Here is a 57671-nt window from a genome sequence, read left to right as displayed (position 1 = left end):
TCAACCCGATTGACGTAGCGGCGTTCCGTCGCCCGGGTGCCGAGATCAAGGAAGGCCTGATTCCGGTCAACATGTTCTATGTGTCGCAGACACTGACCGAAAACCTGTCGGCGGAAGGCTTCTATCAGTTGGATTGGGAGAAGACCGTCACCGATAACTGCGGGACATTTTTCTCCCAGGCGGACGTCATTACAGGCGGCTGCAATGACAACCTGCGGTTGCTCAGCAAGCGCTCTGTGATAACCGCAGGCGGTGGTTTGCCGCTGATGAATCAGTTTGGCGTCAACATCAACGAAGAAGGTGTACTGGTCAAGCGCGGCTCTGATCGCGACGCGCGTGATGGCGGGCAGTTCGGTGTAGCCATGCACTATAACTTCGAGCCGCTGGACACTGAGTTCGGCGCTTACTTCATGAACTACCATAGCCGTGCGCCGATTTTCAGCGCCAAGGGCGCATCGGCTGCGACTTACGCCGCGGCTAACGCATTGACGTTCACGCCAGCCAGTAGCCTGCGTCCACTCATCGTGGCCGGTAACTCCAGCTACTTCGTCGAATATCCAGAAGACATTCGCTTGTACGGTTTGAGCTTCTCGACGACCTTGCCTACCGGCACAGCGTGGAGCGGCGAGATCAGCTACCGGCCGAACGCGCCGGTTCAGCTCAACACCACCGACATCTTGTACGCGGGCGTTACGCCGTTGATAGGCTTGAACGGTGCTTCCCCGCTCAAGGGCGCCGCCGGTCAGGATCTGAATGGCTACCGCCGCAAGGAAATCACCCAGCTCCAGACCACCTTTACGCACTTCTTTGATCAGGTCATGGGCGCCAGCCGGCTGACACTGGTGGGCGAAGTGGGGCTGACCCACGTCGGCGGCCTGGAAAGCAGCTCGAAAGCGCGCTACGGGCGTGATCCGGTATTTGGTCCTGGGGAAGGCCCACTGTGCGCGACGCTCAACGCGGGAACCATTGCCGGTGCGGGAGCAGGTACAGACCGCAGTAACCTGACGGCCAACTGCAACAATGACGGCTTTACCACCGCCAACTCCTGGGGCTATCGCGGCCGGGCAATCTGGGAATACCCGGATGTGTTCGCGGGTGTGAACCTCAAGCCCAACGTGGCCTGGTCCCATGACGTCAGCGGTTATTCGCCAGGCCCTGGCGGCAACTTCGAAGAAGGTCGCAAGGCTGTCAGTCTCGGCCTGGATGCTGAATACCAGAATACCTACACCGCGAGCTTGGCCTACACCAACTTCTTCGGCGGTAAGTATTCCACTGTGGACGACCGTGATTTCATCGCCCTCAGCGTCGGCGCCAACTTCTAAGCACACTGCATTTCAGGAAGAACCAGAACATGAAAATAACTAAAAGTCTGTTGCACGTCGGTGTGCTTGGGCTGTCGATCCTGGCGAGTAACGTCATGGCGGCGGTGTCGGCGGATGAGGCCGCCAAGCTGGGCACGACCCTGACCCCGATGGGCGCCGAAATGGCCGGTAACGCCACAGGCACCATTCCTAAATGGTCGCCGTTGCCGACGAATGCCGGCGCCGTCGACGCCCGTGGTTTCCTGGCCAACCCTTATGCCAGCGAACAACCGCAATTCACCATCACCGCGCAAAACGTCGAGCAATACAAAGACAAGCTGGCGCCGGGGCAGTACGCGATGTTCAAGCGCTACCCGGACACCTTCAAGATGCCGGTCTACCCGACCCATCGCGGCGCCACCGTACCGGCCGAGGTGTTCGCCTCGATCAAGAAGAACGCCACCACCACCAACCTGGTGTCCGGCGGCAACGGCCTGGAAAACTTCGAAACCGCCGTGCCGTTCCCGATTCCGAAAAGCGGCGTTGAAGTCATCTGGAACCACATCACCCGCTATCGCGGCGGCAGCGTGACCCGCCTGGTGACCCAGGCCACGCCGCAGACCAACGGTTCGTTCAGCCTGGTGTATTTCAAAGACCAGTTCGTGTTCCGCGACAAAATGAAGGACTTCGACCCGAAAAACCCCGGCAACGTGCTGTTCTACTTCAAGCAGCAAGTGACCGCGCCAGCACGTCTGGCCGGTGGTGTGCTGCTGGTCCACGAAACCCTCGACCAGGTGAAGGAACCGCGCTCGGCGTGGGTCTACAACGCCGGCCAGCGCCGTGTACGCCGGGCGCCGCAAGTGTCTTATGACGGGCCGGGTACCGCCGCCGACGGCCTGCGTACCTCCGACAACCTCGACATGTACAACGGTGCGCCGGACCGCTACGACTGGAAACTGGAAGGCAAGAAAGAAATCTACATCGCCTCCAACAGCTACAAGATCGACGATCCGAAACTCAAGTATGTCGACATCATCAAGGCCGGCCACATCAACCAGGACCTCGCACGCTACGAGTTGCGCCGCGTGTGGCATGTGGTCGCGACCCTGAAGGAAGGCCAGCGCCACATCTACGCCAAGCGTGACTTCTTCATCGACGAAGACACCTGGCAAGCGGCCGTGATCGACCACTACGACGGTCGCGGCCAACTGTGGCGCGTCGCCGAAGCCCATGCCGAGAACTACTACGACAAACAAGTGCCGTGGTACGCCCTGGAAACCCTCTACGACCTGCAGTCCGGCCGCTACCTGGCCCTGGGCATGAAGAACGAAGAGAAACAGGCGTATGACTTTGGCTTCACCGCCACCACCAGCGACTTCACCCCGGCGGCCCTGCGCCAGGACGGTGTTCGCTAAGCTGCACGCGTAGCCAAATGTGGGAGGGGGCTTGCCCCCGATAGCGGTCTGACAGCCAAGAATTCTATTGGCTGCCCCAGCGCAATCGGGAGCAAGCCCCCTCTCACATTTCTTGTCGCAGTTCTTTTTCAGGCAAATGTTGCAAAGATCTACAAAACCGCCGCTTTTACCGCTAGTCTGCGGACATCTGCAATGCCGACAACAGCCTTCTACAAGAGCCCGGCGATGACTGATCTGTCCCGAATCCAGGGGCCTGCCAGCGCGGTGATTCCGTCCCTGGAAGGTCGCTTCTACAGACCTCCGCTGCCTGACGGCTACGTGCTGCGACCGCGCCTGTGCGAACGGCTGAGCGCTGGCCTGGAAGGGCGATTGCTGCTGGTCTGCGCGCCGGCGGGGTTCGGCAAGAGTTCGCTGGCGGTTGAGTTCTGCCAGAGTCTGCCCGCCCATTGGCAAAGCCTTTGGCTGGGCCTGAGCCCACGGGATAACGACCCCGGGCGTTTCCTCGAGCGCCTGCTTGACGGCTTGCAGCAATACTTCCCGCAACTGGGGGCGCAATCCCTGGGCCTGCTGAAAATGCGTCAGCGTCATCAACCGTTTGCCTTCGAAGAATGGCTCGATGGCTTGCTCGATGAGCTGGCGCTGCAGTTGTCCACGCGTGCGCCTTTGTTGCTGGTGCTGGATGACTACCATTTGGCCCAGGGCCCGGTGCTTGACCGCTGCCTGCAGTTTTTCCTCAATCATTTGCCCGATGGCCTGCTGGTGCTGGTTACCAGTCGCCAGCGCCCCGACTGGCACCTGGCGCGCTTGCGCCTGTCTCGGCACCTGCTGGAGCTGCATGAGCAAGACCTGCGCCTGACCCACGCCGAATCCCTGGCGGTGTTGGATCGCCACAGCAGTTCGCTGCGCGGCGAGGCGCTGGATAACTTGATCCGCCGCAGTGAAGGCTGGGTCGCCGGTTTGCGTTTCTGGCTGTTGGCGGCCTCCGAAGCGGGGAATGAAGGTGCCTTGCCGCAAAGCCTGCACGGCGGCGAAGGCTTGATACGCGACTATTTGCTGGAAGAAGTGATTGATTGCTTGCCGGCGGAAGTCCAGGCGTTCCTCTATGAAACCGCCTCGCAGGAACGCTTTTGCAGTGAACTGTGCGACGCCATACGCGATGCCCACGACAGCGCGGAAATCCTGCGTTACTTGCAGGCTCACCAGGTATTTCTGGTGCCGCTGGACGAGCAGGGGCACTGGTTCCGTTATCACCATTTGTTTTCCGACCTGCTGCGCACCCGGCGCGCGAGCAGCGCCGTGCTGCCGCCCGCCAGCCTGCACCTGCGCGCCTGTCGCTGGTTCAACGCCCAGGGGCTGATCGATGAAGCGGTCGAGCAGGCGTTGCGCGCCGGTCATCTGGATGTGGCGGCGAACCTGGTGCAGAACCTCTCCGAGGAGCAACTGCTGGCCGAGCAGAACGTCGGCATGCTCCTACGCTGGAAAATGGACTTGCCCGACAGCCTGCTGATCAGCACGCCCCGGTTGATCGTGCTGTACAGCTGGGCCTTGGGCCTGGCCTGTCAGTTGGATGCGGCGGAAGAACTGTCGGGCTACCTCAGTCGCTTCCTGCCGGCACCATCGGCCACTGCGCAGAAGTCGATGCTGGCGCAATGGCTGGCGCTGAGCGGGATCATCGCCCGGGGCCGAGGCGACCGCGAGCTGACCCAGCGCTATTGCAGCGAAGCCTTGGAAAGCCTGCCGCAGCGCCGTTATGGTCAGCGCCTGATGTGCCTGTCGACCCTCTCCAACCTGGCGATCGTCGATGCCGACCTGTGGCGCGCCCGTGGCTTGAACCGCGAATCCCTCGAACTGGCGCAGCGTGTCGGCAACCCCCTGTTCGAGGCCCTGGCCCATTACGACCGCGCGCGGGTCTTGCAGGCGCGGGGTGAAATCCTGCGCTCGCTGGATGAAGTGCGTCAGGGCCTGCAACGCTTGCACGACCTTTCGCCCCAACGGTTGTACGCCGTGCGCGCCCGATTAGCGCTTTACGAAGGCTACCTGCTGCTCGCGCGTTGTCAGCCTGAAGCCGGCCTGGTCCGCCTGCGCGCCGGTCTGGCCGAAGCCCGCGCCTGCCGGGATATCAGCGTGCTGATCGGGCATTGCGTGATTGCCAACTTCGAAGGGCGCCGCGGCGACTTCGCCAAAGCCTTCGCCGAACTGGCCGAGGCCGAACGCCTGATGCACATCTGGGACGTGCCGCCGATTTACTACCTGGCAATGATCACCCTGATCAAATGCGAGCTCTGGTTGGCCCAGGGGCGTACCGACCTGGCCGACGCCTGGCTGACCCGCCTGGGGCAAACCTACAACGGCGCACACGCGGCGGCGGCCCCGGAGTTTCACCCGCACCTGCCGCAGCATATCGAGCTGCAGCAAGCCGCGTTGGACGCGATCCGCCATCAACCGGCGGCAGCCTTGCAGCGCCTCGAAGACCTGGCGCAACACGCTCATGGCAGCGGGCGCCAGATGATTGCCCTGATGGCGCTGACCCAGCAGGCGCAGTTGCTGCTGGAGAGCGGCCAGGAGGCCAAGGCGCGCGAGGTGTTGGTTCGCGCCCTGGAAGCCGGGGCCGGGGGCGCGCTGCAACCCTTCCAGCGCCTGCTTGAAGGGTATCCCGACTGGATGCGCGATCAACTCGGCCAAGACCCCCATGGTTTATTGAACCAGAGCCTGTTGGCGCTGCTGCCGGCCGTTGCTGTCAGCGAGCCGGCGCCCAACCATGAAACCCTGAGCGCCCGCGAGCTGGCGGTGCTGCAACTGATCGCCCAGGGCTGTTCGAACCAGGAGATCAGTAACCGCCTCTTCATCTCCCTGCACACGGTCAAGACCCACGCCAGCCATATCAACAGCAAGCTCGGCGTGGAGCGGCGCACCCAGGCGGTCGCGCGGGCGCAGGAGCTGCGGTTGATTGGTTAAAGCCGGAGTCCGCTGGCGAGCTTGCCTGCGTTGAGGTGCGACGCCGCTCCAGTCTGGTTTAATAGTGCAATCATTCTGGCGGCAGTCGCCCGGAAACCCTATGCCGTTTGCACGAGAGGACCGTTCATGGACACCGCAAAGCCGACCCTTTTCCGCGAAACCTTCCCCGTCGGCCCGTTGCAGTGCAACTGCACCATCATCGGCGACCCCATCAGTAAAAAAGCCATCGTGGTCGACCCCGGCGGCAATCACGAGCTGATTCTGGCGCGGCTCGAGGCGCTGGGCCTCAAGGTGGTGAGCATCATTCACACCCACGCCCACCTGGATCACTTCCTGGCGTCCGGCCAGTTGAAGGAGAAGACCGGCGCGACCCTGCATTTGCACAAGGCCGACCAGTTCCTCTGGGATAACCTGGAGATGCAGTGCCAGACGTTTGGCGTGCCGTATATGCCGGTGCCGTCGCCGGACCGTTGGCTGGCCGACGATGAAGAGCTGGCTTGCGGTTGCGGCGTCGCATTGCATACGCCGGGGCACACGCCGGGGTCGATGAGTTTCTGGTTTGCCGATGCCAAGCTGCTGATCGCCGGGGATACGTTGTTTCGCCGGGGCGTAGGCCGCACGGATTTGTGGGGCGGGGACCAAGCGGCGATTGTGCGCTCGATCAAGCAGCGCCTGTATACGCTGGATGAGGCGGCGACGGTGGTGACCGGTCACGGGCCGGAGACGCGACTCGGTGACGAGATGCGCGAGAACCCCTTTGTGCGCGCATGATTGCAGCTTGGGCGGTCAAGCCCTGTAGCAAAAAACTCAGCGTGTGTTCAGCGTGCGTCTGCTACGGTTTGTGCCGCGACGATAGTCCTGCGTTTTTTGTTACAGGTTAAGATACGTCCACGGAATTTTTACCGTTTGTCGCGTTCAAAACCCGGCAAAGATCCATTGTCCATATCCTCTGCACCCAGAGTGCAAAAGTAGGAGCTTCTCCATGTTCACTCCGCGTCGTCTGCTCGTTGTCGCTACTGCCGTAGCCATGTTATCTGGCTGTGCTTCACCCAATCCGTATGACGGTAGCAGCCAGGGACAGGCGAGTAATGAATCCGGTGGCATGAGCAAGACCGTCAAGTACGGCGGCCTCGGCGCTCTGGCCGGTGCGTTGGCCGGTGCAGCCATCGACCATAACAACCGTGGCAAGGGCGCACTGATCGGTGCCGTCGTCGCGGGTGCAGGTGCTGCGGGTTATGGCTACTACGCCGACCAGCAGGAAAAGAAACTGCGCGAAAGCATGGCCAATACCGGGGTTGAAGTTCAGCGCCAGGGCGATCAGATCAAACTGATCATGCCGGGCAACATCACCTTCGCCACCAACTCGGACGCGATCGCCAGCAGCTTCTATACGCCGCTGAACAACCTGGCCAACTCGCTCAAGCAGTTCAGCCAGAACACCATCCAGATCGTGGGTTACACCGATAGCACCGGCAGCCGCCAGTTGAACATGGACCTGTCCCAGCGTCGTGCGCAGAGCGTGGCCAACTATCTGACCTCCCAAGGCGTCAGCGCTGCCAACCTGAGCGCTCGTGGTGCCGGTCCGGATAATCCGATCGCCAGCAATGCCGACGTCAACGGTCGCGCGCAGAACCGTCGTGTAGAAGTGAACCTGGGCCCAATCCCAGGCCAGCAGTATGGCCAGCCGGGCGCCCAGCAACAGGCGCCGCAGCAGAACAACCAGTTCCAGGGCAACCCGTACTCGCAATACCAGTAATCTGCAGCCAATAAAAAGGGCGCCGTGCAATCAATGCACGGCGCCCTTTTTTTGTGGCCGTCGGTTACATCAATCGATGTACTCGAACACCTTCACGATCTTCTGTACGCCGGACACGCCCTGTACCAAGTTCGCCGCACGGGTCGCTTCTGCCTGGGTCAGCAGGCCCATCAGGTAAACGATGCCGTTGTCGGTGACGACTTTGATGCGCGAACCGGGAATGGCGTTGTCGGTCAGCATCTGCGCCTTGATCTTGGTGGTCAGCAGCGCATCGTTGCTGATGGCCAGCAGGGTGATCGGGTCCATTACCTGCAATTCGTTGTGGACCTTCTTGACCCGCTGCACGGCCGAGGCGGCTTGTTCGGCCTGGGCCTTGAGTTCGGCACGTGGCGTTTGGCCGGCGAGCAGCACCACGCCGTTGAAGCTGGTCACGACGATGCGCGACGCGCCATTGCCCAGGTCCGTAGCGGCCTTGGCGACGTTGACCTCGACCTTGGTTTCGATCAACGAGTCGTCAATCTTGCTGCCGAAGGTGCGGGTGCCCTTGTCGTCCTGGATGGGGGTGTCACGTGTCGCGGTGATTGCCGTGCTGCAGCCGCTGATGCCGAGGCACAGCGCAATCGCCAATAGGCTGAGGCGTTTAACGGTCATTCTTCACTCCCGAACAGTTGGCTGTCGATCAGATCGCACAGGCAGTGGATCGTCAGCAGGTGGACTTCCTGAATACGTGCGGTGACATTGGCCGGGACGCGAATCTCCACGTCCTCGGGCAGCAACAGCGAGGCCATGCCGCCGCCGTCGCGACCAGTCAATGCTACGACAATCATTTCGCGATCATGTGCGGCCTGGATCGCCTGAATAATATTCGCCGAGTTGCCGCTGGTGGAAATCGCCAGCAGCACGTCACCCGGTTGCCCCAGGGCGCGGATCTGTTTGGAGAAGATTTCGTTGTAGCTGTAGTCGTTGGCGATCGAGGTGATCGTCGACGAATCGGTGGTCAAGGCAATGGCCGGCAAGCTCGGACGCTCGCGCTCGAAGCGGTTGAGCAACTCGGACGAGAAATGCTGGGCATCGCCGGCCGAGCCGCCGTTGCCGCACGAAAGCATTTTGCCCTCGTTGAGCAAGGCATTGACCATGACCTGACTGGCTTGCTCGATGTGCGGTGCAAGTACGTCCATCGCCTGTTGCTTGGTGTCGATGCTGGCCTGGAAAAGCTGGCGAATTCGGGATTGCATGTCCATCTGTGTGACCTTAAGTAGCGCGGCTATTTGGCACAGGAATGTGCAGCCCGCAAAGCAAAGAGCAAAAGTATGTGGTGAAGATGTCCGGCGAATCAGCTGTCGAAGGCATCTTTGAGCCAGTTCAAATCAGCTTTGCCAGACGGTGTGCTTTCAATGGCAACCACATCGAAACGGCAGGGGGAGTCAGCCCAGCGATGCTCCTTGAGCAGGAAAAACTGCGCGGCGAGTATCAGCTTCTGACGCTTGCGCCCGTCGATACTGGCGAGCGCGCCACCCCATTGTGCGTGTTTTCTGTAGCGGACTTCGACGAATACTACTGTATCGCCGTCAAGCATGACCAGATCAAGCTCGCCGCGTTTACACAACCAGTTCTGCGCCAGAAGGCGTAGACCCTGTTGTCGAAGATACTCAAGCGCTTGAAGTTCGGCATCCTTGCCGCTTTGTGCGCTGGACCGCTCGGGCATCAGCGTGGGGTATCGGGCAGACGCTGGACCTCGCCGCCGACGAACTTCGCCCACGGCATCTGGCGGTCAACGCGCTGGTGGGCGCTGATGCCCAGGTTGCCCGAGAGGCCGTCAATGCGCGTATCCGGCAATGCCTTGAGTTGGCCCACGCGTGGCGCCAGGCGGTAGGCATCGACGCCCATCGCGTACAGGCGGCCAAGGCTGCCATTGGCTTGCGGCCATTGTGCTGCGACCTGGTTGCGCAGCGGGTCGGTGGTGTTGAGCAGCCAAGGGGTTTCGCAGAACATCACGTTGGTCATGTCCAGGTACTGGTTCTTGTCGCCGCTGGCGCTGAACACGTGAGACGTCGCATACACCGGCACGTCGCCGGCGTACTGGAAGTTCAGGGTCGGCTTGATCTGCTGGGCCAGTTGCGGGGTGACGGCCAGGAAGATGAACTCGATATCCTGGCGACGCGAAGGTTGTGCGGCGACGTCGGTGCCGACGGCGCTTTGCAGGCTCTTGGCACGGCCTTCACTTTTACGCAGTTGGAATAGATCGGCAATCTGCTGGGCGAGGGCGACCGGCTGGTCGACGTACTCGACGCCGACAACGGTGCCGCCGTTGGCTTCCCAGTCCTGGCGGAAGGCCTTGTAGACACGCTCACCCCATTCGCCGCGGGGCACCATCGCAGCGGCGCGGTGCAGGCCGTCGGCACGGGCGCGGCGCGAGACTTCGCGAGCTTCGTCTTCAGCCGCCAGGCCGAACTGAAACAGCTGCGCCGGGTTTTGATCGGTCTCGCTGTAGTTCAACGCCAGGGTGGTAATCGGCAATTGCGGGCGCGCGCTGAGCTGTTTGACCAGCGGCTTTTCCAGCGGCCCGACGACCAATTGCACGCCGGCAGCCTTGGCCTTGGCGTAGAAGTCGTCGAGGGAGGTCAGGCGCGAGCTGTCATAGAACTCGATGACCGGCGGCTTCTGCCCGGCTTGTTCAGCCTGGTAATGCGCGGCCATGAAGCCTTCGCGCAGGGCCTTGGCCACGTTGGCCAGTGGACCCTCCTGCGGCAGCAGCAGGGCGATCTTGTTCAGCGGCTGGCTCGCCAGTTCCTTGAGTTTGGTCAACGGCGTCGGCAGTTGCACGGCGGCCGGATGGCCCGGGTTCTGCGCACGCCAGGTGTCAATGGCGGCTTGCTGTTGCTCCAGCGTGCCGGCGCCCTTGACCGCCTGGGCCAGGGTGATCCAGCCGTCGAGCGTCGGGTTGCCGCTGGCTTGCAGTTGTTCGGCCGGCAGCGCGGCAATCAGCGCCCAGATGGCTTCATGGTTGCTCTTGGCAGCGTCGCCGGTCAGCAGTGGCGCCATGGTCACGCGCTCGCGAGCGGCGGCCAGGGTCTGGCCGTCGGCTTCATAGGCGCGTGCATGTACGGTGCCGGTGCGGACCTGCTGTTCGGCCGGCAGCTCCTTCAGGTTCTGCAGGCTGGGGTGGTTCAACGCCGCCAGCGCGGCCTTGGGCTGGTTGCGCGTCATGGCCAGTTCGGCGGCCAGGGTGTTGGCGAACACCTGCGCGGCGGGCTTGAGAGCATCCAGCGGCACCTGCGCAAGAATCTGCGACGAGCGGCCAGCGTTGTTCTGGTGGTAGGCCATGTCGGCCGCACTCAGGCGCAGTAACGCAGCTTTTTCGGGCGTGTTGGCGGTAGTCGCCTGTTCGAGCAGTTGCTCGATACTGGCATCCGGGGTCCGTGGCAGGTCGCCAAGGCGGGACGAGGGCGAGCTGGCACAGGCGCCCAGCAAGGCAGCGAGGCAGAGGGCGGAGAGCAGCCGCAGGCAAGGGATCATGTAAGTGTTCCTGATACCGATCAAATTAGCGTGGAATTGTACCCAAGCACTGGCCCAGGCGCGATGTTACTGGCGTGAAACCGTCAATTTAGGTGGTGTAAATGTTGCGTTTGGGTGGCTAGGGCCGACCGACGGCTGAAACGGCATCCATCTCGATGGCATATTTCCGCGGCGTCGACGCGCTACAATGTGGCTTTTGCCAACCATCGAGGTGTGCGTTTTGACTGCTCCAGGTCCTTTGAATTCCACTGCAGGCTCGCTTTTTGTCGTGGCGACGCCCATTGGCAACCTGGACGACATCAGCGCCCGGGCGCTTAAAGTGTTGCGCGACGTTAAATTGATCGCTGCGGAAGACACTCGGCACTCCCAGCGCTTGATGCAGCATTTCGGCATCAGTACGCCATTGGCGGCCTGCCACGAACATAACGAGCGCGAAGAAGGCAGCCGTTTTATCACGCGCCTGCTGGCCGGTGACGATGTGGCGCTGATTTCCGATGCCGGTACCCCGCTGATTTCCGATCCCGGTTACCACCTGGTCCGTCAGGCGCGTGCCGCGGGTATCAATGTTGTGCCGGTTCCGGGCGCATGCGCGTTGATTGCGGCGTTATCCGCCGCGGGGTTGCCATCGGATCGTTTCATCTTCGAGGGTTTCCTGCCGGCCAAGGCGGTGGGGCGTCGCGCACGTCTTCAGGCGCTTAAGGAAGAACCGCGCACGCTGATCTTCTATGAAGCCCCGCATCGTATCCTCGAATGCCTGCAGGACATGGAGCTGGTGTTCGGTGGCGAGCGCCTGGCGCTGCTGGCCCGCGAGCTGACCAAGACCTTCGAGACGCTCAAGGGGCTGCCGCTGGAAGAACTGCGCGCGTTTGTCGAAGGTGACAGCAATCAGCAGCGTGGCGAGTGCGTGGTGCTGGTGGCGGGTTGGACAGCGCCGGAAAATGAAGACGCCGTCGGTGGCGAAGCCATGCGCGTCTTGGATCTGCTGCTCAAGGAAATGCCCCTTAAGCGAGCGGCGGCGCTGGCGGCGGAAATCACCGGGGTGCGCAAAAATGTGTTGTATCAGGCCGCGCTGGATAAACAGAAAGCCGAATAGTTCCGGGGTTAAACCGGTATTCCGTCTGAACGTGATGGCATTGCTGCACTTTTAATACTTGTCCTAACTCCGTCGTGCCGTTAACCTGCGCGGCGGAGAGTCGATTGGACAGTCGCTGCCCTCTATGAAAATTAGGGGGGGGAGGAAAGTCCGGGCTCCATAGGGCGAAGTGCCAGGTAATGCCTGGGAGGCGTGAGCCTACGGAAAGTGCCACAGAAAATAACCGCCTAAGCACTTCGGTGCCGGTAAGGGTGAAAAGGTGCGGTAAGAGCGCACCGCACGTCTGGCAACAGTTCGTGGCTAGGTAAACCCCACTTGGAGCAAGACCAAATAGGGTCCCAAGGCGTGGCCCGCGCTGGGACCGGGTAGGTTGCTAAAGATGTCCAGTGATGGCCATCGTAGACGAATGACTGTTCAAGACAGAACCCGGCTTATAGATCGACTCTCCACCTTTTTTCCTTCTGTCCGAATCTCGTGCAGAAACCCGGTAGTAACGCAAGAATCCCTCCCTGCCAAATCATTGGCAGATGCATCTTGGTAATACCAAAAAAATCTTACTCTTAATAAATTACTTTAACTTTGAAGCATAGCTCTTTGAGCTATTTGTTCTTATTGAGCCAAAAATACCGCTGAACTCTGATTTCTCCTCCTCTTGCGCTCCTAAATCTCCGTTCTGTAAGGCTTTTCCTTGAATCCGCGCCTTGACGGTGTGGTGGGCGCATTCCTATAGTGTGCGCAAGTGGCGGAAAGTGGCACAAAGTGGGTTTTTTGAACGTAAAGCGCTAAAATTTGGAGAAACGCATCTGTGTTTCGCGGAGCTAACGCTATCAGTCTCGATGCAAAAGGCCGTCTCGCTATGCCGAGCCGGTATCGTGACGAGCTGATTTCGCGAAGTTCCGGGCAGTTAATCATCACGATCGATGCCGTTGACCCTTGTTTATGCGTTTACCCCCTCGATGAGTGGGAGTTGATTGAAACCAAACTGCGTGCCTTGCCTTCATTGCGTGAAGAAAACCGCCGTCTGCAGCGTTTGCTGATCGGTAATGCCGTCGACCTCGAACTCGATGGCAGTGGTCGTTTCCTGGTGCCCCCGCGTCTGCGCGAGTACGCCAAGCTCGACAAGCGCGCAATGCTGGTGGGCCAACTGAACAAGTTCCAATTGTGGGACGAAGATGCCTGGGATGCTGTTTCTGCAGCTGACCTGGCTGCTATTCAACAACCGGGCGCCATGCCTGATGAACTGCGTGATTTGATCTTGTGACTATTGATAGCGGCTTTAACCACATCACCGTACTGCTTGACGAAGCCGTTGAGGCTCTCGCCGTACGCGCGGATGGCTGCTATCTGGATGGTACCTTCGGCAGGGGCGGGCACAGCCGGTTGATACTCAGCCAGCTCGGGCCCGACGGTAAACTCCTCGGGTTCGACAAAGACCCCCAGGCGATTGCCACCGGGCAAGCGCTAGCGGCCGAAGACGGCCGCTTTGTCGTTGTACAACGCAGCTTTGCCGAGCTGGGTGCTGAAGTCGCCGAGCGCGGCATGGCAGGCAAGGTGGCCGGGGTTTTGCTCGACCTGGGCGTGTCCTCGCCGCAGCTCGATGACCCGGAGCGCGGTTTCAGTTTCATGAACGACGGCCCGCTGGATATGCGTATGGACCCCACCCGTGGTGTCAGTGCCGCCCAGTTCATCGCCACTGCGCCGGTGGAAGAAATCGCCCGTGTGTTCAAGGAATACGGCGAAGAACGCTTCGCCGGCCGCATGGCGCGCGCCGTGGTCGAGCGCCGCGAAATCCAGCCGTTCGAGCGCACCGCCGACCTGGCTGAAGTGCTGAAAGTCGCCAACCCTGCCTGGGAAAAGGGCAAGAACCCGGCGACCCGTGCGTTCCAGGGCCTGCGCATTCACGTCAACAATGAATTGGGCGATCTGGAAGCCGGCCTCGAAGCCGCGCTGGAAGCCTTGGAAGTGGGCGGGCGCCTGGTGGTGATCAGCTTCCACTCCCTGGAAGACCGCATCGTCAAACTGTTCATGCGTCGCCTGGTCAAGGGTGAATCCGACAACCTGCCACGCAACCTGCCGGTGCGTTTCGAAGCCTTCGTGCCGAAAATCAAAATCCATGGCAAGGCGCAGTTCGCTTCCGAAGCTGAACTCAAGGCCAACCCACGCTCCCGTAGCGCCGTCATGCGCGTCGCGGAGAAGTTGCGGTGAGCAGGCTCTTCGCCAAGCCCCTCCCGGGCGGCAGCTTCTTTATGTTGTTGCTGTTTATCGGCGTGCTGGTGTCCGCGATTGCGGTGTCCTACAGCGCCCATTACAACCGCCAACTGCTCAATACCCTGTACGGCGAATTGAGTGTGCGTGATAAAGCGCAGGCGGAGTGGGGCCGGTTGATCCTCGAGCAAAGCACCTGGACCGCCCACAGCCGCATCGAAATACTGGCCACCGAACAGCTGAAGATGCACATCCCTGGCGCGGCCGAAGTTCGAATGGTGGCGCCATGATGAAACTCGAAGGCGCACTTTACCCGTGGCGCTTCCGCCTGATGCTTGGCTTGCTGGCCTTGATGGTCGGCGCCATCACCTGGCGGATCATCGACCTGCAGGTGGTCGACCGCGACTTCCTGATCGGCCAGGGCGATGCCCGTAGCCTGCGACATATTCCGATTCCTGCACACCGCGGCCTGATCACCGACCGTAACGGCGAGCCCCTGGCCGTCAGCACGCCGGTGACCACGCTGTGGGCCAACGCCAAGGAATTGCAGGTGGCCAAGGACAGGTGGCCACAACTGGCTGCCGCGTTGGGTCAGGACCCGAAAGCCCTGGCCGAGCGCCTGGAAGCCCAGGCCAATAAAGAATTCATCTACCTGGTTCGCGGCCTCACCCCTGAACAGGGCCAGCAAGTGCTCGACCTCAAGGTCCCCGGTGTCTACGGCATCGAGGAATTCCGCCGTTTCTACCCGGCCGGTGAAACCACCGCGCACATGGTTGGCTTTACCGACATCGACGACCATGGTCGCGAAGGGGTTGAGCTGGCCTACGATGAATGGCTGGCCGGCGTGCCCGGCAAGCGACAGGTCATCAAGGATCGGCGCGGCAGACTGATCAAAGACGTCCAAGTCACCAAAAACGCCAAGGCCGGCAAGCCCTTGGCGTTGTCGATTGACCTGCGCCTGCAATACCTGGCCAACCGCGAGCTGCGTAACGCGATCATCGAGAACGGCGCGAAGGCCGGCAGCCTGGTGATCATGGACGTGAAGACCGGCGAGATCCTCGCCATGGTCAACCAGCCGACCTACAACCCGAACAACCGTCGCAACCTGCAACCGGCGATGATGCGCAACCGCGCGATGATCGACGTGTTCGAGCCGGGTTCGACCATGAAAGCCATCTCCATGAGTGCCGCCCTGGAAACCGGGCGCTGGAAGCCCAGCGACAAGGTCGAGGTCTACCCCGGCACCCTGCAGTTGGGCAAATACACCATTCGTGACGTGTCGCGTACCGAAGGCCCGGTGTTGGATCTGACAGGTATCCTGATCAACTCCAGTAACGTGGGCATGAGTAAGGTCGCCTTCGATATCGGCGGCGAAACCATCTACCACCTGGCGCAAAAGATCGGCCTGGGCCAACCCACCGGCCTGGACTTCCCGGGTGAGCGCGTGGGCAACCTGCCGAACTACCGCGACTGGAAAAAAGCCGAGACCGCCACGCTGTCCTACGGCTATGGCCTGTCGGTGACCGCGATCCAGCTGGCCCACGCTTTCTCTGTATTGGCCAATAACGGTCGGATGGTTCCTTTGAGCCTGATCCACGTCGACGAAGCGCCGAAAGCGACCCAGGTGATTCCGGAAAGCGTCGCCAAGACCATGCAAGGCATGCTGCAACAAGTGATCGAAGCACCGCGCGGCGTATTCCGCGCCCAGGTGCCGGCGTATCACGTGGCCGGCAAGTCGGGTACTGCGCGTAAGACCTCGGTCGGCACCAAAGGCTATGCCGAGAACTCCTATCGCTCGCTGTTCGCCGGTTTCGGCCCGATGAGCGACCCGCGCTACGCCATCGTCGTCGTGATCGATGAACCGAGTAAAGCGGGCTACTTCGGTGGCCTGGTGTCGGCGCCGGTGTTCAGCAAAGTGATGTCCGGCACCCTGCGCCTGATGAACATCACGCCGGACAACCTGCCGCCGACCCAACAAGCGAACGCCGGACCACCGGCCGCCGCGGTAAAAGCCAATGGAGGGCGCGGCTGATGTCTCTTAGCCTGAACAAGATTTTTGCCCATGCCGGTCGCGATCTGCTGATCCGCGAGCTGACACTGGACAGTCGTAATGTACGCGCCGGGGACCTGTTCCTGGCGGTGCCTGGCGGCAAATACGATGGCCGCGCGCACATCGCCGATGCCCTGCAACGCGGCGCCGCCGCCGTGGCGTATGAAGTGGACGGTGCCACCGTGCTGCCGATCACCGACGTGCCGTTGATTCCGGTCAAAGGCCTGGCCGCGCAACTGTCGGACATCGCCGGGCGTTTCTACGGCGATCCGAGCCGCCACCTGAACCTGATTGGCGTGACCGGCACCAACGGCAAGACCAGCGTGACCCAACTGGTCGCCCAGGCGCTTGACCTGTTGGGCCAGCACTGCGGCATCGTCGGCACCCTGGGCACCGGTTTCTATGGCGCGCTGCAAAGCGGCCTGCACACCACGCCGAACCCGATCGCCGTGCAAGCGACCCTGGCCGACCTGAAAAAGGCCGGTGCCAAGGCGGTTGCCATGGAAGTGTCGTCCCACGGTTTGCACCAGGGCCGCGTTGCTGCGCTGGCTTTCGATGTGGCGGTGATGACCAACCTGTCCCGCGATCACCTGGACTACCACGGCACCATGCAAGCCTACGCCGCCGAGAAGGCCAAGCTGTTTGCCTGGAACGACCTGAAGTGCCGCGTGGTGAACCTGGATGACGCGTTCGGCCGCGAGCTGGCTGCCCAAGACAGCGAAGCGCGCCTGATCAGCTACAGCCTGGAAGACTCCCGCGCCTATCTGTATTGCCGCGAAGCCCAATTCAATGACGAGGGCGTGCGCGCCACGTTGGTGACGCCGCAGGGCGAGCACCATTTGCGCAGCACCTTGCTGGGTCGTTTCAACCTGAGCAACGTCCTCGCGGCGATCGGTGCGCTACTCGGCCTGGATTACGCGCTCGATGAAATCCTGCGCGTGCTGCCGAAGCTGGAAGGCCCGGCCGGTCGCATGCAACGTCTGGGCGGCGGTTCGCAGCCGCTGGTGGTGGTCGATTACGCCCACACCCCGGACGCACTGGAAAAAGTCCTGCTGGCCCTGCGCCCACACGCCAAGGGCAAGTTGCTGTGCCTGTTCGGCTGTGGCGGTGATCGCGATCGCGGCAAGCGTCCATTGATGGCCGAGATTGTCGAGCGTCTGGCCGATGGCGTGCTCGTCACCGACGACAACCCGCGCAGCGAAGACCCGAGCCAGATTTTCGACGACATCCGCGTCGGCTTCAAAGACCCATCCAAGGCCAGCTTCATTGCCGGTCGCGGCGCGGCCATTGCCCAATTGATCGCCAGCGCCAGCGTCGACGATGTCGTGGTACTGGCTGGTAAAGGTCACGAGGACTATCAAGAAATCAACGGCGAGCGTCACGCTTTCTCCGATCTGGTCGAGGCCGATCATGCCTTGACCGCCTGGGAGGTCGCCCATGCTTAAAGCGATGAAATTCAGCGAGCTGACCCAGGCCCTCTCGGCGCGCATGCTGTCGGGTGATTGCAGTTTCAATGGCGTCAGTATCGATAGCCGTGCGATCAAGCCGGGCCAACTGTTTGTTGCCCTGGCCGGTCCGCGTTTCGACGGCCATGACTACCTGAATGAGGTCGCCGCCAAAGGCGCGGTCGGTGCCCTGGTGCAACGCGAAGTGGCGGACTCCACCCTGCCGCAATTGCTGGTGGCCGACACGCGCCTGGCCTTGGGCCAACTGGGTGCGCTGAACCGTGCGGCGTTCACCAAGCCGGTGGCCGCGATCACCGGCTCCAGCGGCAAGACCACGGTCAAGGAACTGCTCGCCGGTGTCCTGCGCACGCGCGGGCCGGTGCTGGCCACCCGTGGCAACCTGAACAACGATTTCGGCGCACCGCTGACCCTGCTCGAACTGGCCCCGGAACACACGGCGGCCGTGATCGAGCTGGGCGCTTCGCGTATTGGCGAAATTGCCTACACCGTGGCGCTGACCAAGCCTCACGTGGCAATTATCAACAACGCCGGGACCGCCCACGTCGGCGAGTTCGGCGGCCCGGAAAAAATCGTCGAAGCCAAGGGCGAAATCCTCGAAGGCCTCGATGCCTCGGGCATAGCTGTGTTGAATCTTGACGACAAGGCCTTCGAGACCTGGCGTGTACGCGCCGCCGGTCGCAAGGTGCTGACGTTCGCCGTGCTGAATGCAGCGGCCGATTTCCACGCGTCGAACATCGCGGTCGACGCCCGTGGTTGCCCGTCCTTTACCTTGCATTCGCCGCAAGGCGAGCAGCATGTGCAGTTGAACCTGCTGGGCAACCATAACATCGCCAATGCCTTGGCGGCCGCGGCTGCGGCTTATGCCCTGGGCGTGTCGCTGTTTGGCATCGCCACCGGCCTGGGCGCGGTGCAACCGGTCAAGGGCCGTACCGTCGCGCAATTGGCCAGCAATGGCATGCGCGTGATCGATGACACTTACAACGCCAACCAGTCCTCGGTCTGCGCCGCCATCGACCTGCTCAAGGGTTTCGACGGGCGCAAGGTGCTGGTGCTGGGCGATATCGCCGAACTGGGCGATTGGGCCGAACAGTCCCATCGGGAAGTCGGCGCTTACGCCAGCGGCAAAGTCGACGCGCTCTACGCCGTCGGCCCGAACATGGCTCATGCCGTCAATGCCTTCGGCCCCGGTGCGCGGCATTTCGCCACCCAGGCCGAGCTGATCCAGGCGCTGCGTGCGGGCGAACAAGACAAACACACAACCATTTTGATCAAGGGATCGCGCAGCGCGGTGATGGAAAACGTCGTCGTGGCCTTGTGTGGCTCAAGTACGGAGAAACATTAATGCTGCTGCTGCTGGCTGAGTATCTGCAACAGTTCCACAAAGGCTTCGCGGTCTTCCAGTACCTGACCCTGCGCGGGATTCTGGGCGTGCTGACCGCGCTGTCTCTGTCGCTGTTCCTGGGGCCGTGGATGATCCGCACCCTGCAGAGCCTGCAAATTGGTCAATCGGTTCGCAATGACGGCCCGCAGTCGCACCTGTCCAAATCCGGCACCCCGACCATGGGCGGCGCGCTGATTCTGTCGTCCATCGGCATCAGCACCTTGCTCTGGGCCGACCTGTACAACCGCTACGTGTGGGTGGTGCTGCTGGTGACCTTGTTGTTCGGCGCCATCGGCTGGGTCGATGACTATCGCAAAGTGATCGAGAAAAACTCCAAGGGGCTGCCAAGCCGCTGGAAGTATTTCTGGCAGTCGGTGTTCGGCCTGGCCGCCGCGATCTTCCTCTACATGACGGCTCCAAGCGCGGTCGAGACCACCTTGATCATCCCGATGCTCAAGGATGCGAGCATTCCGCTGGGCATCGGCTTCGTGGTGCTGACCTACTTCGTCATCGTCGGCTCCAGCAACGCGGTGAACCTGACCGACGGCCTCGACGGCCTGGCGATCATGCCGACGGTGATGGTAGGCGGCGCGCTCGGCATCTTCTGCTACCTGTCGGGTAACGTGAAATTCGCTGAATACCTGCTGATCCCGTATGTGCCGGGCGCCGGTGAACTGATCGTGTTCTGCGGCGCGCTGATCGGTGCCGGGCTGGGCTTCCTGTGGTTCAACACCTATCCCGCGCAAGTGTTCATGGGCGATGTCGGCGCACTGGCGCTGGGCGCGGCCCTGGGCACCATCGCGGTGATCGTTCGCCAGGAAATCGTGCTGTTCATCATGGGCGGTGTGTTCGTGATGGAAACCCTGTCGGTGGTCATCCAGGTGGCTTCCTTCAAATTGACCGGGCGCCGCGTGTTCCGCATGGCGCCGATCCACCACCACTTTGAACTCAAGGGCTGGCCTGAGCCGCGTGTGATCGTCCGATTCTGGATCATCACCGTGATTCTCGTGCTGGTCGGTCTTGCCACCCTGAAACTGAGGTAGAAACGAGTGTCCCTGATCGCTTCAGACCACTTCCGCATCGTTGTCGGCCTCGGCAAGAGCGGCATGTCCCTGGTTCGCTTCCTGGCGAACCAGGGCACGTCGTTTGCCGTCGCCGATACGCGGGAAAATCCACCGGAGCTGGTCACGCTGCGCCGTGACTACCCGCACGTGGAAGTGCGTTGTGGCGAGTTGGATGTCGAGTTTCTGTGCCGTGCCGACGAGCTCTACGTGAGCCCCGGCCTGGCCCTGGCGACACCGGCCCTGCAAGCCGCAGCGGCGCGTGGCGTGAAGCTGTCCGGCGATATCGACCTGTTCGCGCGTAACGCGAAGGCGCCGATCGTCGCGATCAGCGGTTCCAACGCGAAAAGCACCGTGACCACCCTGGTCGGCGAGATGGCGGCTGCGGCCGGCAAGCGCGTGGCCGTGGGCGGCAACCTCGGCACCCCGGCGCTGGACCTGCTCAGCGACGACGTCGAGCTGTACGTGATGGAACTGTCGAGCTTCCAGCTGGAAACCACCCACGACCTGGGCGCTGAAGTGGCCACCGTATTGAACGTCAGCGAAGACCACATGGACCGCTACAGCGGCCTGCCGGCCTATCACCTGGCCAAGCACCGGATCTTCCGCGGCGCCAAACAAGTGGTGGTCAACCGCCAGGATGCCCTGAGCCGTCCGCTGATGGGCGAGGGCCTGCCGTGCTGGACCTTCGGCCTGGGCAAACCCGACTTCAAGGCCTTCGGTATCCGTGAAGAGAACGGCGAGAAATACCTGGCCTTCGAATTCCAGAACCTGATGCCGGTGCGCGAGCTGAAAATCCGTGGCGCCCACAACCAATCCAACGCCCTCGCGGCCTTGGCGCTGGGGCATGCCGTGGGCTTGCCGTTCGATGCCATGCTCGCGAGCCTGCGCACCTTCGGCGGCCTCGAGCATCGCTGCCAGTGGGTCCGCGACCTGAATGGCGTCAGCTATTACAACGACTCCAAGGCCACCAACGTCGGTGCGGCCCTGGCCGCCATCGAAGGCCTGGGGGCCGATATCGACGGCAAGCTGCTGCTGATCGCCGGTGGCGACGGCAAAGGCGCCGACTTCAAGGACCTCAAGGGGCCGGTGGCCGCCCATTGCCGCGCCGTGGTGCTGATGGGCCGCGATGCCGACTTGATCGCCGCCGCCCTCGGTGATGCGGTGCCGCAAGTGCGCGCCAGCTCGCTCGACGACGCGATTGCCCAGTGCAAAGCCCTGGCCCAGCCGGGTGATGCGGTGCTGCTGTCGCCGGCGTGCGCCAGTTTCGACATGTTCAAGAACTACGAAGAGCGCGGCCAGCTGTTCGCCCGCGCCGTGGAGGCCTTGGCATGAATCTCAACCTCCGTAACATCATCAAGCCGTACCCGTCGCCGATCATTACCGGGCGCGGCATCGACCTCGACTTCCCGATGCTCGCCGGTTGCCTGGCTTTGCTGGGCCTTGGGCTGGTGATGATCACGTCGGCGTCCTCCGAAGTGGCGGCCGTGCAGTCGGGCAACACCCTGTACATGATGATCCGTCACCTGGTGTACCTGGTGATCGGCCTCGGCGCGTGCATCGTCACCATGATGATCCCCATCGCCACCTGGCAGCGTCTGGGCTGGCTGATGCTGATCGGTGCGTTTGGCTTGCTGATCATGGTGATCCTGCCCGGCATCGGCCGCGAGGTGAACGGTTCGATGCGCTGGATCGGCTTCGGTGCGTTCAACGTGCAGCCGTCGGAAATCGCCAAGGTGTTCGTGGTGATCTACCTCGCCGGCTACCTGGTGCGGCGTCAGAAAGAAGTGCGTGAAAGCTGGATGGGCTTCTTCAAGCCGTTCATCGTGCTGCTGCCCATGGCCGGCCTGTTGCTGATGGAACCCGACTTCGGGGCCACCGTCGTGATGATGGGCGCCGCTGCGGCGATGCTGTTCCTCGGCGGGGTCGGGCTGTTCCGCTTCACCTTGATGGTGGTGCTGGCGGTGGCTGCCGTGACCGTGCTGGTGCAGGCGCAACCTTATCGGATGGCCCGTCTGATCACCTTTACCGACCCGTGGTCCGACCAGTTCGGCTCCGGCTACCAGTTGACCCAGGCGCTGATCGCCTTCGGTCGTGGCGAGTGGCTGGGCGTGGGCCTGGGCAACAGCGTGCAGAAACAATTCTACCTGCCGGAAGCGCACACCGACTTCGTGTTCTCGGTGCTCGCCGAAGAGCTGGGCGTGGTCGGCTCGCTGTGTACCGTCGCATTGTTCGTGTTCGTGTGTGTGCGCGGCATGTACATCGGCTTGTGGGCCGAGAAGGCCAAACAGTATTTCGCTGCGTATGTGGCGTATGGCTTGTCGTTCCTGTGGATCGGCCAGTTCCTGATCAATATCGGCGTGAACGTCGGCCTGCTGCCGACCAAGGGCCTGACCTTGCCGTTCCTCAGTTACGGCGGCAGTTCGTTGGTGATCTGCTGTGCCTGTCTTGGCTTGTTGCTGCGCATCGAGTGGGAGAGTCGAACCCACCTGGGCAGCGAAGAGATGGAGTTCAGCGAAAGCGACTTCGCCGAGGAGCCGACCCATGGGCGCTAACGTGCTGATCATGGCGGGCGGCACCGGGGGCCACGTGTTCCCGGCCCTGGCCTGTGCGCGCGAATTCCAGAGCCGTGGCTACAGCGTGCATTGGCTGGGAACGCCGCGTGGCATCGAAAACGAACTGGTGCCGAACGCCGGCTTGCCGCTGCATCTGATCAACGTCACGGGCCTGCGCGGCAAGGGCAAGCTGTCGCTGCTCAAGGCACCGTTCGTGTTGCTCAAGGCGGTGTGGCAGGCGCGCAAGGTCATCCGTGAATTGCAGCCTGTGTGTGTGCTCGGTTTCGGCGGTTATGTGACCGGCCCCGGCGGCGTCGCGGCGAGGCTCGCGGGCGTGCCGGTGATCGTGCATGAGCAGAACGCTGTCGCCGGCACCGCCAACCGCTTGCTGGTGCCGCTGGCGGCGCGGGTGTGCGAAGCGTTCCCGAATACCTTCGGCGCCTCGGACAAACGCCGCACCACCGGCAACCCGGTACGCACCGAGCTGTTTATGGACATTGCCCGGCAGCCCTTGGTCGGGCGCAAGGCGCACCTGCTGATCCTGGGCGGGAGCCTGGGCGCCGAGCCGCTGAACAAATTGCTGCCGCAAGCGCTGGCGCAGTTGCCGGTGGACGTGCGCCCGCAGGTCTTTCACCAGGCCGGCAAGAACCACGATGAAGTCACCGCCACGCGTTATCGCGAGGCCGGTGTCGAGGCTGATGTGCAGCCCTTCATCAAAGACATGGCCCAAGCCTATGGCTGGGCCGACCTGGTGGTCTGTCGCGCTGGTGCGCTGACCGTCAGTGAACTGGCCGCCGCCGGTCTGCCGTCCTTGCTGGTGCCTTTGCCCCATGCGATCGACGATCACCAGACCCGCAACGCCGAATATTTGGCCGGGGAGGGCGCTGCCTTCCTACTGCCGCAAAGAACGACTGGCGCCGCCGATTTGGCCGCACGCCTGACCGAGGTTTTGATGCAACCGGAACGACTCAACAGCATGGCGTGTACCGCACGCCGCCTGGCCAAACCTGACGCAACCCGCACCGTGGTCGATATCTGCCTGGAGGTGGCCCATGGTTGAGAATCAGAAAGCCATGCCGCAACCGGAAATGCGCCGCATCCGTCGTATCCACTTCGTCGGGATCGGCGGTGTGGGCATGTGTGGCATTGCCGAAGTGTTGCTGAACCTGGGCTACCAGGTGTCCGGCTCCGACTTGAAAGAGTCGCCGGTTACCGAGCGCCTGAAGTCCTTCGGCGCGAAAATCTTCATCGGCCACCGCGCCGAGAACGCCGTCGAGGCCGACGTGCTGGTGGTGTCCAGCGCCGTGAACACCTCAAACCCGGAAGTTGCCAGCGCCCTTGAGCGCCGCATTCCCGTGGTGCCCCGCGCCGAGATGCTGGCCGAGCTGATGCGCTACCGCCATGGCATTGCCGTCGCCGGTACCCACGGCAAGACCACCACCACCAGCCTGATCGCCTCGGTGTTCGCCGCTGGTGGCCTGGACCCGACCTTTGTGATCGGTGGCCGCCTGAATGCAGCTGGCACCAATGCGCAACTGGGCACCAGCCGCTACCTGATCGCCGAAGCCGACGAAAGCGATGCCAGCTTCCTGCACCTGCAACCGCTGGTGGCCGTGGTCACCAACATCGACGCCGACCACATGGCGACCTACGACGGCGACTTCAACAAGTTGAAGAAAACCTTCGTCGAGTTCCTGCATAACCTGCCGTTCTACGGTTTGGCGGTGGTGTGCCTGGATGACCCGGTGGTGCGCGAGATCCTGCCGCTGGTCAAGCGTCCGACCGTGACCTACGGCTTCAGCGAAGACGCCGACGTGCGCGCGATCAATGTGCGCCAGCAAGGCATGCAGACGTTCTTCACCGTGCTGCGCCCGGACCGCGAACCGCTGGACGTGTCGGTGAACATGCCGGGCAACCACAACGTGCTCAATTCCCTGGCGACCATCTGCATTGCCTCCGATGAAGGCGTCAGCGATGAAGCCATTGTCGAGGGCCTGTCGGGCTTTGCCGGCGTGGGCCGGCGCTTCCAGGTCTACGGGCAACTGCCGGTGGAAGGTGGCGAGGTGATGCTGGTGGACGACTACGGTCACCACCCGACCGAAGTCGCCGCCGTGATCAAGGCCGTGCGCGGTGGTTGGCCGGAGCGTCGCCTGGTGATGGTCTACCAGCCGCACCGCTACAGCCGCACCCGCGACCTGTATGACGATTTCGTCAATGTACTGGCCGATGCCAACGTGCTGCTGCTGATGGAAGTCTACCCGGCCGGTGAAGAACCGATCCCCGGGGCGGACAGCCGCAAACTGTGCAACAGCATCCGTCAGCGTGGCCAGTTGGACCCGATCTACATCGAGCGCGGTGTGGACCTGGCGCCGATCGTCAAGCCGCTGCTGCGCGCCGGCGACATCCTGCTGTGCCAGGGTGCCGGTGATATCGGCGGCCTTGCGCCTAAATTGCTGGCGAGCTCCTTGTTCGTAAAAAAAGCGCTCGCTGCTGAACAGGGGAAGTCGAAATGACCACGAACTACGCCTCCCTGTTCTCCACCATCGCCCCTGCCGACTTCGGCCGCGTGGCCGTGCTGTTCGGCGGTAAGAGCGCTGAGCGTGAAGTGTCGCTCAAGTCCGGCAACGCCGTGCTCGAAGCGCTGCAAAGCGCGGGCGTGAATGCGTTCGGGATCGACGTGGGCGACGACTTCCTCGCACGCCTGCAGGCCGAGAAGATCGACCGCGCCTTCATCATCCTGCACGGCCGTGGCGGTGAAGACGGCAGCATGCAAGGCCTGCTGGAGTGCGCCGGGATTCCTTACACCGGCAGCGGCATCCTCGCCTCGGCGCTGGCCATGGACAAGTTGCGCACCAAGCAGGTGTGGCACAGCCTGGGAATTCCTACCCCGCGTCACAGTGTGCTGTGCAGCGAAGACGATTGTATTTCTGCAGCCAAGGAACTGGGCCTGCCTTTGATCGTCAAACCTGCCCATGAAGGCTCCAGTATCGGCATGGCTAAAGTGAACTCGGCCGCCGAATTGATCGACGCATGGAAAGCGGCAAGTACCTACGATTCGCAAGTGTTGGTGGAACAGTGGATCCAAGGTCCCGAGTACACCATCGCCACCCTGCGTGGCCAGGTATTGCCGCCCATCGCCTTGGGCACGCCCCACACCTTTTACGATTACGACGCCAAGTACCTGGCTTCCGATACCCAGTACCGGATCCCCTGCGGCCTTGACGCAAGCAAAGAACAGGAATTGATGGACCTCACGGCGAAAGCCTGTGAGGCGCTGGGTATCGCCGGTTGGGCGCGGGCAGACGTGATGCAGGATGACCAAGGGAATTTCTGGTTCCTGGAAGTCAACACCGCACCGGGCATGACCGACCACAGCCTGGTCCCTATGGCCGCGCGCGCAGCCGGCCTGGATTTCCAGCAGTTGGTGCTGGCGATCCTGGCGGCCAGCGTTGCCGGTGAAGAAAGGCAGCGAGGCTAAGACATGAAAGGCGCATCGCTTCGTCATCAGCCCCCACCCGCACCCGGCCGCAAGCCGGTGCCACGGGGTGCCAGCCGAATGGTGGCTAAAGAGCCGATGTCGGCGCGCCTGCCGAAAGCCAACTTTGGTTTCCTCAAGGCGCTGTTCTGGCCGGTGTTGCTGGTGGTGTTGGGTTTCGGCACTTACGAAGGCGCGCAGCGTCTATTGCCTTATGCCGACCGGCCGATCACCAAGATCAGCGTGCAGGGCGACTTGAGCTACATCAGCCAGCAAGCGGTGCAGCAGCGCATTGGCCCGTTCCTGGCGGCGAGCTTCTTCACCATCGACCTGGCCGGCATGCGCCGGGAGCTGGAGCAGATGCCGTGGATCGCCCACGCCGAAGTCCGCCGTGTATGGCCGGACCAGGTGACGATCCGCCTGGAAGAACAACTGCCCGTGGCCCGTTGGGGCGATGAGGCGCTGTTGAACAACCAGGGCCAGGCGTTCACCCCGCGTGAGCTGGCCAATTACGAGCACCTGCCGCAGCTGTTCGGGCCGCAGCGGGCGCAGCAGCAAGTGATGCAGCAGTACCAGGCCTTGAGCCAGATGCTGCGGCCGCTGGGCTTCTCCATTGCACGCCTGGAATTGCGTGAACGGGGCAGCTGGTTTTTGACGACCGGGGCAGGCAGTTCCGGCCCGGGCATCGAGTTGTTGCTGGGACGCGACCGCTTGGTGGAAAAGATGCGCCGCTTTATTGCCATCTATGAAAAGACCTTGAAAGAACAGATTACGAACATTGCGAGCGTCGACCTGCGTTACGCCAACGGCCTTGCCGTCGGCTGGCGTGAACCGGCTGCGCCCACGGCAGCGCAACCCGCTGTCGCGAAGAATTAAGAAGAGGCAGGACCCATGGCAAACGTGCAAAGCGGCAAAATGATCGTCGGTCTCGATATCGGCACCTCCAAGGTGGTGGCGCTGGTGGGCGAGGTCGGGGAAGACGGCACGATCGAAATCGTCGGTATTGGCACGCATCCGTCCCGGGGCCTGAAGAAGGGCGTGGTGGTGAACATCGAGTCCACCGTGCAATCGATCCAGCGCGCCATCGAAGAAGCGCAGCTGATGGCCGGTTGCCGGATTCACTCGGCGTTCGTAGGCGTGGCGGGCAATCACATCCGCAGCCTGAATTCCCACGGCATCGTGGCGATCCGCGACCGCGAAGTCAGCGCGGCCGACCTTGAGCGCGTACTCGACGCCGCCCAGGCCGTGGCGATCCCGGCGGACCAGCGCGTGCTGCACACCCTGCCGCAGGACTACGTGATCGACAACCAGGAAGGCGTGCGCGAGCCCCTGGGCATGTCAGGCGTGCGCCTGGAAGCCAAGGTCCACGTGGTGACCTGCGCGGTCAATGCCGCACAGAACATTGAAAAGTGCGTGCGTCGCTGCGGCCTGGAAATCGACGACATCATTCTCGAGCAACTGGCTTCGGCCTACTCGGTACTGACCGACGACGAAAAAGAACTGGGCGTGTGCCTGGTCGACATCGGCGGCGGCACCACCGACATCGCGATCTTCACCGAGGGTGCGATCCGTCACACCGCCGTGATCCCGATTGCCGGCGACCAGGTCACCAACGACATCGCCATGGCGTTGCGCACACCGACGCAGTACGCCGAAGAGATCAAGATCCGCTATGCCTGCGCCCTGGCCAAACTGGCCGGTGCCGGTGAAACCATCAAGGTGCCGAGCGTGGGCGACCGTCCACCGCGCGAGCTGTCGCGCCAGGCCTTGGCCGAAGTGGTCGAGCCGCGTTACGACGAGCTGTTCACCCTGATCCAGGCGGAACTGCGCCGCAGCGGCTACGAAGATTTGATCCCGGCCGGCATCGTGCTGACCGGTGGCACCTCGAAGATGGAAGGCGCGGTCGAACTGGCCGAAGAGATCTTCCACATGCCAGTTCGCCTGGGCGTGCCCCATGGCGTCAAAGGCCTGGGCGACGTGGTGCGCAACCCGATTTATTCCACCGGTGTGGGCTTGCTGTTGTACGGGCTGCAAAAGCAGACCGACGGCATTTCCCTGTCGGGGCCGAGCATCCGCGACAGCTACCGCGGCGACGACGAAGCGAAAGCACCGTTGTTTGAACGGTTGCAGGCTTGGGTCAAAGGCAATTTCTAACGATTTACCGCAACACCGTAAAAAAGCAGTAGGCGAAAAAACTAGAGAACACGAAAGGAGAGGGAAAATGTTCGAACTCGTAGACAACATCCCCGCAAGCCCGGTCATCAAAGTGATCGGTGTCGGCGGTGGCGGCGGCAACGCTGTCAACCATATGGTCAAGAGCAACATTGAAGGCGTTGAATTCATCTGCGCCAACACTGATGCCCAGGCGCTGAAGAGCATCGGCGCGCGGACCATCCTGCAATTGGGCACCGCCGTGACCAAGGGCCTCGGCGCTGGCGCCAACCCGGAAGTCGGCCGTCAAGCCGCGCTGGAAGACCGCGAGCGTATCGCCGAAGTGCTGCAAGGCACCAACATGGTGTTCATCACCACCGGCATGGGCGGCGGTACCGGTACCGGTGCAGCGCCGATCATCGCCGAAGTGGCCAAGGAAATGGGGATTCTGACGGTCGCCGTCGTGACCCGTCCGTTCCCGTTCGAAGGCCGCAAGCGCATGCAGATCGCCGACGAAGGTATCCGTCTGCTGTCTGAAAGCGTCGACTCGTTGATCACCATCCCCAACGAGAAGCTGCTGACCATCCTGGGCAAGGACGCGAGCCTGCTGTCCGCGTTCGCCAAGGCTGACGATGTACTGGCCGGTGCCGTTCGCGGTATCTCCGACATCATCAAGCGCCCGGGCATGATCAACGTCGACTTTGCCGACGTGCGTACCGTGATGAGCGAAATGGGCATGGCGATGATGGGCACTGGCTGCGCCAGCGGTCCGAACCGTGCGCGTGAAGCCACCGAAGCGGCCATCCGCAACCCGTTGCTCGAAGACGTGAACCTGCAAGGCGCACGCGGCATCCTGGTGAACATCACCGCCGGTCCTGACCTGTCCCTGGGTGAGTACTCCGACGTGGGTAGCATCATCGAAGCCTTCGCTTCCGAGCACGCGATGGTCAAAGTCGGGACCGTGATCGATCCGGACATGCGCGACGAACTGCATGTGACCGTGGTCGCGACCGGCCTGGGCGCAAAAATCGAGAAGCCTGTAAAGGTCATCGACAATACCGTTCATACCGGCCACAACAGCCACGCCAGCCAAGCGGCTGCCGCTCCAGCGCCTGCGCGTCAGGAACTGCCGTCGGTGAACTACCGTGATCTGGACCGTCCGACCGTGATGCGCAATCAGGCTCAGGCCGGTGCTGCAGCGTCCCGTAGCCCGAATCCGCAAGATGACCTGGACTACCTGGACATCCCGGCATTCCTGCGTCGTCAGGCCGATTAATGGAATGTATCAGGGCTATGAAGGTGATTGGTGTTCAGCAAAGGTCTGGTCTGCTATTATCGCCAGCCTTTGTTGATACCAGTTCGCAATTTGCGCTGAAGCGGTCCAAGCCATGATTAAACAACGCACCCTGAAGAATATTATTCGTGCCACAGGTGTAGGTCTGCACTCCGGGGAGAAGGTATACCTGACCCTCAAACCTGCACCTGTCGACACCGGCATCGTGTTTGTTCGTGCCGACCTGGACCCTGTGGTGCAGATTCCTGCTCGCGCGGAAAACGTCGGCGAAACCACGATGTCGACCACATTGGTCAACGGTGACGTCAAGGTGGACACGGTGGAGCACTTGCTCTCGGCCATGGCTGGCCTGGGCATCGATAACGCCTACGTCGAGCTCTCCGCGTCCGAAGTCCCCATCATGGATGGCAGCGCTGGTCCCTTCGTATTCTTGATTCAATCTGCCGGCCTGGAAGAACAGGACGCAGCCAAGAAGTTCATTCGCATTCTGCGGGAAGTGACAGTAGAAGACGGCGACAAGCGCGCCACCTTCGTCCCGTTCGAAGGCTTTAAAGTGAGCTTTGAGATCGATTTCGATCACCCGGTATTTCGCGACCGTACCCAAAGCGCAAGCGTGGATTTTTCCAGCACTTCGTTCGTAAAAGAAGTCAGCCGCGCCCGCACCTTTGGTTTCATGAGTGACATCGAGTACCTGCGCAAGCACAACCTCGCACTCGGCGGCAGCGTTGAAAACGCCATTGTGGTCGACGCGGATGGTGTACTGAACGAAGACGGCCTTCGCTATGAAGACGAATTCGTGAAGCACAAGATCCTCGATGCAATCGGTGACCTCTACCTGCTGGGCAATAGCCTGATAGGCGAGTTCAAAGGCTTCAAGTCGGGCCACGCCCTTAACAACCAGTTGCTGCGCAAGTTGATTGAGCAGACAGATGCTTGGGAAGTCGTGACCTTCGAAGATGCCAGCACCGCACCGATCTCTTACATGCGTCCCGTTGCGGCGGTGTAAGTAACAACTCTCTTTCTTTAGTTTTTAAGGGCTGCCTTCGGGTGGCCCTTTTTATTTCCCGTGGCGAGCGAGCCACAATGGCCTGTTCGCCTCAGTCATCGCGCCGTTGCCTCCACGATGCAATTGCGCCCACTGTGCTTGGCTTCATACAGCGCGCGGTCCGCACTGAGCTGCAAGTCCTCCAGGGACATGCGACTGCGCTTGTCCCACGTACTCAGGCCAATGCTCACGGTAATCGGCCGTTCATCCCCTTCCACCCGTGGCAAGTGCTCGACGCCGCGGCGGATATGCTCGGCGATTAGCCATGCGCCCCTGATATCGGTAGACGGCAATACCACAGCAAACTCTTCACCGCCATAACGTGCGGCCAGGTCGGCCGGGCGACGGATGTTGCCGCCGATCACCTGGGCGACGTTGCGCAACGCTTCATCGCCGCCGTGATGGCCATGACGGTCGTTGAATGCCTTGAAGTGGTCGACGTCAATCATCAACAGCGTCAGCGGTTCGGCGGAGCGCTGGGCGCGGTCCCATTCCAGGCGCAGGCGTTGGTCCAGAATGCGCCGGTTGGCCAGGCCGGTGAGCGCGTCGGTGGCTGCCAGTTCTGACAGCACCTTCTCCGCGCGAAAACGGCGGCGCAGTTCCCGGCGCAGCATCCAGGTCAGCCATAACAGGCCGATACACAGGATGCCGGTGGCGCCGCCGGTCAGCGTCGCCGCGCGCTTCCATGGCGCGAACACGTCCTCACTGGACAGCGCCACGACCACAATCAGCGGTAGCTCGCCGACATTGGTGAAGGTATACAGGCGTTCCTTGTCGGTGATGGTCGAGATGGCCCGAAAGCTGCCGCTTCCTTCGCGCAACATGCGCTTGAAGTTGGGGCGATCACTCAGGTCCTTGTTGATCATGTCGCGCTCCAGCAGCGGTTGCTGGGCCAGGAGAATGCCGTGGCTGCTCAACAGGTTGACCGAGCTGCTATTGCCGATGGCGAGGCTGTTGAACAACTGATCGAAGTACGCCAGGCGCATGGTGGCCACCGCGACCCCGAGGAACTCGCCGTTGGCGCCGGTGACGCGGCGGCTGAACGCGATGCGCCAGACTTGCTCGCAATGGCACTGAATCATGAACGGCCGGCTGATGAACAGGTCGTTCTGGTTGGTGATTTTATGCACGAGGAAGTAGTCGCGATCAGCCAAATTACGCGAGGTCGGCTTGAGCGTCGAAGAGTCAGCAACGACGGCGCCATTGGCGTCCAGCAACAGCACTTGGTCTTTGAACGGCGCGGCCGTCGACAGCTCGAATTGCACCAGATGCCGGATATCCCCCGATACCTTGGACAAATCCGTGCGTTGCGTGGCGGCGATCAACCCTTGCAGCGCGAGGTCGTATAGCTCGACGTTACGCAGCACATCGGCGTTGATCAGTTGGGTGATGTTGGTGGTTGAGCGTTTCGCCGCCTGCAGGGTGCTGGCGTGTTCGCGGATCAACAGCACTGCGACGATAATCACAATCAGTGCGACGGTGAAGCCGCTGCCGAGCATCAACAATAATTCTGCGCGTTCAGGTGGGGTACGAAAAGGGCGTGGACTCATCGGGCAGACTTCAACGGTGAAGATGCTGGCAGTTTAGTTCTACCCGATGAAAATTGATTGTTTGGTTGAAAAGAAAGTGCGGCGGCTTAGAACACGTTGATCGGATAGTCGACGATCACCCGGTATTCATCCACATCCCGATCTACCGCCGAGTAGCCATTGCTGCCGCGGTTGGTCGCCCATTGCAGGCGCAGGGACAGATCCTTGGCCTTGCCGCCCTGCACCACGTATTTCACGTCGATGTCTCGTTCCCAGTGCTTGGCGTCCTGGCCGTCGGCGCTGTACCAGGCGCTGTAGCCCCGACTGGTGGGATCGACTTTGCTCAGGTCGGTCTTACCGCTGCTGTAGGACACGGCAGTGGTCAGGCCCGGCATGCCGAGGCCTATGAAGTCGTAGGCGTACTTGAGCTTCCACGACCGCTCGTTGGGGCCGTTGAAGTCCGAGTATTGCTGGGAGTTGTCCAGGTACACGCTGTCGCCCTGGGTGATGTAGTCGAACGGTGTGTTGCCGTTGACCCGCTGGTACGCGGCGGTGACGCTATGGCTGCCCACGGCTACGGTGAAATGCAGGCTGTAGGTGTTGTTGTCGATGTTACCCAGCAACGACTGGCCGCTGTCTTGGGTGTGGTAGTAGTGCAGGCCGGGGTTGAGGCTGACCAGGTCGTTCAGCGCGTAGGTGTAGTCCAGGTCGTAGTAGTACTGGTGCCACACATCCTTGAGTTCGGCGGCGTACAGGTTGCTGGTCAGTCCCGGCACGCCGCTGAACGACACACCGGCCCAGTCCAGGTGCTGGCTGTCGGTGTGTTCCGGCAGTGTGCCGTAGCTGGTGCCGATGCGCTGGTGGCCGCTCTGGTTGTAGAGCTTGGTGAAGCTGGCCTGGCCGCCTTCGATCATCCAGCCGTCGAGGCTGTGGTTGGTCAGGCTTACGCCGCGAAAGGTCTGGGGCAGCATGCGGGTCATGCCGCCGGCGATCACCGGGTTGTTGAGGAACAGGTCGCCGGCTTTCAGTTCCGTGTCGAACGCGCGCATCTTCAACGTGCCGCCTGCGGTGGAGAACGACCCCGGCGCCTTGCCGCTGCCTTGACTGTTGCCATACGGGAGGATGCTGGAGCCGTCGGTGCCGCCACCGCCGTCGAGCTTGAGGCCGAGCATGGCGTGGGCATCCAGGCCGAAACCGACGGTGCCCTGGGTGTAGCCGGATTCGAAGATGCCGAGAAAGCCCTGGCCCCATTCTTTGTTGTCATCGGTGTGGATGTCGTGACGGTCGCGGTTCATGTAATAGTTGCGGGCGTTGAGCTTGAGGCTTGCGCCTTCGACGAAACCGTCGGCGGGAGTGGTGTCTGCTGCGTGGGCAAGGGGGGCGATCGTTGCTGTAATCGCGAGGAATAACGGGGTGAACGTCAGCGAGTTCTTCACCGGTGGAGCTCCTTTGGTCAAACGGAAACGGCCAATGTCCTGGGGGTGTGTGCCTGGCCTTTTTTGCGGCAAAAAAAAAGCCGCTGAAGTCAGCGGCTTTAAGACAGATTCCCAGTGTAGAGCCCTGGAAAAAAGTCGAGGGAAGTTCGGGTAAGCGGGTCAGCTGTCTTTGCCGTCGCGCTCATCGATGCGTCAAATTAACGCAGGCGAGCGCTGCGATACAGAGTGTAACAAGATAATGACTGTTGCCCAAATCGCAACAGTCAGAGATTTAGCGCATGCCAATGTGGGAGGGGGCAAGCCCCCTCCCACATTGGTCTGAAGTGTTCTCAAGCGTTAGACGGGCAGGGTAATACCGAAGGTGTTGCCGCCCGCGTCACTGCGCACGAACACATCGCCGCCATGCATCAGCGCAATCGCCTTGACGATGGCCAGCCCCAGCCCGTGGTTGGCGCCGCTGTTGCTGCGCGATGCGTCCACTCGATAGAAGCGTTCGAACAGCCGAGGCAGGTGCTCGCTGGCAATCGCGTCGCCGGGGTTGGTCACGGCGATCGCCACCTGATGCTCCCGCACGTCGATGTTCACCGCGATGACCTGCCCTGGCGCGGTGTGCTGCACGGCGTTGCTCAGCAGGTTGATCAGTGCGCGGCGCAGGTGGGCTCTTTCGATCTGCACCTGGGCGTCGCCGTGGACGTGCACCTGGACCTGGGCGTCTTCGAGGATGAAGTCCAGGTAGTCGAGGGTGGTCGCCACTTCGTCGGCCAGGGAGCTTTCGATCAGCTTGGTGGCCTTGCTGCCCTGGTCGGCGCTGGCGAGGAACAGCATGTCGTTGATGATCGAACGCAGGCGCTCCAGTTCTTCTAGGTTCGATTGCAGCACCTCGAAATAATGTTCGGCCGAGCGCCCGCGTGTCAGGGCCACCTGGGTCTGGCCGATCAGGTTGGTCAGGGGCGAGCGCAGTTCATGGGCGACGTCGGCATTGAACGATTCCAGGCGCGAGTAGGCCTGTTCGACGCGGTCCAGGGTGGCGTTGAACGAGTTGACGAACTGACGCAACTCCGGCGGCAGCGGCGACAGTTGCAGGCGCCCGGAGAGTTTCGGCGGTGCGAGTTTCTGCGCTTCGTCCGAGAGTTTACTCAGCGGCTTGAGGCCGATGCGCGAGACCCAGAACCCCAGCAGCGCCGCCAGCACCACGCCGATAAACGCCAGGCTGATCAGCGCCACCAGCAAGTGGTGCTGGGTGGCGCGGAAGTTTTCGGTGTCGATGGCGATCATGAAGCGCAACGGCGGGCGCTGGTCCTGGGCGGGGAACTGGCTCACCAGCACCTTGAACGGGTCGGCGTGATCGACCAGGCGCAAGTCGCGCTTGCCGGTCGGGCCGGCGGCGAAGGCGCGGATCTGCGCGTCCGGGTTGCCATATTCGTAGTTCGGGTCGCTGCTCACCACCCAGAAACGGATGCGCTTGTCTTCCTCGGCCAACAACTTGAGTTTGGCCTTGATCTTGGTCCAATGCTCCGGCGTGCCGAAGCGCTTCACCGAGGACTCCAACACGCTGTAGCGCGCATCCAGTTCGGCCTCGGGTAACAGGCCCAAGCCACGGTCCACCTGCTGATAGAGCGCGCCGCCGATCAACAGGAAGATCAGCAGCGCCACCAGGGTGAACATGCCGCTCAAGCGCAGCGCGATGGAGTTAGTTGACACCGCGGTTCTCCAGCACATAACCCATGCCACGGATGGTGTGCAGCAGCTTCTGTTCGAACGGCCCGTCGAGCTTGGCGCGCAGGCGTTTGATCGCGACTTCGACCACGTTGGCGTCGCTGTCGAAGTTGATGTCCCAGACCATCTCCGCGATGGCGGTCTTGGACAGGATCTCACCCTGGCGCCGCGCCAATACGCTGAGCAGCGAGAACTCCTTGGCGGTCAGGTCCAGGCGCACGCCGTTGCGGCTGGCCTTGCGGCTGATCAGGTCGATCCACAGGTCGGCGACCGTCACCTGCACCGGTTCGTGCCCGCCACTGCGGCGGGTCAGGGCTTGCAGGCGCGCCACCAGCTCCAGGAACGAAAACGGCTTGCCCAGGTAATCGTCGGCGCCTTCACGCAGGCCGCGAATGCGGTCTTCCACGCGCTCGCGGGCGGTGAGCATGATCACCGGCGTTTGCTTGCGCGCGCGTAGGGCACGCAACACGCCGAAGCCGTCGAGACCGGGCAGCATCACGTCGAGCACGATCACCGCGTAATCGTTTTCCAGCGCCAGGTGCAAACCCTCGACGCCTTCACGCGCCACGTCGACGGTGTAGCCTTGCTCCGTCAGGCCGCGATGCAGGTAGTCCGCGGTTTTTTCTTCATCTTCAACGATCAGTACGCGCATGACCCCGCCTTAATGTGTGGTCGCCAACGCGGGCGTTGGTGTGGGCCGGTGGAAAAACCGCTCAAGGTACAAGTATATGATCGGCGTGGTGAACAGCGTCAGCGCCTGGCTCACCAGCAAGCCGCCGACCACCGCGATCCCCAGCGGTTGGCGCAACTCGGCACCGGGGCCTGCGCCGAGCATCAGCGGCACGGCGCCGAGCAGGGCGGCGAGGGTGGTCATGATGATCGGCCGGAACCGCGTGACGCAGGCTTCGTAGATCGCTTCCTCCGGCGGCAGGCCTCTGACCCGCTGCGCTTCGAGGGCGAAGTCGATCATCAGGATGCCGTTCTTCTTCACGATGCCGATCAGCAACACCAGGCCGATCAGGGCCATGATCGAAAAGTCCTGGCCCAGCAGCCACAGCATGATCAACGCGCCCAAGCCGGCCGAGGGCAGGGTGGAAATGATCGTCAGCGGGTGGACGAAACTTTCGTACAACACGCCGAGAATGATGTACACCGCCACCAGCGCCGCGAGGATCAGCCACGGCTGGCTGGCCAGTGAACTCTGGAACGCCTGGGCCGCGCCCTGGAAGTTGCCGAGGATGGTGGCCGGCATGCCGATTTCGTTCTTGGCCTGGTTGAGCATGATCACCGCATCCCCCAGCGCCACGCCGGGCGCCAGGTTGAACGACAGGTTGGCCGCCGGGAACATGCCGTCATGGCTGATGGACAGCGGGCCCACGCTGGGCGGGTCGACCTTGGCCAGGGCCGACAACGGCACCATCTCGTTGGTCAGTGGCGAGCGCAAGTAGAAGTAATTGAGGCTTTCGGCTTTGCCGCGTTGCTGGGTGTCGAGTTCCAGCACCACTTGGTATTGGTTGATTTCGGTCTGGAACTCGTTGATCTGGCGCTGGCCGAACGCGTCATATAGCGCCTGGTCGACATCGGTGGCGGTCAGGCCGAAGCGCGCGGCGGCCTGGCGGTCGATGCTGATGTGGGTGATGCTGCCGCCCAGTTGCAGGTCGTTGGACAGGTCGCGAAACGCCGGGTTGGCGCGCAGTTTTTCGGTGAGGCGCTGGGTCCAGGTATTCAGTGTCGCGCCGTCGTTGCTCTTGAGCACGTACTGGTACTGGGCGCGGCTGGGGCCGGAGCTGAGGTTGATGTCCTGGCCGGCGCGCAGGTACAGCACGATGCCCGGCACCTTCGCCAGTTTCGAGCGGATGCGGTCGATGAACTGGCTGGCGGACACGTCGCGATCGCCGCGGTCTTTCAAGGCGATCCAGAAACGGCCGTTGGCGATGGTCTGGTTGCTGCCGGTGACGCCCACCGAATGGGAAAACGTTGCCACCGCCGGGTCAGCCTTGATGATCTCGGCCAGGGCCTTGTGCTTGGCGACCATGTCCGGGAACGACACATCGGCCGCCGCTTCGCTGGTGCCGAGCACGAAGCCGGTGTCCTGCACCGGGAAAAAGCCCTTGGGGATGAACACGTAGCCGACCACCGCCAGCGCCAGCGTGACCACGAAGATCGCCAGCATGCTGCGTTGATGGACCAGGGCCCGGCGCAGGTTGCGCGCATAGCCGGCCAGCAGGCGTTCGCTGAAACCGGGCTTGGCATGGGCCGGATGGGTCGGGGCGCGCATGAACAGCGCCGCCAGGGTCGGCGCCAGGGTCAGCGAAACCACCACCGAAATCAGGATGGTCGAGGTCGCCGTCAGCGCGAATTCCTTGAACAGGCGCCCGACCACGCCGCCCATGAACAGCAGCGGAATGAACGCCGCCACCAGCGAGAAGCTGATGGACACCACGGTAAAACCAATCTCGCCGGCGCCCTTGATCGCCGCTTCACGCTTGCCCAGCCCGGCTTCGAGATGGCGGTGAATGTTCTCCACCACCACGATCGCATCGTCCACCACAAAGCCCACGGCGATGACGATCGCCACCAGGGTCAGGTTGTTCAGGCTGAAGCCCATCAGGTACATCAAGGCGAAGCTGGCGATCAGCGACACCCCGAGCACGCTCGACACAATCAACGTCGCCGACAGCTGGCGCAGGAACAACGCCATCACCGCCACCACCAGCAGCACGGCGATCAGCAGGGTCACTTCCACTTCATGCAGGGAGGCGCGGATGGTCTTGGTGCGGTCGCTCAACACATTGACCTGCACCGATGCCGGCAGCATGGCCTGCAGGCGCGGCAGTTGCGCTTGAATGCGGTCGACGGTCTCGACGATGTTCGCGCCGGGCTGGCGCGAGATCACCAGGTTGACCCCCGGGGTGTCGCCGGACCAGGCTTGTACGTAGGCGTTTTCCGAGCCGTTGATGACTTTAGCGATATCGCGCAGTTGAACCGGCGCGCCATTCTTGTAGGACACGATCAGTTGGGCGTAGTCCCCGGGTTGAAACAGCTGGTCGTTGGTCGACAGCGTCGACACGCTGTTCTCCCCGTAGATCGCGCCTTTGGCCAGGTTCAGGCTCGACTGCTGGATCGCCACGCGGATGTCGGCCAGGGTCAGGCCGATGGCCGCGAGTTTGTCGGGCGAAGCCTGCACGCGAATCGCCGGGCGTTGCTGGCCGGTGATGTTGATCTGGCCGACGCCGTCGATCTGGCTGATCTGCCGTGCCAGCAGGGTTTCCACGTAATCACTCAGCTCGGTGCTGGGCATGCTGTCGGAACTGACGCTGAGGATCAGTACCGGGCTGTCTGCCGGGTTGACCTTCTTCCAGGTCGGCAGGGTCGGCATATCCCTGGGTAGCTTGCCGGACGCGGTGTTGATCGCCGCCTGGACTTCCTGGGCGGCGGTGTCGATGCTCTTGTTCAGGGTGAATTGCAGGGTCAAGAGGCTGGAGCCCAAGGCGCTGCTGGAGGTCATCTGGGTCATGCCGGGGATGGCGCTGAATTGCACCTCCAGCGGCGTGGCCACCGAAGAAGCCATGGTGTCCGGGCTGGCGCCGGGCAGTTGCGCGCTGACCTGGATTGTCGGAAATTCCGCTTCCGGCAGCGGGGCGATGGCCAGTTGCGGGAAGGCAATCAGCCCAAGCAACACCAGAGCGAAGGTGAGCAGCAGGGTCGCGACCGGGTGGTCGACGCACCACGCCGACGGCGAGCGGCTGGCGTTCATGGTTGCACCTTGGCGTCGACGGTCTGGATCACTTGCGGCGGTTCTTTGAGCACGTCGACCCGAGCGCCGGCCTTGAGCCGCGACTGGCCATCGCTGACCAGCACATCACCGGCCTGTACGCCTTTGATGAGCGTCACGTCGCTGTTCTGGTAGGTGACCTGCACCGGCACCACCTCCACCTTGTCGCCGTTGACCCGGTACACAAAGTGCGCGTCCAGACCACGTTGCACCACGGTCGGCGGCACCACCAGGGCGTTTTTGTCGAGGCCGGTCTGGATCTTGATGGTCACCAGTTGCCCCGGCCACAGGCGCTGCGTGGCGTTGTTGAACTCGGCCTTGGCGCGCAGGGTGCCGGTGGTGGAACTGATCTGGTTGTCGATCAGGCTCAGGTGGCCTTCACCGAGCAGGTCGCCGGTCTGGCCGTCGGTGTCGGCGCCCAGGTAGGCGTCGACGCTGGCTGGGGTAGGGGCCGCGATCAGGCTTTGCAGAGTGGGCAGCATCTGTTGCGGCAGGGAAAATTCGACGGCAATCGGGTCGATCTGCGTCACCGAGAACAGCCCCTGGGCATCGCTCGTGCGCAGGAAGTTGCCTTCATCCACCGTGCGAATCCCTACGCGACCGCTGACCGGTGAGCGAATCTGAGTGTAGGAAAGCTGCACCTTTGCCGCATCGATCGCGGCCTGATTGCCCTGGACGGTGGCATTGAGTTGGTTGACCAACGCCTGTTGCTGGTCATAGGTCTGCTTGGATACGCCGTCGTCGACACTCAATGCCTTGTAGCGCTTGAGGTTGATCAGCGCGACTTGCAACTGCGCCTGGTTTTCCGCCAACAGCGCCTTGGCCTGCTCGAGGCTGGCGCGGATCGAGCGGTCATCGATGGTCGCCAACAGGTCCCCGGCCTTGACCTGCTGGCCTTCCTTGACCAGCAATCGGGTGAGGATGCCGTCGACCTGCGGGCGGATCACCACGCTGTGCAACGACAGCACCGTCCCAATGCCGCTGACGAATCGCGGGATGTCCTGTTGCGCCACGCTCACCACCCGTACCGGGATCGCTGTCGGCGCCGCCAGTTTGGGTTTGGCCGGCCGCGTCAGGGCCCAGGCTGCAATCGCCAGCACCACGAGGACTCCGACGATCAGCGCGGTTTTTCGTTGAATTTGCATGGAAGTGAGGTGCCAGGGCAGAGGAACGGAAGGGTGAGGTGTCTTTATAGCCCGTCAACCCGGTCAGCAAGGTGACTGCTAACTGACAGCGCTGTCAGTAAACGCCGACCATTCGTACAGGCGGTGGTTAAAGATCCTGAGGGCGCAGGTATACTGCGCGCCAGTGTGGCCCGCAAGCTGGCCCCGCATCAATTTTTGCCTGCTCCGGAGCTTCCATGACTTCCCCGACACATCCCCCTGTTGAAGCGGCCGACCTCGTCGATCCGGCCAGCGCTGAAAGCGTTGAAAAAACCGAGATCCCGGCGTTCAAGTTTCCGTTCAAGCCGGGTGAACTGGCCGGGGCCAAGAATGCCGCCCAGCCGTGGTACAAGAACGGCGCCAAGAACGGGCATACCAAGTCCCCAGGCATGGCGCCGCCGGGCACCCGTCGTTCGATGGGTAAACGCTGAGAATAATAAGTCGCACGCTGTGTCGACTATTGCCTACAACGTCTGCTGAAATTTCTGATTGTAGGGCCACGACCGTTTCTTGAAAGCTTGCACAGCCTCCGTGCCGCCCCGGCGTTTTCCGTCGGTGCGGGAGGGTGAGGTTGGACTTTCCGGAAAAGGATGTTTCCTGTGGCTCTGATACACATTTGTGTCGTGCTCGCGTTGTTGCTGGCGGCCGATAGCGTTGCCGCCGGTGAGTCGCCACGGCGCGAAATCCGTTTCGCCGTCGCTGCGCAATTCGCGCCTTTCCAGAGCCGTAACCCGCAAGGCCAGTTGGTCGGCCTGAACATCGACCTGGGTAACGCCCTGTGCGTGCAGTTGAATGTGCGGTGCACCTGGGTCGATCAGGTGCTGGTGGAAAACTTCCCGGCCCTGGAGGCCCGGCAGTTCGACGCAATCATGGGCATGGCGCCCACGTCGACGCGTCGGCGCTGGGTCAACTTCACCGATGAGCTGTATCCGTTCACCACGCGCCTGGTCGCCCGCAGAACATCCGGCCTGCTGCCGACCGTGCGGTCGCTCAAGGGCAAGCGTGTCGGGGTGTTGCTGGGCAGTAATCGCGAAGCCTTCGCCCGAGCGCAGTGGGCGCCCAAGGGCGTTATCGTCAAGAGCTTCTGGCTCAATGACGAACTGGCTCGCAGCCTGGTGGCGGGGGATATCGATGCGACCCTGCAAGGCACCGTGGAAATCCGTGAGGCGCTGCTCGATACCGTCGATGGCCAGGACTTTGACTTCCTCGGCCCCGCCATTTCGGCCGAACTCCTGGGCAGCGGCGTGGCGATCGCGGTGCGCAAGCCCGATACCGCCTTGCGCAATGCCCTCAACTGCGCCCTTGAACAACTGATGCAAAGCGGCGAATACCAGCGGATCATTCAGCCCTACCGCCTGGATGCCGTTTCCGTCGCGCCCAACGACTAGGCGGCGCGCAGCGGGATAAACGCATAGTTGGCCGGCACCTCGGTGGCAAGCTGTGCCCCCGCGTCCAGCAACTGTTCGGCGATGTCCATCGCGGACACATGAAACACCCACTCATTCGCCACGCCGGGCTGGCTCGCCGCCAGCTCGATCGCCTGGGTAAAGGCATCCATCTGCGGCAGGTACGCCGTAAAGCCATCGCCCTTGAGCGCCGTGGTGCGAATCCCCAACAGGGCACACACCGCCTCTTTGGTCTGCACATCGTCGCGGTCGGCCTGGCGCGAGCGGCGGATCAGTTCAGCCAGTTCCGCGTCCATCAACTCGCCGCCGGCAATCAATACCGGGCCCTGTTCCCACGACTCCGGCGGGCATTCCTTGGCGGCAGGGTTCAACGGAATGTGCGGGTTGATCTCCATCGGATAGATGCGGCAGACCAACGGTCGGCGTTCATAGATGCGGCACAGGTTGTCTTCGTCAAGATTCCGGCAGCGTCCGGGGTTGTAGGCGGCAAAAGTGATGGCCACGAATGCCTGGGTCGTGCCGCTGGGCACCATCGCCGAACGGCGTTCGGCATGTTCGCGTTGCTGCAACGGCAGGCCCAGGCCGTTGCCGAGAAAACCTTCCACCAGAACGATCACGCTGCCGCCGTCAGCCGCCCACTGGCGGGCTTCTGCGAGGGTCAGGGGGACATGGTGGTCGGTGCAGCATTTGCCACAACCGACGCAGGAAAAATGAGTGTTCATGGCAGATCTGTCACCAGGCTAGGTCAGAGGGCTCGCGCGAACGGTGACGGGTTTTCACCTCTTTTCAACGTTCGGGAGCACTGAAAGCAAGTTGTGCGCCAGTGCCCGTCAGTCTTCGCTGACCACATCGCGCAGCACGAACACCATGCCCGCGCTTTCATAGAGTTGCCGGGCGCGTCGGTTGCTTTCCAGGACCTTGAGGTCCACGTAGGGTTCGCCGCGCTGCTTGAACACCTGGAAGGTGTGCAGCAACAAGGCGCGACCCAGCCCCTGGCCCTGGGCGCAGGGGTGTACAGACAGGTTCTTGATGAAGGCGCTGGTCCAGCACTGGGCCACGCCGAGGATGCCCTCGGCATTGCTCGCCACCAGGCACAGCGTGGGGTCGAACTCGGCATCGGTCACGAACTGCCGCTGCCAGGTTTGCAGGTCGGCGACGTGGCCGCCGCCTTGTGCCTGGGTCATGCGCAACACCGCGTGAATCGCCGGGGCCCATGCGTCGCGGTAGTGATCCAACTGCGTACCGGCCGGCCACTGCGGCGCGGGCAGGTCGCGGGTGAGGTTGCGGCGTAGCAGTTGGAAATACTCGGCCACCGCTTACAGGCCCTTTTGCGCCACGGTCTGGGCGGCCACCACCAGGCATTTGGTCAGTTCGGGCGAGGAGAATTTGGTCAGCACCGCGTCGGCCCCGGCCACGCGCGCTTTTTCGCTGTTCATCGCGCTGTCCAGGGAGGTGTGCAACAGCACGTAAAGGTCCTGGAAGTCCGGGGTTTCGCGCAGGGTGCGGGTGAGGGCGTAACCGTCCATTTCGGACATTTCGATGTCCGACACCACCACATTGATCTGCTCGACGGTGCCCTGCAGTTCCAGCAGCACGTCGATGGCTTCCTTGGCGCTGCGTGCGGTGTGGCAGGTCAGACCGAGGTTGCGCAGGGTGTGTACTGATTGTTGCAGGGCGACCTGGCTGTCATCCACCACCAGGATTCGCGCGTTGCCCAACACTTCGGCCTCTTCCATGGTCAAGTCGGTCGGCGCCATTTCAATCGGTGCCGGGGCGATGCCGTGGATGACTTTTTCGATGTCCAGCACCTGCACCAGCCCGCCTTCCACCTGGGTGACCCCGGTGATAAACGAGCGATTGCCGCCGGCACCGAAGGGCGGCGGGCGGATATCGGTGGTCAGGCAATGCACGATCTTGCTCACCGCCTGCACATGCAGGCCCTGCTTGGAGCGGCTGACATCGGTGACGATCAGGCAGCCGCCGTCCGGGTCTTCCAACGGCATTTCGCCGAGGGCGCGGCTCAGGTCGATCACCGACAGCGAGGTGCCGCGCAGCATGGCGATACCTTTGACGTGCGGATGGGACTCCGGCAGCTTGGTCAGCGGCGGGCACGGAATGATTTCGCTGACTTTCAGCAGGTTAATGGCCATCAACTTGCCGCTGCGCAAGGTAAAGAGCAGAAGCGAGAGTGAGTCTGCGCGGGCTTTAGACGTGGACATAAAAACCTTCTGTGGATCAGGGTTGATCATCTATGGAGGGTTATCGACTTCATCGGCCCAGGCTTTAGGGGAATGGGCCGATGAAGTTGACTTATCTCAGCCCTTCCATACCTGCGGGTTGACCAGATCCTGCGGGCGGTGGCCGAGCAGGGCGCTGCGCAGGTTGTCGAGGGCGCGGTTGGCCATGGCTGTGCGGGTTTCATGGGTCGCCGAGCCGATGTGCGGCAGGGTCACCGCATTGCTCAGTTGGAACAGTGGCGACTCGGCCAGCGGTTCCTTTTCATACACGTCCAGCCCCGCCCCGCGAATACGCTGGGTTTGCAGGGCTTCGATCAGCGCCGGTTCGTCGACCACCGGCCCGCGGGAAATATTGATCAGGATCGCGCTGGATTTCATCAGTCCCAGCTCGCGATGACTGATCAGGTGCCGGGTCTTTTCGCTCAACGGCACCACCAGGCAGACGAAGTCCGCTTCGGCGAGTAACTGATCCAGGCTGCAGAACTGTGCGCCCAGTTCCTGCTCCAGTGCGGGCTTGCGGCTGTTGCCGCTGTACACAATCGGCATATTGAAGCCCAGGCGCCCGCGCCGAGCCACGGCGGCGCCGATATTGCCCATGCCGACGATGCCCAGTGTCTTGCCATGCACGTCGCAGCCGAACAACGACGCGCCCACGCTGGCTTTCCACTCGCCGGCCTTGGTCCAAGCGTCCAGCTCGGCCACCCGGCGTGCGCTGCTCATCAGCAGGGCGAAGGCGAGGTCGGCGGTGCTTTCGGTGAGGACGTCGGGGGTGTTGGTGAGCATGACCCCGCGTTCGTTGAGGTAGGCCACGTCATAGTTGTCATAGCCCACCGAGATGCTGGACACCACTTCCAGCCGGCTCGCGCCTTCGAGTTGCGCGCGGCCCAGCTTGCGCCCCACGCCGATCAGGCCGTGGGCATGGGGCAGGGCTTCATTGAACTGTGCATTGATGTCGCCCAGCTTGGGGTTGGGGGCGATCACCTCGAAATCCTGTTGCAGGCGTTCGATCATTTCCGGGGTGATACGGCTGAAGGCGAGGACAGTCTTTTTCATTGCAGGCGGGCTCATCGACTACGGAAGAATGCCAAGCAAGCTAACATTCCTGCCGGTAATTGTCAGGACACCGTTGAACCTCTGTGGGAGGGGGCTTGCCCCCGATAGCAGTGTGTCAGCCAATACATGCATGACTTCATTACCGCTATCGGGGGCAAGCCCCCTCCCACATTTTTGACCGAGTCCAGCTTCCAGGCTCAGGTTGGTTATAAGGCCGCTCCCAAGAGCAAGAGCCAAATGAGTTCTATCTGATCCATGGAGATCCAAATGTGGGAGGGGGCTTGCCCCCGATAGCAGTGTGTCAGCCAATACATGCATGACTTCATTACCGCTATCGGGAGTAAGCCCCCTCCCACATTGGATCGCTATCGTCTGGCAGAAATCAGTTCGCCATCCGCACGCCGCCCAGGCTGCCGCTCAACTCATACGCGACCAATTCCGCCTGGTGCGCCGCGAGAATTTCCGGCAGCGAACCGCGCAGGTATTCCACCCAGGTCTTGATCTTCGCATCCAGGTACTGGCGCGATGGGTAAATGGCGTACAGGTTCAGTTCCTGGGAGCGATAGTTGGGCATCACCCGCACCAGCGTGCCGTTGCGCAGGCCTTCGATGGCGGCGTACACCGGCAACAGGCCGACGCCCATGCCGCTGGTGATGGCGGTTTTCATCGCATCGGCCGAGTTCACCAGGAACGGCGATGTGTTGATCGCGACACTTTCCTGGCCGTCAGGGCCGTTGAAGCTCCATTTATCCAGCAGGACCACCGGGCTGACCAGGCGCAGGCAGGCGTGGTTGAGCAGATCGTGGGGCCGTTGCGCGCAGCCTTTGGCCTTGACGTAGTCCGGCGAGGCGCAGGCGATGCTGTAGGTGATGCCCAGGCGCTGGGACACGAAGCCCGAGTCCGGCAGTTCGCTGGCCAGCACGATGGACACGTCGTAGCCTTCATCGAGCAAGTCCGGCACGCGGTTGGCCAGGGTCAGGTCGAAGGTCACGTCCGGGTGAGTGCGGCGGTAGCGGGCAATGGCGTCGATGACGAAATGCTGGCCGATACCGGTCATGGTATGCACTTTCAACTGGCCGGCGGGGCGCGCGTGGGCGTCGCTGGCTTCGGCCTCGGCTTCTTCGACGTAGGCCAGGATTTGCTCGCAGCGTAATAAATAGCGTTTACCCGCCTCCGTGAGTGCAATGCGGCGGGTAGTGCGGTTGAGCAAGCGGGTTTGCAGATGAGCCTCCAGGTTGGAGACCGCGCGCGAAATGTTGGCGGTGGTTGTGTCCAGCTGTGCGGCGGCGGCGGTGAAGCTGCCGGCTTCGGCCACAGAACTGAAGGCGCGCATGTTTTGCAAAGTGTCCATGGGGTGTTCTCAAGGGAGATGACAAATTGTGACAGAAAGTTACGCCGACCAGTGATCCCTACGAAGGGATTATCGCCTGAACGGTAATAAAGATTCACAGGAATACCAGCTTATCGTCATTCCCCTCGCGTCCTAGAATTACACCACCTACCCTGCATCACCCACCTCAGGAATTCGCAGCAGTGCCGCGTCGCATCAGCAGAGAGCTGAAGACTCTCAGTGTTTGGGCCTTATCGTTAGCAATCAGCGGCTGCATCGGAACCGGAGGAATCGCCCCCCAAGACCAGGCCCTCAGCGCCAATACCCTGGCCACCGATGAGGCGATCCAGAGCGCCGCCCGGGACGCCCGCTGGCCCACCGCGCAATGGTGGCAGGCCTATGGCGATCCCCAGCTCAACCGCTGGGTCGAACTCGCGACCCACGACAGCCCGAGCCTGGCCATGGCTGCCGCGCGTGTGCGTGAAGCGCGGGCCATGGCCGGGATTGTTGAGTCGGCCGAGTCGCTGCAGATCAACAGCGACACCACCCTCAAGCGCCACAACTGGCCGAACGACCAGTTCTACGGCCCGGGTGCATTGAGCGGTTCCAACACCTGGGACAACAATACGTCCCTGGGCTTCAGCTATGCCCTCGACCTGTGGGGCCGCGAAAGCAACGCCACCGAGCGTGCCGTCGACCTGGCGCACATGAGCGTGGCCGAAGCACGCCAGGCCCAGCTTGAACTGCAGAACAACGTAGTGCGCGTCTATATCCAGCTGTCGTTGCATTACGCCAACCGCGACATCGTCGCGGCCACGCTGGCCCAGCAACAGCAGATTCTCGATCTGGCGAATAAACGCCTGAACGCGGGCATTGGCACGCATTTCGATGTGAGCCAGGCCGAAACCCCGTTGCCCGAGACCCATCGCCAACTCGATGCCCTGGACGAAGAGATCGCCCTGAGCCGCAACCAGTTGGCGGCGTTGGCGGGTAAAGGCCCGGGCGAGGGCGCGCGACTGCAACGTCCGACCTTGTCCCTCGGCGCGCCACTGAAATTGCCGTCCAGCCTGCCCGCGCAATTGCTCGGTCAGCGCCCGGACGTGGTCGCCAGCCGTTGGCAGGTGGCAGCGCAGGCGCGTGGCATCGATGTCGCGCACGCCGGTTTCTACCCCAACGTCGATCTGGTCGGCAGCCTCGGCTACATGGCCACCGGCGGCGGCATGCTGGGTTTTCTGGCCGGCAAGAAATTCAACTACAACGTCGGTCCGGCCATCACCCTGCCGATCTTCGACGGCGGCCGCCTGCGTTCGCAGTTGGGTGAAGCCAGCGCCGGCTATGACATCGCCGTGGCGCATTACAACCAGACCCTGGTCAACGCGCTCAAAGGCATCAGCGACCAGTTGATCCGCCGCGAATCCATGGACAAGCAAAAGGGCTTCGCCGCAGAGTCGGTGGCCTCGGCGCAGAAAACCTACGACATCGCGATGATCGCCTACCAGCGCGGCCTTACCGATTACCTCAATGTGCTGAACGCCCAGACCCTGTTGTTCCGCCAGCAGCAAGTCGAGCAGCAGGTGCAGGCCGCGCGTCTGACGGCCCACGCCGACCTGGTGACCGCCCTGGGCGGCGGGCTGGGCGCCGGCAACGATGTTCCGCAAGACACCAAGACTGTCCCGAGCAAGACCCCGGCGGCGCTCGCCGTGTTCGATCACTGAGTAGGATTTGATGACTCCCTTGCCTGCACCGCTGCGCTGGCTGTATTCCCTTGAGTGGCGCCGTGGCTTTTTCGACTGGGCACGCAGTGACGGCGTGACCTGGGTGTACATCTTCAAGGTGCTGATCGCTGCGTTCGCCACGCTGTGGCTGGCCATGCGCCTGGAACTGCCGCAACCGCGCACCGCGATGATCACCGTGTTTATCGTGATGCAACCCCAGAGCGGCCAGGTGTTCGCCAAGAGCTTCTATCGCTTCCTCGGCACCTTGGCCGGGTCGGCGGTGATGGTGTTCCTGATCGCCTTGTTTGCGCAGAACACCGAGCTGTTCCTCGGCTCGCTGGCGATCTGGGTGGGGATCTGCACCGCTGGCGCCACGCGCAACCGCAACTTTCGCGCCTATGGCTTCGTGCTCGCCGGCTACACCGCTGCGATGGTCGGCCTGCCGTCCCTGGCCCACCCGGACGGGGCGTTCATGGCGGCCGTGTGGCGGGTGCTGGAAATTTCCCTGGGGATTCTGGTCTCCACGCTGGTCAGTGCGGCGATTCTGCCGCAGACCTCCAGTGCGGCCATGCGCAACGCGCTGTACCAGCGCTTTGGCGTATTTGCGCTGTTCGTCACCGACGGCCTGCGTGGGCGCAGCCAGCGCGAGAGCTTCGAAAGCACCAACGTGCGCTTTATCGCCGAAGCCGTGGGCCTGGAAGGTCTGCGCAGCATCACCGTGTTCGAAGACCCGCACATGCGTCGGCGCAACGGCCGGCTCAGTCGCCTCAACAGCGAATTCATGAGCATCACCACGCGCTTCAACGCCTTGCACCAGTTGCTCGAACGCCTGCGTGCCGATGCCGCGGACCACGTTGTCGCCGAAATCAAACCGGGCTTGCAGGACTTGGCCGAGGTACTCGACGGGTTTTCCGGCCGCGCCCTCACCAGCCCCGACGCGGCGCGGCTGGTCAACCAGTTGAGCGTCTACAAGGACGGCTTGCCCGCCAAGGTCCGCAGCCTGCGAGCGATCTTCCAGCAAGGCAACCCGAGCGAAGACGAGCAGTTGGACTTTCATACCGCCTACGAGTTGCTCTACCGCTTCGTCGACGACCTGCACAACTACGCACAGACCCACGCCTCCCTGGCCGATCACACCCATGCGCGGGAACAGTGGGACGAAACCTTCATCCCCAAAACCAACTGGCTGGCCTGCGTGGCCTCGGGGGTGCGGGCGTCGTTCATCCTGATCGTGCTCGGCAGCTACTGGGTGGCGACCGCCTGGCCGAGCGGCGCGACCATGACCATGATCGCCGCCGCCACCGTCGGCCTGTCCGCCGCCACGCCGAACCCCAAACGCATGGCGTTCCAGATGGCGTGCGGCACCCTGATCGGGGCGCTGGTGGGCTTCGTCGAAATGTTTTTCGTGTTTCCCTGGATCGACGGCTTCCCGCTGCTGTGCGTGATGCTCGCGCCGGTGATCATCCTCGGTGCCTTCCTCGCTTCACGCCCGCAATACGCCGGGGTCGGCGTGGGCCTGCTGATCTTTTTCAGCACCGGTTCGGTGCCGGACAACCTCACGGTCTACAACCCCTACAACTTTATCAACGACTACATCGCGATGATCATCGGCATGCTGGTGTGTGCGGCGGCGGGGGCGATCATCCTGCCGCCCAACAGCCGCTGGCTGTGGCGCCGCCTGGAACAGGACCTGCGCGAGCAAGTGGTGTACGCGATCAGTGGCAAGCTCAAGGGCCTGGCGTCGAGTTTCGAAAGCCGCACCCGCGACCTGCTGCACCAGGCCTACGGCCTCGCTGTCGGCCAGCCGCAAGTGCAACGCAACCTGCTGCGCTGGATGTTCGTGGTGCTTGAAGTCGGCCATGCGATCATCGAGTTGCGCAAGGAACAGGCGATCCTGCCGATCCACCCGGCCTACGCCGAATCCCAGCCCTGGCGCCAGGCGATCCGCGTGATGGGCCGCTCACTGGTGCGCCTGTTCCTGCAACCCAGCGCCAGCAACCTGGAGCGCGGGCTGATTGCCGTCGACCATGCGATCAGCCGCGTGCAGGCGACCGACGAACCCTTCGCGCCGCACTTCGATACCTCGGCCCTGCGCCGGGTGAAAAGCTACCTGCACTTCATCCGCACTTCGCTGCTGGACCCGCAATCGCCACTGGCGGCCTACAAGCCCCAAGGCGCGCTTATGTTGAAAGGAGCTGGGCATGCCTCGTGAAATCGCGTTCCACGGCATTTACATGCCGACCGTGACCCTGATGTTTTTGATCGCGGCGGGGTTGGCCTGGGCGCTGGACCGCTTCCTGGGGGGGTTCGATCTGTACCGTTTTTTCTGGCACCCGGCGTTGCTGCGCCTGAGCCTGTTCGTTTGCCTGTTCGGCGCCCTGGCGCTGACCGTCTACCGTTGAGAATGCCCCGATGAAAAAGTTTTTCAGCCTGCTCGCGACCTTGCTGGTTCTGGCTCTGGCGATCTGGATTGGCCGCACGCTGTGGGTGCATTACATGGAAACCCCCTGGACCCGCGATGGCCGCGTGCGTGCCGACATCATCAATGTCGCCGCCGACGTCACCGGCGAAGTGGTCAACGTGCCGGTGCGTGACAACCAGTTGGTGAAAAAGGGCGACCTGCTGATGCAGATCGACCCCGAACACTACCGCCTCGCCGTCAAACAGGCGCAAGCCCTTGTCGCTTCGCGCAAAGCCACCTGGGAAATGCGCAAGGACAACGCCCACCGCCGCGCCGACCTCGACGCGCTGGTGATCTCCAGGGAAAATCGCGACGACGCCGGCAACGTCGCCGACTCGGCCCTCGCCGACTACCAGCACGCCCAGGCACAACTGGAAGCCGCCGAACTGAACTTGAAACGCACGCAAGTGGTGGCGGCCGTCGACGGCTACGTCACCAACCTCAACGTGCATCGCGGTGACTACGCGCGCATCGGCGAAGCCAAGATGGCCGTGGTCGATATGAACTCGTTCTGGGTCTATGGCTTCTTCGAAGAAACCAAACTGCCCCACGTCAAGGTCGGCGATAAGGCCGATATGCAGTTGATGAGCGGCGAAACCCTCAAGGGCCATGTGGAAAGCATCTCTCGCGGCATCTACGACCGCGACAACCCCGAGAGCCGCGAACTGATCGCCGACGTGAACCCGACCTTCAACTGGGTGCGCTTGGCCCAGCGCGTGCCGGTGCGGATTCATATCGATGAAGTGCCCGAAGGCGTGTTGTTGGCGGCGGGGATTACCTGCACGGTGATTGTCGACTCTATCCAGCACTGAACCTCTGTCGGGGTGGGTCGTGACGATTAGCTACGGCCCAAACCGCACCAGCATGCGCTGCCCCACCCGCAGAGACGGCGGCGCCGGCTGATCGAACGCCAATATGCATTCAACGGTACGCATATTGGCCCTGACCAGGGCGTCGTCTTCCAGGGTGCTGTTGCCCAGTACCGCACTGATCCGCACCACATGGGCGGTCAGTGCCACTGAACCATCGGCGCTGTCATCGGTGACTTCGGCCTTCATCCCGGGGCGCACCGCGCCGGTGAATGACTCGTTGAGCTCGGCCCTTACGATACGCGCCTGGTTCGGCAACAAAACGAAAGCCGGCCCGGACTGTGCAGACACTGCGGCACCGGGTTGAATCAGGCGCCGAACCACCTCGGCGTCGACCGGCGCACGCAGGCTGCGTTGCGCCAGTTCGTAGCGTGCCGCCGTCAGCTTTCTCGCGGCGACTTCGGCGTCTGTCTGAGTCTTTTCAATCTCGTCGCGCAAGCGCTCGGCGGCCTCGTGGGCCCCATCGGCACTCTGGCTGTCGCCGGCGCCTGCCTTGGCGGCGGCGGTCAGGCGGCTGGCCTGCTGCTCGGCGAACTTGAGCTGCCTTGCCAACTGTTTGGCTTGGATCTGCACCTGGCGTTGCTCGGTCAGTGCGGCGGCGACGGCCAGTTGCGCCAGTTCACTGTCCAGGGTGGCGAGCAGTTGGCCTTTCTTGACCTGCTCGCCTTCCGTCACCTTGATCTCGGCGACCACGCCGTCGCGACTCGCGCCGAGCTTGAGCAAACCGCCTTCCACATCGATACGGCCGCGCGCGACGGCCAGGTAGGTTGGCGCCGTTGACGTCGGCGTGGAAGGCGCATCTTCACGGGAGCAGGCGCTCAGCAATACAAGTGCGGTACTCAGAAGCAGCCAAGAGCGAAGCGGGCGCGCGTTCATACAGAGTGTTCCTGGGTTCCGACCATAGCGGCCGGTTGGAAGGGAAGGGATTGATCGTTCAAAATGCGGCCGTCTTCTATGGTCAGCACGCGGTCGCAATTACTGATCAGGCGCGGATCGTGGCTGACGCACAGCACCGTGGTGCCACGCGTGCGGGCGATGCGGTGCAAAATATCGATCACGATCTGGCCGTTGGCCGCATCGAGGGCGCTGGTCGGTTCGTCGGCGAACAACAACTCGGGGGCCTTTGCCACGGCGCGTGCAATGGCTACGCGCTGCTTTTCGCCGCCGGACAATTCGGCCGGGCGCAGTTGCATGCGCGAGCCCAGCCCGACGTCCTCCAGCGCCTCAATGGCGCGCGCTCGGACTTCCGTGCTCGGCAGCCCCAGGTAGCTCAAGGGCAGCTCGACCTGTTGCTGCGCAGTCAACGCCGGAAACAGGTTGAACCCCTGGAATACGAAGCCGGTGTGGCGCAGGCGAAAATTCTCCAGGGCCCGCGTGTCGAGGCTTGAAAGGTCGTGCCCCAGGGCCGATGCGCTGCCGCGGTCGGGCTGCTGCAGGCCGCTGAGGATCGCCAGTAGCGTGCTTTTGCCACAGCCGGACGGGCCTGAGATCAGGGTCAGTTCGCCGGGCCGTATCGCCAGGGTAATGTCATGCAGCACTGGGGTTACGACCCGCCCCGAGGTGAACGATTTACTGATACTGCTGGCTTGCAGCGTGAAGGGTGTGGCGGATGTCAGGAGACTCATGGCAGTGCTATCTCAGAAGGCTGGCCGGGTCGGCGTGGCGTAAGGTGCGGATGGCCGCCAGGCCCGACACGAGTGCCAGGAGCATGCTCAGGCACAGGCAGGCGAGGGCCGCGACGGGCGAAAGCTGCACCGGCACGTTGTAGTGCGCCGCCAGGGCGAAGAACAGGCCGGCGAGCACCGAACTGCCCAGCAGCCCCAGTGCCCCGACCCAGAAAGCCTGCTCCATGACCACTTTGCGCAGGGCATTCACGCCGACGCCAAGGGCGTTCAAGGTGGCGTACTCGCGGATGGAACCGACGACGGCGGCGACCAGCGTCTGGCTGGTGATGACCGCGCCCACCAGGAACACAATCGCGGCCAGAAACAGCACGCCGGCACCGGCGCCGGTGTCGAACATCCAATACATCTGCGAGCGCTGGGCGAACTGTTGTGCGGTCCATACCGAGTAGTTGCCGAATGCAGGGCCGTCGCTCAGGCGCGCGGCAACCGCACCGGCCTGAGCGGGATCGCGCACTTTGGCCACCAGGTAGGTGATGCGGTCCGCTGCGGTGGTGGTGTCGAGCTGCCGGGCGGTGGCCAGCGACGCCAGCACATTGACCCCGCCCAGCGCGCGCAGGCCGCTGGTGACGCCCACCACGCGCACACGTTGCCCGTTGATGGTCGCGGCGTCCCCCAGGTTCACGCCCAGGGTGCTCAGATCGGCGCGGTCGACGATCACCGCACCGGGCTCGGCCAGGCGGGCGCGCAGTGCCGTCGGCAGGGCGCGCGCAAACATCAGGCCGTCTGGCCCGACGTCGATGCCGCTGACAAACACCGACACGCCACCGGTATCTCGCGCACCGCGCCAATCGGCGTCGACCCAGCGAAACGACTCGACACGCAGGACGTCGGCGTCCATGCGCAGGCGCATTTCCACGCCGGCATCGATCGGTCTTCCGAGGTTGACGCTTTGCGTGCCGGGGTAACCGACCCAGAGGTCCGCCGTAGAGCCGGTGATATAGACGCTGGCACTGCCGAAAATACCCAGCACCAGCGCAGCCTGGAGCAACTGCAGCAGCCCCGCGAAGCCTACGGCGATCATCGCGGGCAGGAAGCGCCGCCATTCGTGGATCAGTGTCAGACGGGCAAGCGCCACCATCAGTCAGCATCCTTCACTGTCGGGTTCGGTAACGGTGCGCCGCCGAGGGCTTTATAAAGCGCGATGTAGGCGATGTCCCGTTCGGTGCTGGCGCTGTCGGCCTGTCGCATGGCTTGCAGTGCCTGCACGTGGGCGCTCGTCAGTTCCAGTGGGCTCATGAGCCCCAGGCGCTCGCGTTGTTGCAAGGCCTCCAGGCGCGTCTGCGTCGCCTTATGGGCCTGGCGCGAGGCGTGCTCGCGCAGGCGCGTTTGTTCGAGGTCGCCCAGGGCGATTTCGGCTTCGGCAACGCCTTGCAACACCGCCTGGCGATAAGTCAGAACCGCTGCCTGCAACAGGTGGTCTTTCGCGCGGGCGGTGGCGATACGTTGGCCCCAGTCGAACAACGGGATGCTGATCCCCGGCCCGGCCGAGAAAATGCTGTTGCCGCTGGGCGTGCGCTTGCGGTTGCTGGCAATGTTCAGCGACCACTGCAACGAAGCGCCCAGGCTGAGGTGCGGGTAGATATCGGCGCGGCTCATCCCCAACTCCCCGGCGGCCACAAGAACCTCGGCCTCGGCGTTGGCAATTTCCGGGCGTGTGCGCAGCAGGTCCGCCGGCACGTTGTTGAGTTGCCACTGGCCGAGCGTGGGCTGCGGTCCGGGCTGCAGCCAGCGCGGGTCGGGCTCTGGCCGACCCGACAACAGCGCCAACTGCTGTGCATGGCGGTGGATCCGTTGTTGCGGCCCGCTCAGTTGCATCTCGGCCCGCGCCAGTTCCGCCTCGGCGCCCGCCACGTCAGCGTGCGGCGCCAGGGCAAGTTGCTCGCGCACACGCAGCAGCGCCAGTTTTTCCTGCTGAGCGTCACGAATGGCCGTCAGCGCGCGTTCGGCGTGTTGCGCCGAACGCAGCTCAACCCAATGCCGGGTGACTTCGGCGACCAGCGACACCTGGACGCTGCGCAAGTCGGCGGCCACCAGCGCCTGGTTGCCCTCGGTGATGCGATCCGCGCTCTGCCTGGCGCCGAACAGTGGCAGTTCCCACTGTGCATCGAAGCCGATCAGGAAGTACGAACTGCTGGTGTCGGGGCTTATCGCATCGTGGGTCTTGATCCCGAGCGAGGGCAGATAGGGCGCTTGCGAATGTTGGCTCAGCACTCGCGCAGCCCGCAGGCGCTCGACTGCGGCGGCGACGTCGAGGTTGTTGTGCAATGCCTGATCCACCAGGGTATCGAGTTCAGGATCATTGAAGGCGTGCCACCACCGATTGAGGTCGGGCTTGGCCGGCGCCAGTGGGGACGGTGCATTGCGCCATGCCTCTGGCGCGGGCGGTTTCAACGCGGGCAGAGGTGCGACCGAACAGCCTGTCACCGCAGTTAACCCCAGTGACAGTGTGAGCAGCGTCCGACAGGCGCGCGATTTGTTTAAAGGCTTGATAGGGGTCACCCAAGAGGTACCGGAACGGCTGTGTCAAATCGACGCGAACAGCGATCAACGACAAGCGAGGTATGAGGTCTGAGCGTGTTGAGTCAGAAGTCAGCGCGTCACTCTAGCGAGAGTGCCCGTTCAGTTCTGTAGCGAAATTGTATTGCCGCCAATGAGCGGGGGACTCAGGGCGATGGGCTGTGCGCGCAAGTGGGGGGAGGCTTGCGCGCATACTGGCGGGGTGTTGCCTGGCGGTTCAGGCCTGGCAGTACGTCTCGTGCAAATGGCGCCACAGCAGTGCGCCGCTGGCCTGTTTCTCGAAGACCACCGTGGCGCGGCGATCGGTCTGGGTGCCGCTGTCGTCGATCTGATGTTCGCGGTAACTGACGACGGCGCCGCGGGCATGCCGGTCAATGCCGCTCAGTTCGCTCAAGGTGATCTTCAACCCTGGCCGCTGGCCGCCCAGGCGGGTGAACAGGTAATTGACCCCAGCGGCGTTCATGCGTGTGCCGGTGGAGGGCGCAATCATGCTGAACTCCGGCGAGAAGCGCGCGAGCAGCCTTTGCAGCGTGCCTTCAGGCGCCACGCCGGCGAACCATTGTTCGATCTCGACGTGGGTCTGGATCACTTCCTCGAAAAAGTCGCTGTAGTCGATCATTTACAAACTCCTATTCAAACCAAAGCGTCGCTTCAATACGTTTTCCAACAACCCTTTGGGCAGTAACGCCGCCATCAACGGCAGTGCCCGACTGCCATTGCCCGCGCGCAATAAGCGCGGCGGTGTCGGTTGTTGCACGGCGTTCAGGACCTGGCTGGCAAATCGGCTGGCCGGTGTCGGGTTGTCCTGGGAGGCCCGGGAGCGCGCGCGGATGCCCTCGCGCAACGGCCACCACGGCGATTGTTCGTTGATCAACAGCTCCGCCTGGGCCCCGGCGTTTTTCGCAAAGCGGGTATCGATTGCGCCCGGTTGCACTTCCATCACCCGCACGCCAAACGGCGCCAGTTCCATGCGCAGGGCATCGCTCAAGGCATGCACGGCGGCTTTGGAGGCGCAGTAGGCGCCAGCGAATGGCGTCACCAGCACCCCGGAAACGCTGCCGATATTCACCACCAGGCCTTTGCCGCGACGCAGCGCGGGGAAGAACGCCTGGGTCACGCCGACGATGGAAAACACGTTGGTTTCGAACTGACACTGCAGCGCCTCGGTGCCGCCGTCGAGCAACGGGCCCATGGCGCCGTAGCCGGCGTTGTTGACCAGCACATCCAGCTCGCCCCACTGCTCGGCCAGGTGCTGCAAGGCGGCGCTGTCGTTGACGTCCAGTTGCACCGCATTGAAGCCGGCGGCGGACAAGCGGGCGACGTCTTCCGGTTGGCGGGCGCTGGCCCACACGTCGAAGCCGGCGGATTTGAAGGCCTCGGCCAAGGCGCGCCCGATGCCGCTGGAGCAACCGGTGATGAGTACGTTGGGCATGGATCGGTCCTTTTTCAGTCCGAGAAGCTGCCTTGCAAATGCTCGGCGCGAAATTCCAGGGTTTGCGGGCGGTAGCCAGGGCGCAGCGGCGGGGTGGGCAGGCAGTCGTCCCAGGTGGCGCCGGCCTGCAACTCGCCGGGGCCGCGATAGCGTGGGGCAGCGTAGACGTTGTCGGCCAGGTTGACCGTATCGCCCGGCGCATAGGCAGCGACGCGCCAGCGCAGTTCGGTCAGCGGTACGTCGTTGCCGTTGTTCAGGGTCAGCTTCAGTGGGCGGTCGGCCGGGCAGTCCTGCGGGGCGTAGACAATGCGCAGCTCCAGGCGCGCCAGTTGCGACGCTTCACGATTGTCCAGCCACACCACCCACACGCCCACCAGCCCCAGGCCCACAGCGGCGGCCAGCGATACGGGCAGGGCTTTGGCCGGGTAGCGCAGCAACAGGACCAGCCAGGTGATGATCAGGAGAACGCCGAAGAACATGGAGACCACCTCGAATAGGGAACGAGCATCCTAACTTAAGCGTAGGTGGGATTGGCTACCTTGAGTGCTGCGGTGGCCGGGAGGGCCTCATCGGGGGCAAGCCCCCTCCCACCTTTGATCTGTGAATACATTCAAATGTGGGAGGGGGC

At 62.7% G+C, this 57671-nt stretch carries 49 protein-coding genes, 1 other RNA gene and 1 pseudogene (1 of these 51 running past the window's edge); 29 read left to right on the top strand and 22 right to left on the bottom strand.

Annotated features, from left to right (window positions below; genetic code table 11):
• The 5 genes from AC07W0_RS02025 to AC07W0_RS02005 form a co-directional block, all read left to right on the top strand.
• A protein-coding gene (locus tag AC07W0_RS02025) for a DUF1302 domain-containing protein (RefSeq protein WP_017845944.1) crosses the window boundary here: on the top strand, positions 1–1322 show its 3' portion. It extends 550 nt beyond the left edge of the window; 1322 of the gene's 1872 nt are visible here — the last part of the coding sequence; its start codon lies beyond the left edge, outside the window; it ends in the stop codon at positions 1320–1322.
• 29 nt (positions 1323–1351) lie between these two features.
• Positions 1352–2716, top strand: coding sequence for a DUF1329 domain-containing protein (locus AC07W0_RS02020; RefSeq protein WP_102617126.1), 1365 nt, complete (start codon positions 1352–1354; stop codon positions 2714–2716).
• A gap of 225 nt (positions 2717–2941) precedes the next feature.
• Complete coding sequence (locus AC07W0_RS02015) at positions 2942–5671, top strand: winged helix-turn-helix domain-containing protein (RefSeq protein ID WP_102617125.1); 2730 nt, start codon at positions 2942–2944, stop codon at positions 5669–5671.
• Between the two features lie 126 nt (positions 5672–5797).
• Entirely contained in the window at positions 5798–6442 is a 645-nt protein-coding gene (locus tag AC07W0_RS02010) for an MBL fold metallo-hydrolase (protein WP_102617124.1), read from the top strand.
• A 211-nt stretch (positions 6443–6653) separates the two neighbouring features.
• Complete coding sequence (locus tag AC07W0_RS02005) at positions 6654–7427, top strand: YiaD family glycine zipper/OmpA-like lipoprotein (protein WP_026139898.1); 774 nt, start codon at positions 6654–6656, stop codon at positions 7425–7427.
• A gap of 69 nt (positions 7428–7496) precedes the next feature.
• On the opposite strand, the gene AC07W0_RS02000 is transcribed toward AC07W0_RS02005, so the two are convergent.
• From AC07W0_RS02000 to AC07W0_RS01985, 4 genes are all read right to left on the bottom strand, one after another.
• The gene (locus tag AC07W0_RS02000; protein ID WP_017845939.1) at positions 7497–8078 is read right to left on the bottom strand and encodes a BON domain-containing protein; all 582 of its coding nucleotides are present in this window, start codon (positions 8076–8078) and stop codon (positions 7497–7499) included.
• The gene (locus tag AC07W0_RS01995) at positions 8075–8668 is read right to left on the bottom strand and encodes a phosphoheptose isomerase (protein ID WP_003171862.1); all 594 of its coding nucleotides are present in this window, start codon (positions 8666–8668) and stop codon (positions 8075–8077) included. Before AC07W0_RS01995 ends, AC07W0_RS02000 begins: the two co-directional genes overlap by 4 nt.
• A 92-nt stretch (positions 8669–8760) precedes the next feature.
• Entirely contained in the window at positions 8761–9132 is a 372-nt protein-coding gene (locus AC07W0_RS01990; RefSeq protein WP_017845938.1) for a YraN family protein, read from the bottom strand.
• The gene (locus AC07W0_RS01985; protein WP_046484605.1) at positions 9132–10943 is read right to left on the bottom strand and encodes a penicillin-binding protein activator; all 1812 of its coding nucleotides are present in this window, start codon (positions 10941–10943) and stop codon (positions 9132–9134) included. The genes AC07W0_RS01990 and AC07W0_RS01985 overlap by 1 nt, the downstream gene beginning before the upstream one ends.
• Positions 10944–11130: 187 nt before the next feature.
• On the opposite strand from AC07W0_RS01985, the gene rsmI reads away from it, so the two are divergent.
• The 18 genes from rsmI to lpxC all read left to right on the top strand — a co-directional run bounded on the left by rsmI (position 11131) and on the right by lpxC (position 30680).
• Positions 11131–12036, top strand: coding sequence for a 16S rRNA (cytidine(1402)-2'-O)-methyltransferase (gene rsmI, locus AC07W0_RS01980; protein ID WP_162231502.1), 906 nt, complete (start codon positions 11131–11133; stop codon positions 12034–12036).
• Positions 12037–12132: 96 nt separating this feature from the next.
• Positions 12133–12486, top strand: an RNA gene (rnpB, locus tag AC07W0_RS01975) — RNase P RNA component class A.
• Positions 12487–12841: 355 nt separating this feature from the next.
• Entirely contained in the window at positions 12842–13297 is a 456-nt protein-coding gene (gene mraZ / locus AC07W0_RS01970; protein WP_003171868.1) for a division/cell wall cluster transcriptional repressor MraZ, read from the top strand.
• Positions 13294–14241 (top strand): 16S rRNA (cytosine(1402)-N(4))-methyltransferase RsmH, encoded by a 948-nt coding sequence (gene rsmH, locus AC07W0_RS01965; RefSeq protein WP_010213048.1) that lies wholly within the window; start codon positions 13294–13296, stop codon positions 14239–14241. The genes mraZ and rsmH overlap by 4 nt, the downstream gene beginning before the upstream one ends.
• Positions 14238–14531 (top strand): cell division protein FtsL, encoded by a 294-nt coding sequence (gene ftsL, locus AC07W0_RS01960; protein ID WP_017845934.1) that lies wholly within the window; start codon positions 14238–14240, stop codon positions 14529–14531. Before rsmH ends, ftsL begins: the two co-directional genes overlap by 4 nt.
• A complete protein-coding gene (locus tag AC07W0_RS01955) occupies positions 14531–16273 on the top strand; it encodes a peptidoglycan D,D-transpeptidase FtsI family protein (RefSeq protein ID WP_017845933.1) in 1743 nt (580 codons plus the stop codon). Before ftsL ends, AC07W0_RS01955 begins: the two co-directional genes overlap by 1 nt.
• The gene (locus AC07W0_RS01950) at positions 16273–17736 is read left to right on the top strand and encodes a UDP-N-acetylmuramoyl-L-alanyl-D-glutamate--2,6-diaminopimelate ligase (protein WP_017845932.1); all 1464 of its coding nucleotides are present in this window, start codon (positions 16273–16275) and stop codon (positions 17734–17736) included. The genes AC07W0_RS01955 and AC07W0_RS01950 overlap by 1 nt, the downstream gene beginning before the upstream one ends.
• On the top strand, positions 17729–19099 hold the full coding sequence (locus tag AC07W0_RS01945) for a UDP-N-acetylmuramoyl-tripeptide--D-alanyl-D-alanine ligase (protein WP_102617123.1): 1371 nt from the start codon (positions 17729–17731) through the stop codon (positions 19097–19099). Before AC07W0_RS01950 ends, AC07W0_RS01945 begins: the two co-directional genes overlap by 8 nt.
• Positions 19099–20181 carry a phospho-N-acetylmuramoyl-pentapeptide-transferase gene (gene mraY, locus AC07W0_RS01940; protein ID WP_017845930.1) on the top strand — a complete coding sequence of 361 codons (1083 nt, stop codon included), beginning with the start codon at positions 19099–19101 and terminating at the stop codon, positions 20179–20181. The genes AC07W0_RS01945 and mraY overlap by 1 nt, the downstream gene beginning before the upstream one ends.
• Before the next feature lie 6 nt (positions 20182–20187).
• On the top strand, positions 20188–21534 hold the full coding sequence (murD, locus tag AC07W0_RS01935) for a UDP-N-acetylmuramoyl-L-alanine--D-glutamate ligase (RefSeq protein ID WP_017845929.1): 1347 nt from the start codon (positions 20188–20190) through the stop codon (positions 21532–21534).
• Positions 21531–22754, top strand: coding sequence for a putative lipid II flippase FtsW (gene ftsW / locus AC07W0_RS01930; protein WP_017845928.1), 1224 nt, complete (start codon positions 21531–21533; stop codon positions 22752–22754). The genes murD and ftsW overlap by 4 nt, the downstream gene beginning before the upstream one ends.
• Positions 22744–23814, top strand: coding sequence for an undecaprenyldiphospho-muramoylpentapeptide beta-N-acetylglucosaminyltransferase (gene murG / locus AC07W0_RS01925; RefSeq protein WP_102617122.1), 1071 nt, complete (start codon positions 22744–22746; stop codon positions 23812–23814). Before ftsW ends, murG begins: the two co-directional genes overlap by 11 nt.
• Entirely contained in the window at positions 23807–25267 is a 1461-nt protein-coding gene (gene murC / locus AC07W0_RS01920) for a UDP-N-acetylmuramate--L-alanine ligase (RefSeq protein WP_046484593.1), read from the top strand. Before murG ends, murC begins: the two co-directional genes overlap by 8 nt.
• Positions 25264–26232 (top strand): D-alanine--D-alanine ligase, encoded by a 969-nt coding sequence (locus AC07W0_RS01915; RefSeq protein ID WP_017845925.1) that lies wholly within the window; start codon positions 25264–25266, stop codon positions 26230–26232. The genes murC and AC07W0_RS01915 overlap by 4 nt, the downstream gene beginning before the upstream one ends.
• A 3-nt stretch (positions 26233–26235) precedes the next feature.
• A complete protein-coding gene (locus AC07W0_RS01910; RefSeq protein WP_026139894.1) occupies positions 26236–27105 on the top strand; it encodes a cell division protein FtsQ/DivIB in 870 nt (289 codons plus the stop codon).
• Between the two features lie 15 nt (positions 27106–27120).
• On the top strand, positions 27121–28383 hold the full coding sequence (gene ftsA, locus AC07W0_RS01905; RefSeq protein ID WP_017845923.1) for a cell division protein FtsA: 1263 nt from the start codon (positions 27121–27123) through the stop codon (positions 28381–28383).
• Between the two features lie 67 nt (positions 28384–28450).
• The gene (gene ftsZ / locus AC07W0_RS01900; RefSeq protein ID WP_017845922.1) at positions 28451–29656 is read left to right on the top strand and encodes a cell division protein FtsZ; all 1206 of its coding nucleotides are present in this window, start codon (positions 28451–28453) and stop codon (positions 29654–29656) included.
• Positions 29657–29768: 112 nt separating this feature from the next.
• Positions 29769–30680, top strand: coding sequence for a UDP-3-O-acyl-N-acetylglucosamine deacetylase (lpxC, locus tag AC07W0_RS01895; protein ID WP_003171886.1), 912 nt, complete (start codon positions 29769–29771; stop codon positions 30678–30680).
• Between the two features lie 95 nt (positions 30681–30775).
• Here lpxC and AC07W0_RS01890 read toward each other — a convergent pair whose 3' ends face one another.
• The 6 genes from AC07W0_RS01890 to AC07W0_RS01865 all read right to left on the bottom strand — a co-directional run bounded on the left by AC07W0_RS01890 (position 30776) and on the right by AC07W0_RS01865 (position 40320).
• Positions 30776–32269 carry a sensor domain-containing diguanylate cyclase gene (locus AC07W0_RS01890; RefSeq protein ID WP_046484587.1) on the bottom strand — a complete coding sequence of 498 codons (1494 nt, stop codon included), beginning with the start codon at positions 32267–32269 and terminating at the stop codon, positions 30776–30778.
• Positions 32270–32355: 86 nt separating this feature from the next.
• Positions 32356–33684, bottom strand: coding sequence for an OprD family porin (locus AC07W0_RS01885; RefSeq protein WP_102617121.1), 1329 nt, complete (start codon positions 33682–33684; stop codon positions 32356–32358).
• Between the two features lie 336 nt (positions 33685–34020).
• Positions 34021–35385 (bottom strand): heavy metal sensor histidine kinase, encoded by a 1365-nt coding sequence (locus tag AC07W0_RS01880; protein WP_102617120.1) that lies wholly within the window; start codon positions 35383–35385, stop codon positions 34021–34023.
• Positions 35375–36052 carry a heavy metal response regulator transcription factor gene (locus AC07W0_RS01875; protein ID WP_017845918.1) on the bottom strand — a complete coding sequence of 226 codons (678 nt, stop codon included), beginning with the start codon at positions 36050–36052 and terminating at the stop codon, positions 35375–35377. Before AC07W0_RS01875 ends, AC07W0_RS01880 begins: the two co-directional genes overlap by 11 nt.
• 9 nt (positions 36053–36061) lie before the next feature.
• A complete protein-coding gene (locus AC07W0_RS01870; protein WP_017845917.1) occupies positions 36062–39157 on the bottom strand; it encodes a multidrug efflux RND transporter permease subunit in 3096 nt (1031 codons plus the stop codon).
• On the bottom strand, positions 39154–40320 hold the full coding sequence (locus AC07W0_RS01865; RefSeq protein ID WP_046384646.1) for an efflux RND transporter periplasmic adaptor subunit: 1167 nt from the start codon (positions 40318–40320) through the stop codon (positions 39154–39156). Before AC07W0_RS01865 ends, AC07W0_RS01870 begins: the two co-directional genes overlap by 4 nt.
• Before the next feature lie 215 nt (positions 40321–40535).
• Between AC07W0_RS01865 and AC07W0_RS01860 the strand changes: the two genes are divergently transcribed.
• Entirely contained in the window at positions 40536–40769 is a 234-nt protein-coding gene (locus tag AC07W0_RS01860) for a hypothetical protein (RefSeq protein WP_017845915.1), read from the top strand.
• A gap of 168 nt (positions 40770–40937) precedes the next feature.
• Complete coding sequence (locus AC07W0_RS01855; protein WP_102617119.1) at positions 40938–41726, top strand: transporter substrate-binding domain-containing protein; 789 nt, start codon at positions 40938–40940, stop codon at positions 41724–41726.
• Here the strand turns inward: AC07W0_RS01855 and AC07W0_RS01850 are convergent.
• From AC07W0_RS01850 to AC07W0_RS01830, 5 genes are all read right to left on the bottom strand, one after another.
• Complete coding sequence (locus AC07W0_RS01850) at positions 41723–42466, bottom strand: YkgJ family cysteine cluster protein (RefSeq protein WP_046384644.1); 744 nt, start codon at positions 42464–42466, stop codon at positions 41723–41725. The two genes, AC07W0_RS01855 and AC07W0_RS01850, sit on opposite strands and share 4 nt — an antisense overlap.
• A 108-nt stretch (positions 42467–42574) precedes the next feature.
• Positions 42575–43057 (bottom strand): GNAT family N-acetyltransferase, encoded by a 483-nt coding sequence (locus tag AC07W0_RS01845; RefSeq protein WP_102617118.1) that lies wholly within the window; start codon positions 43055–43057, stop codon positions 42575–42577.
• Positions 43058–43060: 3 nt separating this feature from the next.
• Positions 43061–43963 carry a chemotaxis protein gene (locus AC07W0_RS01840; protein WP_017845911.1) on the bottom strand — a complete coding sequence of 301 codons (903 nt, stop codon included), beginning with the start codon at positions 43961–43963 and terminating at the stop codon, positions 43061–43063.
• A 96-nt stretch (positions 43964–44059) separates the two neighbouring features.
• A complete protein-coding gene (locus AC07W0_RS01835) occupies positions 44060–45034 on the bottom strand; it encodes a 2-hydroxyacid dehydrogenase (protein WP_046384642.1) in 975 nt (324 codons plus the stop codon).
• A 382-nt stretch (positions 45035–45416) separates the two neighbouring features.
• The gene (locus AC07W0_RS01830; protein WP_017845908.1) at positions 45417–46385 is read right to left on the bottom strand and encodes a LysR family transcriptional regulator; all 969 of its coding nucleotides are present in this window, start codon (positions 46383–46385) and stop codon (positions 45417–45419) included.
• A 182-nt stretch (positions 46386–46567) separates the two neighbouring features.
• Between AC07W0_RS01830 and AC07W0_RS01825 the strand changes: the two genes are divergently transcribed.
• From AC07W0_RS01825 to AC07W0_RS01810, 4 genes are read left to right on the top strand one after another with little or no spacing between them, the layout of a single operon-like run.
• Positions 46568–48079 (top strand): efflux transporter outer membrane subunit, encoded by a 1512-nt coding sequence (locus tag AC07W0_RS01825; RefSeq protein WP_046484572.1) that lies wholly within the window; start codon positions 46568–46570, stop codon positions 48077–48079.
• A gap of 10 nt (positions 48080–48089) precedes the next feature.
• Complete coding sequence (locus AC07W0_RS01820; RefSeq protein WP_046484570.1) at positions 48090–50291, top strand: FUSC family protein; 2202 nt, start codon at positions 48090–48092, stop codon at positions 50289–50291.
• Positions 50281–50481 (top strand): DUF1656 domain-containing protein, encoded by a 201-nt coding sequence (locus AC07W0_RS01815; RefSeq protein ID WP_017845905.1) that lies wholly within the window; start codon positions 50281–50283, stop codon positions 50479–50481. Before AC07W0_RS01820 ends, AC07W0_RS01815 begins: the two co-directional genes overlap by 11 nt.
• Positions 50482–50491: 10 nt before the next feature.
• Positions 50492–51352, top strand: coding sequence for an efflux RND transporter periplasmic adaptor subunit (locus tag AC07W0_RS01810; RefSeq protein WP_046484565.1), 861 nt, complete (start codon positions 50492–50494; stop codon positions 51350–51352).
• Positions 51353–51382: 30 nt separating this feature from the next.
• Here the strand turns inward: AC07W0_RS01810 and AC07W0_RS01805 are convergent, their stop codons facing one another.
• The 7 genes and pseudogenes from AC07W0_RS01805 to AC07W0_RS01775 form a co-directional block, all read right to left on the bottom strand.
• Complete coding sequence (locus AC07W0_RS01805; protein WP_102617117.1) at positions 51383–52285, bottom strand: HlyD family secretion protein; 903 nt, start codon at positions 52283–52285, stop codon at positions 51383–51385.
• Positions 52282–52932: pseudogene (locus AC07W0_RS01800) on the bottom strand (ABC transporter ATP-binding protein); the annotation flags it as partial. The pseudogene AC07W0_RS01800 and the gene AC07W0_RS01805, both read right to left, overlap by 4 nt.
• A gap of 109 nt (positions 52933–53041) precedes the next feature.
• Positions 53042–54172: an ABC transporter permease gene (locus AC07W0_RS01795; RefSeq protein ID WP_046484561.1), complete on the bottom strand. Its 1131-nt coding sequence runs from the start codon at positions 54170–54172 to the stop codon at positions 53042–53044.
• Positions 54172–55518 carry an efflux transporter outer membrane subunit gene (locus AC07W0_RS01790; RefSeq protein WP_238587104.1) on the bottom strand — a complete coding sequence of 449 codons (1347 nt, stop codon included), beginning with the start codon at positions 55516–55518 and terminating at the stop codon, positions 54172–54174. Before AC07W0_RS01790 ends, AC07W0_RS01795 begins: the two co-directional genes overlap by 1 nt.
• Positions 55519–55828: 310 nt before the next feature.
• On the bottom strand, positions 55829–56230 hold the full coding sequence (locus AC07W0_RS01785) for a hypothetical protein (RefSeq protein ID WP_017845899.1): 402 nt from the start codon (positions 56228–56230) through the stop codon (positions 55829–55831).
• The gene (locus AC07W0_RS01780) at positions 56231–57043 is read right to left on the bottom strand and encodes an SDR family oxidoreductase (RefSeq protein ID WP_017845898.1); all 813 of its coding nucleotides are present in this window, start codon (positions 57041–57043) and stop codon (positions 56231–56233) included.
• A 14-nt stretch (positions 57044–57057) separates the two neighbouring features.
• The gene (locus AC07W0_RS01775; protein ID WP_017845897.1) at positions 57058–57522 is read right to left on the bottom strand and encodes a hypothetical protein; all 465 of its coding nucleotides are present in this window, start codon (positions 57520–57522) and stop codon (positions 57058–57060) included.
• Positions 57523–57671 lie beyond the last annotated feature (149 nt).

The sequence above is a fragment of the Pseudomonas sp. GW704-F2 genome (assembly GCF_059423025.1).
Note: the sequence above shows the minus strand (reverse complement) of the source record. Positions and strands in the feature narration are given on the sequence as shown.

Excerpts from the sequence above, each read along its gene's own strand:
- AC07W0_RS02020 (WP_102617126.1), top strand. The coding sequence starts at position 1,352 with ATGAAAATAACTAAAAGTCTGTTGCACGTCGGTGTGCTTGGGCTGTCG.
- AC07W0_RS02015 (WP_102617125.1), top strand. The coding sequence starts at position 2,942 with ATGACTGATCTGTCCCGAATCCAGGGGCCTGCCAGCGCGGTGATTCCG.
- AC07W0_RS02010 (WP_102617124.1), top strand. The coding sequence starts at position 5,798 with ATGGACACCGCAAAGCCGACCCTTTTCCGCGAAACCTTCCCCGTCGGC.
- AC07W0_RS02005 (WP_026139898.1), top strand. The coding sequence starts at position 6,654 with ATGTTCACTCCGCGTCGTCTGCTCGTTGTCGCTACTGCCGTAGCCATG.
- AC07W0_RS02000 (WP_017845939.1), bottom strand. The coding sequence starts at position 8,078 with ATGACCGTTAAACGCCTCAGCCTATTGGCGATTGCGCTGTGCCTCGGC.
- AC07W0_RS01995 (WP_003171862.1), bottom strand. The coding sequence starts at position 8,668 with ATGGACATGCAATCCCGAATTCGCCAGCTTTTCCAGGCCAGCATCGAC.
- AC07W0_RS01990 (WP_017845938.1), bottom strand. The coding sequence starts at position 9,132 with ATGCCCGAGCGGTCCAGCGCACAAAGCGGCAAGGATGCCGAACTTCAA.
- AC07W0_RS01985 (WP_046484605.1), bottom strand. The coding sequence starts at position 10,943 with ATGATCCCTTGCCTGCGGCTGCTCTCCGCCCTCTGCCTCGCTGCCTTG.
- rsmI (WP_162231502.1), top strand. The coding sequence starts at position 11,131 with ATGTGGCTTTTGCCAACCATCGAGGTGTGCGTTTTGACTGCTCCAGGT.
- AC07W0_RS01955 (WP_017845933.1), top strand. The coding sequence starts at position 14,531 with ATGAAACTCGAAGGCGCACTTTACCCGTGGCGCTTCCGCCTGATGCTT.
- AC07W0_RS01950 (WP_017845932.1), top strand. The coding sequence starts at position 16,273 with ATGTCTCTTAGCCTGAACAAGATTTTTGCCCATGCCGGTCGCGATCTG.
- AC07W0_RS01945 (WP_102617123.1), top strand. The coding sequence starts at position 17,729 with ATGCTTAAAGCGATGAAATTCAGCGAGCTGACCCAGGCCCTCTCGGCG.
- mraY (WP_017845930.1), top strand. The coding sequence starts at position 19,099 with ATGCTGCTGCTGCTGGCTGAGTATCTGCAACAGTTCCACAAAGGCTTC.
- ftsW (WP_017845928.1), top strand. The coding sequence starts at position 21,531 with ATGAATCTCAACCTCCGTAACATCATCAAGCCGTACCCGTCGCCGATC.
- murG (WP_102617122.1), top strand. The coding sequence starts at position 22,744 with ATGGGCGCTAACGTGCTGATCATGGCGGGCGGCACCGGGGGCCACGTG.
- murC (WP_046484593.1), top strand. The coding sequence starts at position 23,807 with ATGGTTGAGAATCAGAAAGCCATGCCGCAACCGGAAATGCGCCGCATC.
- AC07W0_RS01915 (WP_017845925.1), top strand. The coding sequence starts at position 25,264 with ATGACCACGAACTACGCCTCCCTGTTCTCCACCATCGCCCCTGCCGAC.
- AC07W0_RS01910 (WP_026139894.1), top strand. The coding sequence starts at position 26,236 with ATGAAAGGCGCATCGCTTCGTCATCAGCCCCCACCCGCACCCGGCCGC.
- ftsA (WP_017845923.1), top strand. The coding sequence starts at position 27,121 with ATGGCAAACGTGCAAAGCGGCAAAATGATCGTCGGTCTCGATATCGGC.
- ftsZ (WP_017845922.1), top strand. The coding sequence starts at position 28,451 with ATGTTCGAACTCGTAGACAACATCCCCGCAAGCCCGGTCATCAAAGTG.
- lpxC (WP_003171886.1), top strand. The coding sequence starts at position 29,769 with ATGATTAAACAACGCACCCTGAAGAATATTATTCGTGCCACAGGTGTA.
- AC07W0_RS01890 (WP_046484587.1), bottom strand. The coding sequence starts at position 32,269 with ATGAGTCCACGCCCTTTTCGTACCCCACCTGAACGCGCAGAATTATTG.
- AC07W0_RS01875 (WP_017845918.1), bottom strand. The coding sequence starts at position 36,052 with ATGCGCGTACTGATCGTTGAAGATGAAGAAAAAACCGCGGACTACCTG.
- AC07W0_RS01870 (WP_017845917.1), bottom strand. The coding sequence starts at position 39,157 with ATGAACGCCAGCCGCTCGCCGTCGGCGTGGTGCGTCGACCACCCGGTC.
- AC07W0_RS01865 (WP_046384646.1), bottom strand. The coding sequence starts at position 40,320 with ATGCAAATTCAACGAAAAACCGCGCTGATCGTCGGAGTCCTCGTGGTG.
- AC07W0_RS01860 (WP_017845915.1), top strand. The coding sequence starts at position 40,536 with ATGACTTCCCCGACACATCCCCCTGTTGAAGCGGCCGACCTCGTCGAT.
- AC07W0_RS01850 (WP_046384644.1), bottom strand. The coding sequence starts at position 42,466 with ATGAACACTCATTTTTCCTGCGTCGGTTGTGGCAAATGCTGCACCGAC.
- AC07W0_RS01840 (WP_017845911.1), bottom strand. The coding sequence starts at position 43,963 with ATGTCCACGTCTAAAGCCCGCGCAGACTCACTCTCGCTTCTGCTCTTT.
- AC07W0_RS01835 (WP_046384642.1), bottom strand. The coding sequence starts at position 45,034 with ATGAAAAAGACTGTCCTCGCCTTCAGCCGTATCACCCCGGAAATGATC.
- AC07W0_RS01830 (WP_017845908.1), bottom strand. The coding sequence starts at position 46,385 with ATGGACACTTTGCAAAACATGCGCGCCTTCAGTTCTGTGGCCGAAGCC.
- AC07W0_RS01820 (WP_046484570.1), top strand. The coding sequence starts at position 48,090 with ATGACTCCCTTGCCTGCACCGCTGCGCTGGCTGTATTCCCTTGAGTGG.
- AC07W0_RS01815 (WP_017845905.1), top strand. The coding sequence starts at position 50,281 with ATGCCTCGTGAAATCGCGTTCCACGGCATTTACATGCCGACCGTGACC.
- AC07W0_RS01810 (WP_046484565.1), top strand. The coding sequence starts at position 50,492 with ATGAAAAAGTTTTTCAGCCTGCTCGCGACCTTGCTGGTTCTGGCTCTG.
- AC07W0_RS01805 (WP_102617117.1), bottom strand. The coding sequence starts at position 52,285 with ATGAACGCGCGCCCGCTTCGCTCTTGGCTGCTTCTGAGTACCGCACTT.
- AC07W0_RS01795 (WP_046484561.1), bottom strand. The coding sequence starts at position 54,172 with ATGGTGGCGCTTGCCCGTCTGACACTGATCCACGAATGGCGGCGCTTC.
- AC07W0_RS01785 (WP_017845899.1), bottom strand. The coding sequence starts at position 56,230 with ATGATCGACTACAGCGACTTTTTCGAGGAAGTGATCCAGACCCACGTC.
- AC07W0_RS01780 (WP_017845898.1), bottom strand. The coding sequence starts at position 57,043 with ATGCCCAACGTACTCATCACCGGTTGCTCCAGCGGCATCGGGCGCGCC.
- AC07W0_RS01775 (WP_017845897.1), bottom strand. The coding sequence starts at position 57,522 with ATGTTCTTCGGCGTTCTCCTGATCATCACCTGGCTGGTCCTGTTGCTG.